We start from the raw sequence: 57671 nt of genomic DNA, 5'->3' as shown, positions 1-57671 counted from the left end.
TTCGCTTGCTTGAGCGATTCTCTATCCAATCACCCCCTTGCATCTCTCCCACCCGCCTCCTACACTCCACCAACGAACAGCTTGACGGGGTGCCGGTGATATCCGGCTGAGATGGCGCAGGGCGTATCTACTTGATACTACCGAGCGCTGGTCCCGCTGAACCTGATCCGGCTAATGCGCTGCTTTATGAATTGCGGCGCGGGTACCGGCGTAGGGATCAAGCGATGGCCGCGGCGCACCTTCTCGCCTCCCTTCCGTGCCATTCCCTCGATCTTTTTCGCCTGCCCTCCGGATCATTACCACCGGAGGCATCATGGGCTACCGCTTTACCGATCTCACCACCGCCTGCCAAGACGATTGGCGCGCCTACATTGAGCACGATTTTGTGCGTCAGTTGGGCAATGCCACGCTGCCTGAGGCGTCGTTTCGCCACTACTTAAAGCAGGATTACCTGTTTTTGATCCACTTTGCCCGCGCCTACGCGCTGGCAGCCTATAAAAGCCCCACCCTGGCGGATCTGCGCCAAGCTCATGAAGGTTTAAAAGCCATTGTGGATGTGGAGTTGGGCCTACACGTGGGCTTTTGCCAGGAGTGGGGGATTTCCGAGCAGGAGCTGGCGGAACTCCCCGAAGCCAGGGCCACGCTGGCTTACACCCGCTATGTATTGGATACCGGTAACCGCGGCGACCTGCTGGATCTGCATGTGGCGCTGGCCCCCTGCTTGGTGGGCTATGGCGAAATCGCCAACTGGCTGAACGCCCAGCCTTCCACCCTGCGCGGTGCACAAAACTCTTATGACGCCTGGATTGCCATGTACGAAGGCGAGGAGTTTCAGGCCGCCATGCAGGCGGAGCTCGAATGGCTCAATGCCCGCCTTGCCGATGTCACCCCCGCCCGCTTTGCCGAACTAAGCAAGATCTTCCGCGATGCCACCCGCCTGGAAATCGACTTTTGGCAGATGGGCTTAGACCTTTCTGAATAATGACCAACAACGATAAGGACACCGTAATGATTAAGACCGTTAAAAGTAAAACCGCTCACTTTTTAGCCGAAACCGCCCAGGTCGATGCCGCCGCCATTGCGCCGCTGCCCGCTTCGCGCAAGGTGTACGTGGAAGGCTCGCGGCCGGATATTCGCGTGCCGTTTCGGGAAATCACCCTCTCGCCCACCAAAACCAGCAGCATTGACGAAGAGAACCCGCCGCTGCTGGTGTACGACACCTCCGGCCCCTATACCGACCCCGATGCTCAGATTGATCTACGTCAGGGCTTGCCCGCCCTGCGCCGCGCTTGGATTGAAGCGCGGGACGATACCGAATTCCTATCAGGCCCCACGTCGGATTACGGCAACCGCCGCGCCAACGACCCAACCCTTGCCCAGCTGCGCTTTGATTTAACTCGCACTCCGCGCCGGGCCAAAGCCGGCAAGAACGTGACCCAACTGCACTACGCCCGCCAAGGGACTATTACCCCGGAAATGGAGTTTATCGCCCTGCGTGAAAACCAGCGTCGCCAAACGTTAGGTACCGCTGAGGTGGAGCGCATTCTAGGCCACCAGCACTCCGGCCAAAGCTTTGGCGCTAGCTTGCCGGATGCGATTACCCCTGAATTCGTGCGTGATGAAGTCGCCCGCGGCCGGGCGATTATTCCCAATAACATCAACCACCCGGAAAGCGAGCCGATGATTATTGGCCGTAACTTCCTGGTCAAGATTAACGGCAACCTGGGCAACTCAGCGGTGACTTCTTCAATTGAGGAAGAAGTGGATAAGATGACCTGGGGTATCCGCTGGGGCGCGGATACCATTATGGATCTCTCCACTGGCCAGAACATTCACGAAACCCGCGAGTGGATCTTGCGCAACTCGCCGGTGCCGATTGGCACGGTGCCTATCTATCAGGCGCTGGAAAAGGTCAACGGCGTGGCCGAAGACCTCACCTGGGAAGTCTTCCGCGATACGCTGATCGAGCAGGCCGAACAGGGCGTGGACTACTTCACCATTCACGCGGGCGTGCTGTTGCGCTATGTGCCGCTCACCGCCAAGCGGGTCACCGGCATTGTCAGCCGCGGCGGCTCAATCATGGCGAAGTGGTGTTTGTATCACCATCAGGAAAGCTTCCTGTATACCCACTTCGAGGAGATCTGCGAGCTCTGCAAGCAGTACGATGTGGCGTTCTCGCTCGGCGATGGCCTGCGCCCCGGCTCCATTGCCGATGCCAACGACGAAGCGCAAATGGCGGAGCTGAAAACCCTCGGCGAGCTCACCCACATTGCCTGGAAGCACGATGTGCAGGTAATGATCGAAGGCCCCGGCCATGTGCCCATGCACTTGGTGAAAGAGAACATGGATAAGCAGTTGGAGTATTGCGACGAAGCGCCCTTTTACACCTTGGGGCCGCTGGTGACCGATATCGCCCCCGGCTACGACCACATTACCTCCGGCATTGGGGCGGCGATGATCGGCTGGTTTGGCTGCGCGATGCTCTGCTATGTCACGCCGAAAGAGCACCTGGGCCTGCCCAATAAAGACGATGTCAAAACCGGCATTATCACCTATAAGATTGCCGCCCATGCAGCGGACTTGGCCAAGGGCCACCCGGCGGCGCAGCGGCGTGATAACGCGCTCTCCAAAGCGCGTTTCGAGTTCCGCTGGGAAGACCAGTTCAACCTGGGCCTAGACCCGGACACCGCCCGTGAATACCACGACGAAACCCTGCCGAAAGATTCCGCCAAGGTGGCCCACTTCTGCTCCATGTGTGGGCCGAAGTTCTGCTCGATGAAGATCAGTCAGGAAGTGCGTGACTATGCCAACGAGCATGGCCTAAACGGGGATCAGGAAGCGGTAATGAAAGGCATGGAAGAGCAGGCGGAGAAGTTTCGCAACAAAGGGAGCGAGCTGTATCAGGAAGTTTAAATCTACCAACGCACGATAATTTACTACTTGCTGCGGCTTTTCCCTGGGCAGCGCTAAAAAATGGCCGCAACCTCCCATCGCTTGTGTGCTCCTTTGTTTTCTAGCGCTGCCCCAAGAGTATGGCTTAACAGTAGTTTTACGCAACGCAGCTCATTTAACATTTGAGAGTGACGAAAAAAACCTTGGTTATAGCTGCCCAGCTCATAGCAAATACTATCAATTAAATACCGACTAGTCGGTATTTAATTGACCTAAATCAAAATCACAATTAATAATAATAGGATAATAGAATCCGTTTATTACGCTCTGTGATGCGCCACCGCTGGCTCAGAACGACGAGCTTAAGCCCTTTGGCCCTGGCCCATCCTCTGAGCTGCTCATCAATCGTCTGGCCATCCGCCAACCGAGGATGCAACATTATGAAGTTCAGCAGTAAAAGCCAGTGGTTCAAGGGCCTAGCAGCCATAGTTGTTATAGGCATCGCGGCCTGGTTGACCTGGTGGGAACTGCAGCCGGAGGGCCTAGGCGAGGGCATCACCCAAGGCAATGGGCGCATCGAAGCCACCGAGATCGATATCGCCACCCGGGTCGCTGGCCGCCTCGAGGAAGTACTGGTCGAGGAAGGTGAGTTCGTCGATCCCGGCCAAGTGGTCGCCCGTATGGATACCGCCACCCTGGAGGCTGAGCTGGCTCAGGCCAGCGCACAGTCCCGCCGGGCCGAAAACGCCCTGGAGACAGCTCGAGCCATGGTAGCCATGCGCCAGAGCGAGCTGGAAACCGCCAGAGCCATCGTCAACCAGCGCCAGGCAGAACTAAACGCCTCTCGCAAGCGCTACGAGCGTTCAGCCAGCCTAGTGGAGCGCAACGCCATCTCTCGCCAGCAGTTCGACGATAGCTTGGCCGACTACCAGAGCCAGCAGGCCGCCCTGGCCTCAGCCAATGCCCAGGTACTCTCCGCTCAGGCCGCCATCCGCGCTTCCGAATCCCAGGTCATTGAGGCCGAGTCAGAGATAGAAGCCACCCTTGCCGCGATCCAGCGCATTGAGGCCGACCTTGACGACAGCGAGCTCAAAGCCGACCGTTTGGCCCGCGTACAGCTCCGGGTGGCCGAACCGGGCGAGGTGCTCGGTGCCGGTGGCAAGGTACTCAACCTGATCGACCTCACCAAGGTCTACATGACCTTTTTTATGCCCACTCGAGATGCTGGTCGGGTGGGCATTGGCGACGAGGTACGCCTGGTGCTGGACGCTGCCCCTGACTTCGTGATCCCGGCGCGAGTGAGTTTCGTGGCCAGCGTCGCCCAATTCACCCCCAAGACCGTGGAAACCGAGAGCGAACGCGAGAAACTGATGTTCCGCGTGCGCGCCCAGATCGATCCAAAGTTGCTGCTTGAGCATATCGAGCAGGTCAAAACAGGCCTGCCCGGCATGGCCTACCTGAAGCTCGAGGATGACGCCACCTGGCCCGACCACCTAGAGGTCAACGTCACCCCATGAGCGAGAAGACGCAACCCGTAGCCCAAGTCAGCGCGCTCACCTTACGCTACGGCCGCACCATAGCCCTGGACGCGCTGGATCTGGCAGTGCCGTCCGGCTGTATGGTCGGGCTGATTGGCCCGGATGGCGTCGGCAAATCCAGCCTACTGTCGCTGCTGGCCGGCGCTCGTGCCGTGCAACAGGGTGTGATCAAGGTGCTGGGCGGCGACATGAGCGACAAGCACCACCGTAACTCAGTTGGCCCGCGCATCGCCTATATGCCACAAGGGCTAGGTAAGAACCTCTACCCTACGCTCTCGGTGGAGGAGAACTTGCAGTTCTTCGCCCGATTATTCGGCCACGGAGCCGGTGAACGCAGGCGTCGTATCGACGACCTGACCCGCAGCACCGGGCTATATACCTTCCTCGAGCGACCCGCTGGCAAACTCTCTGGCGGCATGAAGCAGAAGCTCGGACTCTGCTGCGCGCTGATTCACGATCCCGACCTGCTGATTCTCGACGAGCCCACGACTGGCGTGGATCCGCTGGCCCGCGCCCAGTTCTGGGAGTTAATTGCAAGCATTCGTGTTGACCGCCCTCAAATGAGTGTGTTGGTCGCCACCGCGTACATGGACGAAGCCCAGCGTTTCGACTGGTTGGTGGCTATGGACGCCGGCAAAAAACTTGCCACCGGCTCCCCGCAGCAACTACTTGCACTCACCCACAGCGACTCCCTGGAAATGGCGTTCATCGAGCTGTTGCCGGAAGAAAAGAAGCGCGGCTATGCACCGGTGCACATCCCGCCGCTGGCACAGGATGACAATGAAGTCGCCATCGAGGCCAAGGACCTCACCATGCGTTTCGGTGACTTCGTTGCCGTCGACCATGTCAGCTTCCGCATCCGGCGTGGCGAGATATTCGGCTTTCTCGGCTCCAACGGCTGTGGCAAGTCGACGACCATGAAGATGCTCACAGGACTGCTGTCCGCCAGCGAAGGCCAGGCCTGGCTGTTCGGCCAGGAAGTCAATCCCCGCGACATCGACACCCGACGCCGGGTCGGCTACATGTCCCAGGCATTTTCACTATACGGCGAGCTGACCGTACATCAGAACCTGGTACTGCATGCGCGTCTGTTCCAGATTGCCAAGAGTGCCATCCCGGCAAGGGTCGCCGAGATGGTCGAACGCTTCGGCCTCGAGGAGGTTCTCGATACCCTGCCGGAGAGTCTTCCTCTCGGCATGCGTCAACGGCTTTCTCTGGCAGTGGCAATGGTTCACGAACCCGAACTGCTGGTTCTGGACGAACCCACCTCGGGGGTCGATCCCATCGCCCGCGATGCCTTCTGGCGCCTGCTGATCGAACTGTCGCGCCGCGACCGGGTGACGATCTTCATCTCCACCCACTTCATGAACGAGGCCGAGCGCTGCGACCGCATGTCGATGATGCATGCAGGTAAAGTCCTCGACAGCGACACACCGGCGGCACTGATCGAAAAGCGAGGGGCAGCGACGCTGGAGGACGCCTTTATCGGCTACCTGCTCGAGGCTGGCGCCGATCAGGAGAGTTCCACACAAGAGGCCTTGCCCCAGGAAGCCGCTCCCCCCTCGCCGCTCGTCGCCGAAGCGCCCCAGCACGGCGCACCGCGCCACCGGCGCTTCAGCCTCCAGCGAATGCTCAGCTACATGTGGCGCGAAACTCTCGAACTACGCCGCGATCCGGTGCGTGCGACCCTGGCGCTGGTTGGCTCGCTGATCCTGATGTTCGTTATGGGTTTTGGCATCAGCATGGACGTGGAGGAGCTCAGCTACGCCATCCTTGACCGCGACCAGACGTCGCTAAGTCAGAGCTACGCGCTGAACCTCTCGGGATCGCCCCATTACTTTAGAGAGCGCCCGCCTATCTCAGACTATGCCGCGTTGGATCGACGTATGCGCAGCGGGGAGCTATCCCTGGCAATCGAAATTCCCCCCGGGTTTGGTCATGATGTAAAGCGTGGCCACAATGTCGAGATCGGAGCATGGATCGACGGCGCCATGCCTCAACGCGCCGAAACCGTGCAAGGCTACGTACAGGGCATCCACCAGCAGTGGCTGCTGGCGCAAGCAAGGCAATCCGGAACCGCCGCCAGCGCAGCGGCAGCCAATATCGAGAACCGCTACCGCTACAATCCTGATATTCAGAGCCTGCCAGCAATGGTTCCTGCCGTGATTCCACTGCTGTTGCTGATGTTGCCGGCAATGCTCACGGCACTCTCGGTGGTGCGTGAAAAAGAGATGGGCTCAATCATCAACCTTTATGTCACCCCTGTCACCCGCGCCGAGTTTCTGATCGGCAAGCAAATTCCCTACATCGGCTTGGCAATGGTCAATTTTTTATTGATGACCGGGCTGGCGATCACATTGTTCGGCGTGCCGATCACCGGTAGCTTCCCGACCCTAGCGCTGTCGGCCCTGGTATTTTCCATCATCGCCACCGGCATGGGCCTGCTGGCCTCGACCGTCACCCGCAGCCAGATCGCCGCTATGTTCTTCGCTATGATCGGTACGCTGATTCCCGCCATCCAATTTTCGGGCCTGACCGATCCGGTCTCTTCACTGGAAGGCACCGGACGCCTCATCGGCAATATTTATCCAGCCAGCTACATGTTCACCATTAGCCGCGGCGTATTCAGCAAGTCCCTAGGGCTAGGTGACCTTATCGGGTCGTTCCTGCCGATGCTGCTGGCGGTACCGGTGATCATGGGCATGGCGATCGCCCTACTGAAAAAGCAGGAGAGCTGAGATGCGCAGGATTGCAAACATTTATCGCCTGGGCGTCAAAGAGTTCTGGAGTCTATTGCGTGACCCCATAATGCTGGTGCTGATCGTCTATGTGTTCACTGCTTCGGTCTACACTTCCGCGACGGCGATGCCCGAGACGCTGAACAACGCTCCTATCGCTATCGTCGACGAAGACGACTCACCGCTTTCCACGCGTATCGTATCGGCCTTCTACCCACCACAGTTCGTGCACCCGCAAATCATCACCTTCCAGGAAATGGATGCGGGTCTGGATGCCGGAGACTACACCTTCGTACTGGTTATTCCCGCCAACTTTCAGCGCGACGTGCTGGCCGGACGCGGCCCCGACATTCAGCTCAATATCGACGCCACGCGCATGAGCCAGGCCTTCTCGGGTAATAGTTATGTACAGCAGATCGTCATGGGCGAGATCAATGAGTTCGTAAGCCGCTACCGCGCAAGCACCATCCCGCCAGTCAACTTGGCACTACGAGCGCGCTTCAATCCGGGCCTTGACCAAGCATGGTTTGGCTCACTGATGTCGATCATCGACAACGTGACCATGCTCTCAATCATCCTCACTGGCGCGGCACTAATTCGCGAGCGCGAGCACGGCACCATCGAGCACTTGCTGGTGATGCCAGTGACCCCTGCCGAAATCATGCTGGCCAAGGTGTGGTCGATGGGGGTTGTGGTGTTGCTAGCGGTGACGTTATCGCTGACTTTCGTCGTACGCGGCCTGCTTCAAGTGCCGATAGAGGGATCGGTTGCACTGTTTCTGGCTGGCGCGGCCCTGCACCTGTTTGCCACCACCTCAATGGGCATCTTCCTGGCGACGCTGGCCCGTAGCATGCCCCAGTTCGGCATGCTGATGATCCTGTTCTTGCTACCCCTACAGATGCTCTCAGGAAGCACCACGCCCCGCGAGAGCATGCCCGAGCTCGTCCAGAACCTTATGCTGCTGGCACCCACAACCCACTTCGTCGAGCTAAGCCAGGCCATTCTGTTTCGCGGTGCCGGCATCGACGTTGTATGGGGACAGTTTCTGACACTGTTAGTCATTGGCAGCGCTCTGTTCGCCATTTCGCTGTCTCGCTTTCGCAAGACCATCAGCCAGATGGCCTGATGCAACCCGCGCGCACATCGGCGCATCACACCAGAAGGAATATACAATGAACCACAATACCATCTTACCTCTGGCACTTTATCAAGCTAATCAGAACCTTTGCCAACAAACGATAGCGCTAGTGCAGAAAAGTCAGCAGACATGGTACGAATTGGGTACACAACCCTTCGCTGGCGGCCCCCCAATGCAGCAGATCTTTGATAATCAGAGCGCTCTGCTGCTTGGCCTCTTCGATACGCTGCAAGCCTGGCAGGTACAAACGGGAAAAGCCTTGATTGAGACTGTCAGCGTTGTCTCCCCAGCACTCTACTGGTTAACCGCCAGTTCGCAAGACGATCCGGGTACAACAAAAAAAGGAGACTGAACCGATGACTTATCAGCACACAGCTCTGGTCACTGGCGGTATGGGTGGTCTGGGTGAAAGCATCGCTCGAACTCTGCACGATGCAGGGCATAGCGTTCTCGTCACCCATTCGCCAAACAACGACCATGTCCAGACCTGGCTGCAGAAGCAGGCCAGTGAGGGCTACCACTTCTCCGCCTACTCCGTCGACGTGGCCGATTTTGACGACTGCCAGCGACTCGCAAACGATATCCAAGCCGAAGGCGCCGTTGTCGACATATTGATAAATAACGCTGGCATCACTCGCGATGCCACTTTCCGGAAGCTCTCCAAGGTCGACTGGGATGCGGTGATGCGAACTAATCTGGACTCGATGTTCCATGTAACCCAGCCGTTTTGCGAAGGCATGGTCGAGCGCAACTGGGGCCGTATCGTCAATATCTCCTCGATTAACGGCTCCAAGGGCCAATTTGGCCAGACCAACTACGCCGCGGCGAAGGCCGGCATCCACGGCTTCACCAAGTCGCTGGCAATGGAAGTAGCGAAGCGAGGTGTCACTGTCAATACCGTCTCACCCGGCTATATGGAGACCAAGATGGTGCTGGCGGTTCCCAAGGAGATACTGGAATCGAAGGTGATCTCGCAGATCCCGGTTGGGCGATTAGGCAAACCAGACGAGTTAGCGGCGCTGGTCGCCTTCATCTGCAGCGAACAAGCCGGTTTCATGACCGGCAGTAACGTAGCAATGAATGGCGGCCAGCATATGTTTTGAACATGCGGCCTAGCGGGATGGGTGGCCATGTCATCTATCCCTCGTCCAGTATTTTCTCGCACTCACGCAGGAGAAGTTCCCATGGCAAGCGAAGGTTCCAATCATCGCCCCTGGTATACGGACGCATGGCCACTATTGAGCATGGCTCAAGACTACGCAGCTGCCGCGCTAAGCTACACTACCGATGCATGGCAACGCTCGATACTCTACGCCGATGTGATGCGCCAGCGTGGCGATCAGTACCAAGCACACCTGAAGGATGACGCTCCTCACGTGCTCGACTTCCCCTATGAGGTAGTGATATCTGGCCATGAGCTGCCGCGCCCGGTCAACTATGGGCTGGCGCGCATTCTGCCGTTAGAGGGTGCTCCCACCGCGCCAAGCACGAGCAAACGCCCCTTCGTCGTGGTTGACCCGCGTGCTGGCCATGGCCCCGGCATCGGCGGCTTTAAGGCCGAAAGCGAGGTTGGCGCCGCTCTCGGCGCAGGACACCCTTGCTATTTTATCGGCTTTGGACCCGACCCTGAGCCCGGTCAGACAATAGAAGACGTGGTGCTCGCCGAAGTCGCTTTCCTCGAGAAAGTCATCGCACTTCACCCGCACAGCGAGGGCAAGCCGGCGGTGGTCGCCAACTGCCAGGCTGGCTGGCAGATATTGATGGCCGCAGCCCTACGCCCCGAGCTATTCGGACCCATCATCGTGGCTGGTACGCCGGTGTCGTACTGGGCTGGCTGGCCAGGCAAGAATCCGATGCGCTACGCTGGCGGTCTGCTCGGCGGCAGTTGGCTAACCGCACTCGCCAGCGATCTGGGCAATGGTCGCTTCGATGGTGCTTACCTGGTTCAGAACTTCGAGAACCTCAATCCAGCTAATACACTATGGGGCAAGCAGTACAATCTGTATGCAAATGCCGACAGTGAGGCGACACGCTACTTGGGCTTCGAAAAATACTGGGGTGGCTACGTATTCCTCAACGATATAGAGATGCAATACATCGTCGACAACCTTTTCATTGGCAATCGGCTGTCAAGTGCCGAACTGATAACCTCCGAAGGTATCCGCCTGGACTTGCGCAATATCCGCTCGCCCATCGTGGTTTTTTGCTCCAACGGCGACAATATCTCGCCGCCGCCGCAGGCACTGGGCTGGATCACAGACCTCTATCGCGATGATGATGAAGTACTCAGCCACGACCAAACCATTGTCTATACCACTCACGATAACATTGGACATCTAGGCATCTTTGTTTCGGGCAGTGTCGGCCGCAAAGAGCACCGCGAATTCACCAACAATATCGACTTAATTGATGTGCTACCCGCCGGTATCTACCAGACGCAGATTCAGGATAAGCGAGAGGATATGCCCCTCGCGGAACTCGTCGAGGGTGACTATCTGCTGTCGATCCAGCGGCGCAGCGTCGAGGATGTGAGCCAGATTGTGCAGGTGGATGCTGAGAGCGACCGCAAATTCGCCGCAGTCAACCAGATATCGCGAATTAACTTAGGACTTTATCGCCAGTTCGTTCAGCCCTGGGTACGTACCTGGACTACTCCCGAATCGGCACGATGGCTGCAGAGCGTACATCCGTTGCGTCTCTCTTACGAACGCTGGTCGAGCCGCAACCCGATGGCTTTGACAGTGGCTGAACATGCACAGAAAATCCGCGCAACACGCCAACCAGTAGCGGCAGACAATCCTTTCCTGCAGTGGCAACAAGCCTATTCCAATACCGTGATCTCTGCGCTGGATCATTGGCGAATACAGCGTGACAACGCCTACGAACAAATATTCAACGTAGTCTATGGATCGCCGTGGGTACAAGCCATGGCAGGGCTATCTGCCGATGACTGCCCCCCGCGTACACATCCTGGGGTCTCGCCCGAGCATCTCACTTTCGTTGCTGAAGAAATTGAGCGGCTGCGCGCCGGAATTTATCAGGGTGGCCTGCTTGAAGCCAGTATCCGCGCGCTGCTCTACGTCAGCCGCTTTCGTGGCGAAGCCGACGAGCGCCGCTTTAATCTAGCGGCCAGCTTGCAACAGCCGGACTATCTAGTCCACTTAGATATGGCCTCATTCCGACAGCTAGTACGTCGCCAGGCCAACCTGATGCGCCTTGATCTTGATGCTGCAACCGCTGCCATCCCGCGACTGCTGGCGGACAGCGCCGCGAACGAGATACGCGATCAGGCGCGGCTTCTTGAGCAGATGCTGACCGCCACGGAAGCATTATTGCCAGAAGAAGAGGCAAGCTTAGCGCAAATGCTGAAGGTGTTCGACGATGCAGCCCATGAACAGGAAGCCATCGTCACAGCAGGTAAACGCAGCCTAGGAAGGTCGAACGAAAATAACACTGCCAAGCCTGGAGAGCCATAACCGCCAAGCTTCGTGCCTGACTTATATTAGAAGTATTCACTTAGGAGTCATCCATGTACACCAAATTGCTGGTACCTATAGACGGCAGCCGCACCTCACTTTTAGCCTTGGCACAGGCAAACTATTTAGCAAAGCTGACGGGAGCCAGCATCGAGCTACTACATGTGGTTAATGCAATGGAGTACTCCAATGGTTTCGAAAGCCCGCGCGCCTATATAAAAAAAGTCAGACCCTATTTTCTGAAAGTCGGCAATGATCTGCTCGACAACGCTCGGATACAGCTTGAAGCCCAAGAACTCAATGTCACCACAGTACTTGTCGAGGCCGAGGGCAAACGAGTATCAGAACACGTTGCGGATCACGCAGCTAAGTGCCAGTTCGATCTGATAATTCTAGGCACCCATGGCCGACGTGGCATGAAACGACTTCTCCTCGGCAGCGACGCCGAGCAAGTGGCACGTATTGCGCCGGTGCCCGTCATGCTGGTCAGAGACGTAAACACACAAGCAATTTCTCGTACTCTAGACAAAGAAATGATAAAAGGTGCCGCATTAAAGCAACCAACTGATGAGTAACTGCACCTTGCCTTCCTCTCCTACTAAACAAGCTCGCAAACATCGCCGACTCCCCCCCGATGTGCGTATAGAGCAGATCCTCTGTGCGGCTTTGTACGAGTTTTCGCAACACGGGTTCGCCTCTGCCCGCATGGAGGATATTGCTCAGCGGGCGGAACTCTCGAAAGGCGGCCTCTATGCTCACTTCAAGAGCAAGGAATCGATATTTGAAGCACTACTATTAAAACGCCTGACACCAAGGTTCAACAATCAGCAGTGGGTGCTCAGCGGCGGCGACTCCCTGAGCGAAGCTATCGAATCCTTTATTGATCACCTCTATAGCCAACTGAGTGATCCAGATGTCATAGCTATGCTGAAGCTGCTGATGACGGAAAGCCGACGCATCCCTCATCTTGTTGATTTTTGGCGCAGGGAGGTAATTGACAAATACCTCGCAGAACAACAGGCCATTTTGAAAACTGCAGCCGATAAAGGGCATCTTCGTCACAGCGCCTTCCTTGAAGACGCAGCGCTGCTAATGGCACCAGCGCTATATGGTGCCATTTGGCAAATGATTTTTGATGAAGCGACTGCCGCCGCCACCGTTGGCTCGCTGCGCCGAGCCCATTTGCGAATGCTGCATGAATTCTTAGCACCATGATCAACTGATGGTTGACTCCCAAATCACCGTTAACTGTAGGTAAAGTTCATTCACTAAAAATCGCCCCGAAAGCGCCACATGACCGATTAATAAGGTGTCGTTGTGAAACCAGCTAAGCTTATCACTTTACTCAACACGCTACTTATTATCCTAATAGTGAATGGTTGTGCCATGGTTGGCGTCTCTTCGCTTAGCCCTGGTGAGTATATCGCGCTTAAACGCGGAGACCTGCTTACCAGTGGCGAGCTAAGCGCAGCTACCCAGGAAACCATCAAAGTTATCGGGCTGGATGAAGGGAGATGTCGTGAGCACTCCCAAAACTGTATAGATATATTATCCAGCACCGCTGGCATAGCTGAAGAACGCAGACTTTCCGCACTGGCAGAACTGTGGCTTCAAGAAGCGATGTCAAAAGCAGGATCATCAAGTGATATCCCGAGTACCGAGGCTGACATTTACGCTTGGATTGAGGTTGCCAGACATACTTATGCTTACTTGTTTTTCTCCGAACGATCTCCTGGGGAACGCGCCTTCGAAGATCGTCAGATACAAGTACGCGACTATTATAACTATTCAGTTCAACAGATTGTTTCATGGCTTTTTCAACAGAATCTCTCAGCCATTGAATATAAAAGCCGCTCCTATTCTTTGGATACGCCTAGGCTTTCTGGCTGGAAGGTTACAACTGACTTCACCGGCGTACGCTTCGCCGGCGACATTGACTTACCCGAGAACCTAGTTCCAGCATCTTCACTGGTCTTTTCCGGCTTGCGTAGCACTTATCGTCGTGACGGCTTTGGTGCCGAACTGGTCGCGGTAATAGACGATAGCCTCGCGCTTCATCGCGCTCGACCTTATAGCGAAATGCCTTTTCCGGCACTCACCGCACTAATCCATTTTTCCGGTGAGGATTTAGCTCAGGTGCTATCGACTCAATCACTAGAGGTGATCGTAAGAGACCCCTACCAAGACGCCAGCGTACAGTTGCATGGGCAACAGATTCCCCTAGCCGCAAATTTCACTGCGGGCTATGGACTATGGCTGGCGAATTCAGGCTTTTCGCGTCAGGCCATACGCTCTCTGCTAGGCCACAGCCAAGGTATCAACCGACCACACCTTTATATGATGCAGCCCTTCGATCCTGAGCGACGCATCATCCTCATGCTGCATGGCCTTGGCAGTAGTCCCGAAGCCTGGGTAAATGTAGCTAATGAAGTGCTGGGCGATGAGAGCCTGCGGCAACATTTTCAGGTATGGCAAATCTACTACCCTACCAATATGCCACTGCCGATTAATCATACGGCGATACGACGCACTGTGAAGGAAACACTACTGGAACTTGACCCCACCACAGAAACGCTGGCTTCACAAGGTATCGTTCTAATTGGCCATAGCATGGGGGGTGTATTGGCGCGCCTGATGGTCTCTTCTAGCCAAGGTAGGTTGTGGAGCGAATTCGTGGAACAACGCCAATTGCCAAAGGCACATAGGCAGCTCGCCCAACAACGCCTAGCCCCCCTACTACGTTTCGAATCGCTACCAGAGATAAAACGAGCAATTTTCATCGCAGCACCACATCGCGGCACACCGGTGGCCGGTAATCGTCTAGGGAGAGCAGTCGCTCGTTTCGTTCGTCTACCACTCACCCTGCTGGAAGAGTTCGACGATGTCATCAGGGCTCTGGCTAATACTGACGCCGAATCAGATGGGGCATACCTGCGCCTTCCCAACAGTATCGATAATTTGAGTGAGGCAGATCCGTTCATTAGAGCAACGGCCAATCTGCCTATCTCCCCTCAAGTTCACTACCATTCTATCATTGCCCAGCGTGACACCAGTGTACCGTTAGAGGTTTCAGATGATGGGATAGTGCCGTACGCCAGCGCACATTTGCCGGGAGCCATATCAGAAAAAGTGTTTATCGCTGGGCACAGCGTCCAGGAAACGGCCCAAGCGATTCTGGAAATCAGGCGTATCTTGCATCAAGACCTAACCGAATATAGTAATTGAAATTCAACCCAGCTGCGTCTTACCACCACTGCCTAGTGCTCTGCGCAGATAAGCAATGATGACAGGTATAAAAGAACGGGCGGAGAAATTTCGCCACAAAAGCAGAGTACTGTACCAGGAGGCGTGAGCTGAGCACACCTCCTACTGAAGAACAGCCTTGCTGCTGAACATCAATCTTAGCTTTGAACCTCAGGAGACCTCAAGCGCCACTTTCAATACGCCGTCTCGCTGGTGGGCGAAGAGATCGTAGGCTTCGACGATATTCTCCAGCGCATAGCGGTGGGTGACCATGGGCCCAAGATCCAACCGACCGGCGTCGATGATGCTCATCAGCCTGCGCATGCGCTCTTTACCACCGGGGCATAGCGAAGTGATAATCTTATGGTCGCCGAGGCCAGCACAGAAAGCGCTCAGCGGAATCGTTAGGTCTTGAGAATAAACGCCCAGGCTAGAAAGCGTTCCGCCGGGTTTTAGCACCCGCAGGGCGGATTCAAAGGTCTGTTGTAGGCCAAGCGCTTCAATCGCGGAATCGACGCCGCGCCCGCCGGTGAGCTTGAGAATTTCCTCGACCACATCCACCTTGCGGAAATCCAGCGTTACGTCCGCGCCCATCTGCTTGGCCATGGCCAAACGCTCATCAACACCATCGACCGCAATGATCATCCCGGCCCCACGCAGCCGCGCCCCAGCCGTGGCGCATAGGCCAATCGGCCCTTGGGCGAAGACCACCACCGTGTCGCCGATTTTGATACCGGCGGCTTCGGCACCGGCAAAACCGGTGGACATAATGTCCGGGCACATCAGCACCTGTTCGTCGGTTAGGCCATCCGGCACTGGCGATAGGTTAGCCTGGGCATCCGGCACCAGCAGGTACTCGGCCTGGGCACCATCGATGGTGTTACCAAAGCGCCAGCCGCCCATCGGTTTATACCCGTGGCCGTGGTGGCCGCCATCTTGTGAGCAGCAATCATCCTGGCAGGCGTAAGAAGTAAAGCTGGGGCAAATGGCGCCAGCAATTACCCGCTGGCCTTCCTGGTAGCCTTTTACGTTGGCCCCCAGTTTTTCGATCACGCCCACGGGTTCATGGCCAATGGTCAGGCCACGCTCCACCGGGTACTCACCTTTCAGGATATGGATATCGGTGCCGCAGATCGTGGTGGTGGTCACGCGCATCAGGGCATCGTTGGGGCCGATTTCAGGAATCGGTTTATCGTCAATTTCGATACGGCCGGGTTCAACGAAGATGGCCGCTTTCATCATGGTAGGCATGGGTCGCTTCCTCAGTGAGGGGAGTCATGGCACCTCACCATTAAGGCATAGTTGAAAGCGGAAATGATTGCGCTAGATCAAGCTTCGAATTGACGTGGGGCAAGTTGCCAAGCGCCCATCCGCTCTAGACTTAAGTAGCCACTCAAGCACTGCTTTATTGCCTGTGAGCGTACCGCAGCCACCTACTTACTATAGGGTTCCACGATGCCGACGCTACCTTTCAAACCCTGGCCTACCGCGATTGCGGTAGCAGTGACCCTGCTGATATGGCTGGTCGTTCCCTTACCTGAAGGCCTCACCTCAGATGCTTGGCTGATGCTGGCCATTTTCGTGGGGACGATTACCGCCATCATTGGCAAGGCAATGCCCATCGGGGCCATCTCTATCATTGCCATTGCGGTTGTAGCGGCAAGTGGGGTGACCAGTGACAACCCGGGCATCGCCATTAACGATGCATTAAGCAGCTACTCCAATTCGCTGATCTGGCTTATCGCCATCTCGATTATGATCTCGCGAGGGCTGATTAAGACGGGGCTAGGTGCCCGCATCGGCTACTATTTTATCTCTATCTTCGGCAAGAAGACGCTAGGTATCGGCTATAGCTTGGCTTTTTCAGAGCTCTCCATTGCCCCGGTAACCCCCAGCAACACCGCCCGCGGTGGCGGTATCATGCACCCCATCATGCGCTCGATTGCCAAAGGCTTTGACTCACGCCCGGAAGACGGCACTTCGAGCAAAATCGGCAAATATTTGGCACTGGTGAACTATCACAGCAACCCGATTACTTCAGCAATGTTTGTCACTGCCACTGCTCCCAACCCACTGACCGTGGAGCTAATTTCCATCGCTACAGGGGCGGAAATCCAACTGAGCTGGATGACCTGGGCGCTCGCCATGCTACTTCCTGGTTTGGTCGCCATTCTGGCCATGCCCTATATTCTTTACCTGCTTTATCCACCGGACATTAAACAGACTCCACACGCCACGCAGATGGCACGGGACAAACTTGCCGAAATGGGGAAGATCAGCCGGGATGAAGGCATTATGCTGTTTGTCTTCTTAGTACTATTGCTGCTGTGGGCAGATATACCGGCGCTATTTATGGGCGACTCGGTCACCCTCAATACCACCACCTCCGCGTTTATTGGGCTATCGATACTGCTGCTGACCGGCGTATTAACCTGGGATGATGTACTGGCAGAAAAGAACGCTTGGGATACCCTGCTCTGGTTCGGCGCCCTAATTATGATGGCGACCCAGCTCAACCAGACGGGCTTGATCGATTGGTTTTCCACCAATATGCAAGACTGGATCACCATGATGGGCATCGGCTGGATGGGAGCGTCCGCTTTACTAGTCCTGACCTTCCTTTATACCCACTACTTTTTTGCCAGCACCACCGCCCATATCACCGCTATGATGGCTGCCTTCCTTACCGTTGGATTGAGCCTTGGCGCCCCGCCTATGCCTTTTGTTCTCATCATGGCCGCTACCTCTTCCATAATGATGACGCTGACGCACTACGCCACAGGCACCTCACCGGTAGTTTTCGGCTCAGGTTACCTAACGCTAGGCGAGTGGTGGAAAGCTGGCTTCATCATGAGCGTGGTTAATCTAGCGATTTGGGTACTAGTGGGTGGATTGTGGTGGAAGCTATTGGGTCACTACTGAGGGGTTGCAATAAACGCCAACAGGGGGCCGAAGCCCCCTGTTGGTATCAGAGTTACGTTATTAGCGCTTTTTCTTTTGGCTATCCTTGGCGTCGCCTTTGCCTTTTTGCATTTCACCTTTCGCCTGCTGGGCTTTACCTTTAGCTTCTGTTTTGTGACTGTCAGTCGCTTTGCCTGCGGCTTCTTTGGCTTTACCGGCTGCTTTGTTGCCCGCGCCTTTTGCTTTATCTTCTGTACCCGTTGCCATGACAAACACCTCTAATCCGTTAGTAGGGAAAGCATCGTATGTGAAGGTGCACGCGGCACGTCAATTACATATCGACACCTCATCAGATTAGCCTTTATTAAAAAAGTTGCGCTACTTTATTTATGATTTATGGCAGGTTTATGTGGTTAAGCGGGTTGGCTCCCAGCGGTTCAATAAAAAATGCAGGCAGGCCATGACGAGCAGAGTAAGTGTCAGCGCGACGCTCATTGAGGAGAACCGGTAAAGCGCGCTGTAGACCAAATCTTGCTGCGGGCCTAGCGATTGTCCAAACAGAATCCCCAAGGTGGTTAGCCCGCCAAAACCTATGCCCGACCCGGCGCCTTCAATGATATGTTCTCGCGCAAAGAGCATTAATCCCAGCCAGTAGAGCAGCATCACCAGTAGAAAGTGGTGGCTCTGGGTATACAGCAGCAGCTGCATCAGTAGCGCTAGATTACAGCCCAGCAGTGTGCCCACGGCGCGTTTGGCGGCGGAGACCTTAGCACCGGAGTACCCCAGCGCAAACAGTACCAAGATGGTTGCCATCTGCGCAGAAAGCGACCCCTGAAAGTCAAACACCTGAAACACCACAAAAGAGAGCGTGGCGGTCAATGCGCCTATCAAGGTTTCATGACGTATCTGCGAGGCTGGCTTGGCAGCCCGCGGTGGCGGCTTACGCGCTTCAACATCCGGAAAAAGCGTATGCATCAGCATGGCGATAAACACTGCCAAACCGCTGGCAACAAGATTGCAGGCCAAGAGGTCGCTCAAATCCACACTCGGGTAACTGGCGAAGTGGAGCAGAATGCTGAGCGTCAGCACGCCGTTGGCGCCAAACAGAAACAGCGGCCCTTTCGCCATTAGATTAAAGCGAAACAGAAACATCGCCAGTACCACCAACGTCATGATGACCGGCATATGCTTGAGCAGCCCAACCACCAGGCTGACCTCAAGCACATTGAGCGATACGTTGGCTAAAAATTGGCGAATGATATGGCCATTGAGAATAGGCACCATGCCGAGCAGAAACATCGGGAAAACGGTGAAAAACACCCCATAGTTCCAACCCATTAGCTGACTGATCACAAAGCCCAGCGCACCGCCTCCCGCCACGCGTAGGCATTGCCGCAACCCGTTCTGGGTTAGCCTAGACTCAATAAACATAATGAAGCCAGCTGATCAGATGTGACTGCAGCCATACAAAAGGCTTGGCCAGGGCCGCGTCACCGGGTTGAAGCTGCACGGTGGCACGTGCGCCGCTGGCGAGAGCGTTGGCAACCGGTTCTGTTAGCGCGATGTGCACACGCATGCGCTGGGCATCGCGCACCCAGCGGTCGGTGGTGGGAATATCGGCCAGTTGGCCATCGGCAGCCAGTTGCCCTTCGCGCACGCCAGCATCCATGGCGAGCATTTGTGCATCAAACACTTGCCCCGGCCAGGCATCAAACACCACCCGCGCCGGATCACCGGGGGCCACATGGCGCAGGCTCTTTTCACGGAAATCGGCAATGATATCTATCTCATCCGCCACCACGGCTAACGCGGGCTGGCCCGCCTGTACGTAGTCCCCTACGTTCAGTTGCAGGTTGGTCACACTCCCCGCTTGCGCCGCACGCACCTGGGCATGAGCAAGATCCAACTGGGCCAGGGAGAGAGCGTTGTCGGCCTGGCGCAAACGCAGGTTGGTCTCGCCTGAAGCGCCCAGTTGGACTTCCAAGCTAACGATTTTCGCTCTGGCCGCTGCCACACTGGCTTGAGCGGTGTGCTCAGCGGCCACCTGCTGTTCGTACTGTTGACGCGATACGCTTTGCCGCGCCATTAGTGTTTCCGCACGGCGAAGCTCGCCCCGCCGCTCGGCAGCCGTGGCTTCAGCGGAGGTCAATTCCGCTTGCGCGGAGGTGAGTTCTGCTTCTAATCGGGCATTCTCCCGCTCGGCCTGTTCGCGGTTTAGCTGCGCCTGCTCAACGGCTAACCGAAACGGCGCCGGGTCTATCTGAAACAGCACCTCGCCCTTTTCCACATGCTGGTGGTCGCTCACCAATACGGCGCTTACCGGACCGCTAAGTTCAGGGGCAATCCGCGTTACCGGCCGCATCACCCTTACTTCGGGTGTCATGGGCATAAAGCTATCGGCCAGCAGAAAATAGATAAATAGCAGCACAAAGGCAGCAAGCGCTACCTTCACCCAGCGGGCAAATGTTTGGTCGGGGGTCATGCAGAGCTCACTTGTTAGCCACCAGGCAACCACCTGGCCAGCGCCATTCATCGGACGCGCATCATTTAAGGAATAGCATAAGAGACTTTAGTCTAACAACTAATTAGCGCGCTAACAATATGAGCTTGCCTGTCTGCTCTTACATTACTGGATAGAAATGGTTAAAAAACAAAAACCCCCATGGCGCTTCGCCATGGGGGTTTGGATATAACTAACGAGTAAGCTACTACTTTAAACGCTATTAAAACCGGTAGCGTAAGCCAACACTGGCCGCATCGAAGGTGAAGTCAGATTTATCCAGGTAGCGCATGTAATCTGCGCCGACGGACAAGTTGGGAGCTATGTCCATTTCAGCGCCACCGCCATAGGAGAAACCACTCTCCCGGTTGTCACTGACCTCAACTTCTGTGAAGCCCGCTAAACCGTAAAACCGCACTTCTGGCGCCACCGGGAAAATCCCTTTTGCATAAGCACCGGCGAGATGGTCTAGGTCAGCGCCACCATCGGAACCGCCCGTGCCTAAGTGTCCTTCAAGCGCAAAGTAGTCATTAAATTGAGCACCGCCGCGTAGACGAAGGCCTACGGCATCACGGGACGAGCCTCTTTCTGGATCCAGGTTCCAGAACATTGCGTCACCGCCTACATATCCTTGTGGGTAGGTGAAGGATTGCTGTGCTTGAGCAGACATTGCAAATGCGCCTGCGCCAACCAGGAGTGCCGCCGATGTAAGTGATACTAGGGACATCTTCATAGGTTGTACCTCAGTTAAAAAACAGTGTTTCCTTACTCCATGCATTGTGGTCCATAACCATGAAGAACGCAAATGATTACCTTCCTTTGGATAAACTGAGCACCACAATACCGCCCACCACGACCGCGCCACCCACTAATTGGCCTGGGCTAAGCATTTGTCCTAGAACGAAATAACCCAGCACCAGAGAGGCTACCGGCTCGATATTCATCACCGGTGCGTTGCGAGCCATATCGAGCCTGGGTACAAAGATAAACAGCGTCGAAAACGCGGAGCCATAGAGCAGCCCCAGCAGTGTTAGCCCTAGCCAGCCCGCACTGTTATCCGGCAGACTCATCCCCCCTGGCACTACACCCGCAATGCCACCAATAATCATGACGATAAACACCGTTTGCATGGTCAGCAGGCTACGCAGCGTACTGCCTACCCCAGCCAAGCGGTGTTCGGTAACCCATAGCGCGCAAGCAAACACAAAGGCGGCCATCAGCCCGAAGCCAATCCCGGCTATCCAACCTGGGCCCATGCCATCTGCACTGGCAACCCACGAAGGAATATCCAGCACCACCAACAGGCCAATTAAAATAGTCCCCATGATCAGGCAGCTACGCAGGGTGGGGCGCGGCCCGCCCAGTGCCCAGCTCAATAACGCCAATTGAATGGGGAAGGTATTCACCAGCAGTAGCGCTATCACCACCGGCAGTCTTGCCACCGCTGAATATAGACTGACGCTTTGAACCGCAATCAGCAGCCCCACGGTGAGTTGCCAAGGCCATGAGCCTGCGGGTAGCCATAGGCGCTTGCGTTGCACGATGACCAGCGCCACCAAAATCAAGCAGGCAACGCCCGAACGGGTTAAAACGGCTAGTAACAACCCCGTACCATTATCAAATGCCAGCCGTGCGGAAACGTGGTTGGCGGCGAACATGGTGGCCACGGTCATCATCAATAGAATCGCCAGATGGCGCGGCAATAGCTTGGGCAGTGTGGGCGCTGACATAAGGACGTAATGGCTCGTTAAGGGAGTAAAAGACTCTCGTTAAGGGAGAAGAGACCAAGGGACAATCGAGCCAGTGAAGCATACCTGGCGGTAAAAAGCAGGCTAACGAAAAGCGCACACTGCTTTCTGAACCGCAGTATTTTATACTAAAGTCTAATGCATTTCTTCCCTTATCCTGTCTTGGCTGTAGAAGGACAACAAAACGCCCCGAGCAGATAAACCGCTTGGGGCGTTTTGATTAACACAGATGGCCTCTAACGACCATTACACCTACACCAGCATGGGCACCATCGCCTCCAGCACCATGACTAAGCTCATCGCGGTGATGGTGAGAATGGAGACCCCAAATACCTTCTTGGCCCAGCGCACATCATCGTCTAATCGATAGCCACGCAGCGCCAAGTAGAGCCAGTAGCCGCCCATGGTCAGCGCCACACACAGATACCCCATGCCTGCTTGACTGGCCAACACCAGCGCCAGCGAAGCGGGAATAAACGCTACGATATAGCCCAGGATATGGTGCTTGGCCATTTTGACCCCACGCACCACCGGCAGTACCGGGATCGATGCTCTTTGATAATCCGCGTAGCGGAAGATCGCAATCGCATAAGAGTGCGGCATCTGCCACAGGCAGAAAATCACTAGCAGCATAATGGCACCGCTGTCGAATTGTCCCGTGACGGCGCAGTAGCCCACCACCGGTGGCATGGCTCCCGAAAGGCTGCCCACCAAGGTGCCGTATTCGGAGCGGCGCTTCATGTAGAGGCTATAAATCCCCACATACACGCCCCAACCAATCACTGCTAAGGCTACGGTTAACCCATTGGTTCCCAGCGCCAGGCACACCACCCCCGACACACCCAATAGCGCCGAAACGCCCAATACCTGGGTGATGGAAATGCTACCCCTAACCAGTGGGCGATGGCGCGTACGCGCCATTAGTGCATCAATATCGCGGTCGATGACGTTGTTACACGCACAGCCCGACGCAATGATTAACGCAATACCCACCATAACAGAGACAAAGCTGAGCCACTCAAACTGCCCCTGGGCGGCAAGAAAGTAGCCGCCCAAAGTGGCAATCAGGTTACCCCCGATAATGCCGGGCTTTGTCAGTTCGAGCAGATCCCGCCAACGGCTAGGTGCCGTGATCAGCCGATCATCATGTTGAGATGCAAATGCTGCATGATCCACAGCGAGCCTCCTACCACTAAGACGAGAATCGTCAGTGTGAAGACGAAGGACATCACGTTCCAGCCTTCGTCGGCTTTGGTATTCATGTGCATGAACATGACCAGTTGCACCAATATCTGCAACACAGCGGTCACGGCCACTACGATGATAGTGGTCAGTACACTAAGCGTGCCACTCATCACCACCCCAAAGGGGATAATGGTCAGTATCAGCGACAATACCAGTCCTGTCACATAAGACTTTACGCTGCCATGGTTATTAGTGGGGCTAGTCGGAGAATGACTCATCTCACAGCACTCCCATCAGATAGACGAATGAGAAGACACAGATCCAGACGATATCGAGGAAGTGCCAGAACAGACTTAGGCACAAAATCCTCGGCCGGGTCATGTCATTCAAGCCCTTGGTATAAAGCTGAATCAGCATGACTAAAATCCAGATCAAACCAAAGGTGACGTGCAGCCCATGGGTGCCGACCAAAGTAAAGAACGACGACAAAAAGGCGCTTTTGTCGGGGCCATAGCCTTCATGAATCAGGTGCTGGAATTCGTAGATCTCCATGCCCACGAAAGCCGCGCCCAGCAAGAACGTAATGGCCAGCCATGCTTTCACCTGACCCAGGCGTTCGGCATTCATCGCCAACACACCCATGCCGAAGGTAAAACTACTGAACAGCAGCAGGAAGGTTTCAACCAGTACAAACGGTAGCTCAAAGATATCGGCAGCCGTTGGGCCTGCCGCAGTGCCTTTCATCAGCACGGCGTAGGTAGCGAACAGTGACCCGAAGATCACTAAATCGCTCATTAAGTAAACCCAAAAACCAAACAGCTTGGTGCCCGCCGCATCGTGATGCTCGTGATGATCGGCCGATCCTTCGTGATGTAACGTATCCGTTGCCATTACGCTTTCACCTCCACGTAGCGTTGCTTACCTTCGCGTCCTTCAACCTCGGCAGAGGGTTTGTAGGGATCGGAATTTTTAACGCGTTGTTGATGCTCACGCTCGATACGCTCAACTTCAGCAGCGGGAACGTAGTAGTCGATATCGTCGTTAAACACCCGCGCCATAAAGCTGACAAAGACACCGATGGCACCGACTCCTGCCAGCCACCAGATATGCCACACCAAGGCAAAACCAATGACCAGCGCAAATAGGCTGATGACAGGGCCAGCCACCGTGTTACGCGGCATATGAATATCGGTGTAAGGCGCTTCTTCCTGCTGCTCATTACTGCGCTGCTTTTGTGACCAGAAGCTGTCGATGTCACCGACGACTGGCAAGCGGGCGAAATTATAAAACGGCGCAGGTGAAGAGGTTGACCACTCCAAGGTGCGGCCATCCCAGGGGTCACCGGTCACATCAGCGTTCAGTTTGCGGTCGCGGATACTCACCCAGAACTGGATGATGGTGCAGGCAATACCCATCATGATGATTACCGCCCCTACCCAGGCCAGGATCATCCACGGCTGCCATTCAGGGTTGGCGTAGGACTGCATGCGGCGCACGGCACCGAAGAAGCTCAACACGTAAAGTGGCATAAAGGCGACATAGAAACCGATAAACCAGCACCAGAACGAGCGCTTGCCCCACTTTTCGCTTAGCGTGAAGCCAAACGCTTTGGGGAACCAGAAGGTAAGACCGGCCATCATGCCGAACACAACGCCGCCAATAATGACGTTATGGAAATGAGCAATAACAAACAGGCTGTTATGCAATACAAAGTTGGCTGCGGGTACCGCCAGCATGACGCCGGTCATCCCCCCCAGGGTAAAGGTGATAATAAAGCCCAGGGTCCAGAGTACCGGCGAGGTTAGTTCCAGGCTTCCACGGTAAATGGTGAACAGCCAGTTGAAGACTTTCACCCCGGTAGGAATGGCGATGATCATCGTCATAATGCCGAAGAAAGCATTGACGTTGGCGCCCGCCCCCATGGTGAAGAAGTGGTGCAACCAAACAATAAATGACAACAAGGTAATCGCAATCGTCGCCCATACCATGGTCATGTAACCAAACAGCCGCTTCCGGGCAAACGTCGAGATCACTTCAGAGAATACGCCGAAGGCAGGCAGAATCAGGATATAAACTTCTGGGTGGCCCCAGGCCCAGATGAGATTGACGTACATCATCATGTTGCCGCCAAAATCATTGGTAAAGAAGTGCATGCCGAAGTAGCGATCCAGCGTTAGCAGCGCAATCGTCGCGGTCAGAATCGGGAACGAGGCGATGATCAGCACGTTGGCGCACAGCGAGGTCCAGGTAAAGATCGGCATGCGGAACATGGTCATGCCTTTGGTGCGCATCTTTAGAATAGTCACGAAGAAGTTGATACCGGTGAGCGTCGTGCCTATCCCCGATATCTGTAACGCCCATATCCAGTAATCGACCCCCACCCCGGGACTAAACTCGATCCCCGATAAAGGCGCGTAGGCAAGCCAGCCGGTTTTGGCGAATTCGCCCACCACCAGCGAGATATTGACTAATATTGCCGCTACAGCAAACAGCCAAAAACTCAAGTTATTCAGGAAGGGAAAAGCGACGTCGCGGGCACCAATTTGCAGAGGTACCACCAGGTTCATCAGACCGATGACCATGGGCATGGCGACAAAGAAGATCATGATCACGCCGTGGGCGGTAAAGATCTGATCGTAGTGCTCAGGCGGTAAATAGCCCGCTGCGCCCCCGGCGGCCATGGCCAGTTGGGTACGCATCATAATCGCATCGGAGAAGCCACGTAACAGCATGACCAGCGCGACGATGAAGTACATGATACCGAGCTTTTTGTGGTCAACAGAGGTAAACCACTCGTTCCACAGCCAGCCCCATTTACGGTAGTACGTTATTAAACCAAACAGCGCTATCCCACCAATGGCCATAACGGCCGCCACGACCATAATAATCGGCTCGTGGTAGGGAATGGATTCTAAACTGAGTTTTCCAAACACGGCTTAACCCCCTGCTTCAACGCTAGCAGGATGTGTGCGCATAGCATGATCCTGATTAGCATGGTTATCGGTGTGGTGACCAGATGCGGCCGCTTGATGGGTGCTAGGTGCGTTATCACCATCGGAAGAGTCAGCGTGGTCGCTGCCCATTGAGTGATCGCTGTCCATCTCGTGCTCACCGCCCGTGTGAAAGCTTTTCAAAATGCTTTCGTATAGGGCTGGTGAGATCGCAGAGAAGTACTCTACTGGGTGCGATTCGCTAGGTTCCGCCAGCGCTTCGTAGCCTTCAGGGTAAGTCAGCGTTTCAGAGGCACCGCGCACGGTTTCAACCCAGTCATCAAACTCGCCGGGGGTAGTCACCTTGGCTTCAAAGGTCATACCCGAGAAGCCCGCGCCACTGTAATTGGTAGAGCGACCTGGGTAGCTGCCCATTTCATCGGCAATCAGATAAACATCGTTATCCATGCCCGCCATGGCGTAGATTTGGCTACCAAGATGGGGAATGAAGAAGGCATTCATGACCGAACCCGAGCTAACGCGAAAGCGCACTGGAGTGTCGACGGGAAAGGCTACTTCATTAACGCTCGCCACGCCCTGCTCGGGATAGATAAACAACCATTTCCAATCTAACGCCACCGCCTGAATCTCAATCGGCGCTACGTCGCTTTCCAACGGCTTGTGTGGATCCAGGCTATGCGATGTTTTCCAGGTCAACAGCGCAAGCACCGCGATAATCGCGCAGGGCACGATCCAGATCACCGCTTCAATTGCGTTGGAGTGTGCCCAGTCAGGCAGGTATTTCGCTACGCTGTTACTACGCCGATACCGCCAGCCAAATAGCAGCGTCATCGCAATAACAGGAATGACGACAATCAACATCAAGCCAAAGGAGGTGAGGATCAGCGAGCGCTGCTCAGCACCAACTTGGCCTTTCGGGTCTAACAGGGCCGAACTACAGCCTGCCAGAAACAGACACAGCGCAAGGAGCACCAAAGTGCCTCGCCTGCGCCATAGAGAGCGTCGTTGCATGGTGTGATCTCGTGAAATGTTCAATAAACACTAGCCTCTATATAGCAGGCTAACTATCACCCCATACTCTTCCCAAAACATGCTCCTACGAGCACAAGAACATGCGTAGTGCACTGAGCGTCACTGCTCCGGGAAGAATATGCGCCGCCAAGTGGGAACAGCGGCGGGTCTTGCTCGCCTAAGCTTTAAAAGCAACAGCAAGTAAGACGAAAGTATTTTCTATTGATCTAGATCATGAAAGAAGTGGCGCATTGCCGCACCCAAGCTATTGACGGGGATAGGCAAGCGAAAAACCTCTACGCCACGGTTACCACTGGCACATCGCGACCATGTCCCCCTAGCAGTTGCGGCGCACCCTCTTCGTCGGTAACAACTACATCAAAATCATTTAGGGCTGCGAAATAAGCCGGTCGCACCACGCCAAACTTGCTGGCATCCACTACCAGCAAGCGCTGCATCGCGGTGGCAATGGCGGCCTGTTTAGGCGCTACTTCGTGAAAGTGGAAACAGCTTACGCCGCGCTCCAAATCCACCCCCGCCGCGGAAATCAATGCTTTATTGATGCCCAATCGTTCAATGGCGGCGGCCATATTGTCGCTGCCAAATGATTGTGAAGCGGCATAAAACAACCCGCCCAGTAGCACAAGGCGTACGTTGGGCAAGGCGGCAACGGCATTGGCGACGTTGAGTGCATAGGTCACCACCGTCAGTTCACGAAAGTGACTTAACTGACTCAGCAACGGAATCAGCGTCGAGCCACAGTCAATAAACAGCGTATCGCCCTCTTCAATAAAGGCGAGTACTCGCTGGCAAAGGCGATACTTCGCCTGATAGTGGCTAGCCTGCTGCTCGGTTAAGTCGTAAATCGGAGTGACACCAGGATAGTTCGCCATCACCAAGCGCCCGCCCAGCAGGCTCATCGCAGTAGGCTGGGTAGTGAGATCGCGGCGGATGGTCATCTCCGATACATCGCACAGCTCTGCAGCATCGCGCAGATGAAGAGTGCCGCCACTGGCTAGCGCTTCCTGAAGTTTGGCAAGGCGCTGAGCGCTGCGGCCATTCATGGTGGGCATCTCCTTATCAACCCCTCTTGTTGTGATTAGCGCAACATAAGCCTTCATGCTGCCTCTTGTTGCGTTTCTATGCTGAGCGAGCAGCGACGGAATTTCCACTGGAACAGCGACCATTAACGCTATTCGTGATGCTTACGATAGCGATATGACATTTAAATAGCGTTGATGTGACAATACTTGCAAATCAGCGTTAGAAAAATAACACTAAATGTTATAATTTTAACATTAACGCCAGCCCGCACGATTATAACCACGGATAGCCACACTCAAATGGCTCCGCGACAACCCCCGTTGAGGCTTACATGACTGCTCGAAAACACACTCGCTCTTCATCGCTTGTCACCCTTAGTGCTGGCGCTTTACTGACAAGTACTGCCCTAGTCACTCCAGCATTTGCAGACGACGCTCAGCCCCACCCGCTTGACCGGCTGTGGTCGTTTGCCAATGTCTCGGTCAACTATCTCGATTGGTCGAACGGCACCGAAGCACGCACCGCCTCTAACGCGGCGAAAAGCGACTTTATGTTTCTCGAAATTGAAGGCGGCGCTGGCTTTAGCTGGGGCGAATTTTACGGCTTCTTTGATTTCGAGAACCCCACCAATGACCAGTTCGATGAGTCCAGCGGTGGCCAAGACAACTTCCGAACCGCGGGTAAAATAACCTCGCACATTTATCTGGGCGACAGCCCGCTGTCGATTTATGCCCACCTTTACGACTTCCGTGATTACGGGTACGAAAGCCGCGAGCAGGATCAGATTCTGGGTTTAGGCTACCGCACCACCTTCGATAACGGCCTGTGGTTTAAACCCTTTATTGGCGCGGCGCGGGTGCAAAGTAACAGCTATACCGGCATGAACGGCTTCATGGCTGGCTGGGTCGCGGGGTATGATTTCTCGGCGCTCAACCAGAACTTCAGCGTCACCAACTGGCACGAGCAAACGTTTGGCCGTGATGACGATTATCTGGAGCAAAATTACGTTGGCGATACAGCAGGCAGTGTAGGCACCAACGGTGCACTGAGCCTATGGTGGCATCCGAGTGAATTGATCACCACCGGTATTCAGTATCGCTACTCTGATAACAAGTTGGGCACCCCCAATGATTATCAGAATGCGATGATCTACTCCGTCAAGCTCAACTTACTTTAAACGCGTTACTGTCTATAAAAACGTTACTTACGCGCTGACGCGAAGGATCCCCCTATGACACTCCTTATGAGCTTGGTGGGTATGGTCACTCTGGTGGCCATTGCCCTGATCTTCTCTTACGACCGTAAATCGATCCGGCTGCGTACCGTGCTGGGCGCCTTTGCTATCCAGGCGGGTATCGGTGCCTTTGTACTTTACGTGCCCTTCGGTCAGGCGGTGCTGCAGGCCATCTCCTCTGGCGTTAGCCAAATTTTGGTGTATGCCAATGACGGTATCGGCTTTCTGTTCGGCGGCTTAGCCGATGTGGATAACGTCGGCTTTGTGTTTGCCATCAAAGTACTGCCGGTGATTATCTTCTTCTCCTCGCTGATCGCCGTGCTCTACTACATCGGTATTATGCAGTGGGTCATTCGCATTCTGGGTGGCGCACTACAGAAAGCACTAGGCACTTCGCGTACTGAATCACTCTCTGCAACGGCCAATATCTTCGTCGGGCAAACCGAAGCGCCGCTGGTGGTGCGTCCGTTTATCGCCCGCATGACGCCGTCGCAATTGTTTGCGGTGATGTGTGGTGGTCTGGCGTCGGTCGCCGGTTCAGTCTTGGCGGGTTACGCCGCGCTGGGTATTCCCATGGAGTATTTGGTAGCAGCCTCCTTTATGGCGGCACCGGGCGGGTTGCTGTTCGCCAAGCTGATCATGCCGGAAACCCAGGATGTGTCCGATAGCGACAGCGTTTCCAAGGTTGAAGAAGAAATTGAAGCCCAGGAAGATAAGCCCGCCAACGTGCTGGATGCGGCGGCCTCCGGCGCTACCTCGGGCTTAATGCTGGCCGCCAACGTGGGCGCCATGCTGCTCGCCTTCATCGGCTTAATCGCTTTGATTAATGGCATTCTCGGCGGCGTTGGCGGCTGGATGGGCTTTGACTCCCTTAGCCTGGAACTAATCTTGGGCTGGCTGTTCGCCCCGCTGGCGTTCCTTTTAGGTGTACCCTGGGAAGAAGCTACGCTGGCCGGCTCGTTCATCGGTCAAAAACTGGTGGTCAACGAATTTGTCGCCTATATCAACCTAGCGCCCTACATTGATGGGGAACAGGTGGTGGCGGCGACAGGTCAGATGATGACACCGCACACCATGGCGATCCTCTCTTTCGCGCTGTGTGGCTTTGCTAACCTCTCCTCCATTGCGATTTTGCTGGGTGGCCTGGGCAGCATTGCACCGACTCGCCGTAAAGAGATTGCCCGCTTTGGTGTCAAAGCCGTATTGGCCGGTACACTGTCCAACTTGATGTCGGCCTCAATTGCTGGCTTCTTTATTGCCCTAAGTAACGCCACTGCTTAACGCAGCGGGGTTTACTGAAGGTGACGGGCACTGCGGCTTTATCCGCAGTGCCCGTTTTTATCTTTTACTGATTTGTGAGAACTCCATGACTGCGACCGCCTCCCCCCATATTGCCCAAGCCGCCCGCCAAGCACTCACCCTCATGGATCTAACGAGCCTGAACGATAGCGACACCGACAGCACCATCGAAGCGCTGTGTCAGCAGGTAAAAACGCCCTTTGGCACCCCTGCTGCCGTTTGTGTCTACCCGCAGTTTATCGTTACTGCCCAGCGCGCGCTTACCGCGCATAAGCTCGATAACCAAGTTAAAATTGCCACGGTCACCAACTTCCCCAACGGCGACGACGACATTATGGCTGCCGCCCGTGAAACCCGCGATGCGGTTGCCTCCGGCGCCCATGAAGTTGATGTGGTCTTTCCCTACCGCGCGTTGATGGCAGGCGACGAAGAGACCGGCCTTGAGCTGGTTGAAATGTGCAAAGCGGCCTGCGCTGGCCAAGCGCTGCTCAAAGTGATTATTGAGTCCGGCGAGCTTAAAGAGCCCGCGCTGATTAAACGCGCCAGCGAACTCGCTATTGAAGGCGGCGCTGATTTTATTAAAACCTCGACCGGCAAAGTAGCCGTTAACGCTACGCTGGAAGCCGCCGAGATTATGCTCAAGGCCATCAAGGCCAGTGGCCAAGACGTTGGTTTTAAAGCAGCAGGTGGCGTCAAAACCGCCGAAGACGCGGCGGAATATCTAGCCCTTGCCAACGATATTATGGGCCAAGGCTGGGTAACCCCCGCGCACTTCCGCTTTGGGGCCTCTAGCCTGCTGGGCAATCTGCTAGCTACGTTGACCGGCAGCACCAGCGCGGCACCCCAAGGCCAAGGAGGTTACTAATGTCTGCCAATGCAACCCAACACGCGTTGCTGCCCCAGGAGCTGATTCGCCTTAAGCGTGATAACCAGCTGCTGCCCGCGGAAGAGATCAAAGCGTTTGTGCAGGGCATTGCCGATGACCGCATCAGCGACGCCCAGATTGGCGCCTTCACCATGGCGGTGTTTCTCAACGGCATGAGCCGTGAAGAAGTCGTTGCGCTGACCACCGCGACCCGTGACTCCGGCCATGTGATGCAGTGGAGCGATTTGAACCTGCCTGGCCCGATTGTCGATAAGCACTCCACTGGCGGTGTAGGCGACTTGGTCTCGCTGGTACTCGGCCCCTGGGTCGCCGCCTGCGGCGCCTTCGTACCGATGATTTCCGGGCGTGGCCTGGGCCATACCGGCGGCACACTGGATAAGCTCGAATCGATCCCCGGCTACAACCCCTACCCCGCACCAGAGCGTTTCCGCGAGGTGGTGAAATCCACCGGCGTGGCAATTATCGGCCAAACCGGTGATTTGGCACCTGCCGACAAGCGCATCTACGGCGTGCGTGATGTGACCGCCACGGTGGAATCGATTCCGCTGATTACCGCCTCTATTCTAGGCAAGAAGCTGGCCTCCGGGCTGGATGCGCTGGTGATGGACGTTAAAGTCGGTAGTGGCGCTTTTATGCCTACGCCGGAAAAGTCCCGCGAACTGGCCAAAAGCATTGCCAATGTGGCCACCCAAGCGGGTACGCCCACCACTGCCCTGCTTACCGATATGAGCCAGCCGCTAGCGCCCTGCGCCGGTAACGCCGTTGAAATCGTCGAGACACTGGCTCTACTGCGCGGCGACCGCCCCAACAGCCGCGTGATGCAAGTCACTCGCGAGCTGGCGGTAGAGATGCTGATCGCCGGCAAGCTCGCTGACTCACGTGAAGAAGCACTAACTAAGCTTGAGAAAGCGCTGACCTCCGGCGCTGCCGCGGAAGTGTTCGCCCGTATGGTGCGCGAACTCGGCGGCCCCAGCGACTTTATGGAGCGCTCAGATCACTACCTGGCCAAGGCCGACGTCATTAAACCCGTGTATGCCGAGCAAGCAGGTGTGGTCCAGCGTATTGATACCCGCGCTGTAGGCATGAGCGTGGTGGAACTAGGCGGTGGCCGCCTGCGTAACGACGCCAGCGTCGATCACAGCGTTGGCTTCACTAACATCGTCGAAATCGGCGAGAGCGTGGATAGCCAGCGCCCCATTGCCATGGTGCACGCCCGCAGTGACGCCGCCGCCGAGCGTGCCGCCGAGCAGCTGCGCGCGGCGTTTACGATTGGCGAAGGCGCTGCCAGTGCCGACACCCTGCTACAAGACACCTTCCGTGGAGAAGCCTTATGAGCCGCGCGATTGTAATAGTCCTCGATTCCTTTGGAATTGGCGCCGCCCCGGACGCCGTGACCTTCGGCGATGAAGGCTCCGACACCCTGGGCCATATCGCCGCCGCTTGCGCCCGTGGCGAAGCGGATACCGCCAATCGTTCAGGGCCACTCAAGCTGCCCAACATGGCCAAGCTGGGGCTGTTTCACGCCCACCGCGATGCCACAGGCAGCGTTGCCGAAGGCGTCACGCTGCCGGAAAGTCTGGAAGGGGCTTACGCCCACGCCAAAGAGATTTCCAGCGGCAAAGATACTCCCTCCGGCCACTGGGAAATTGCCGGCGTGCCGGTACGCTTTGACTGGGGCTACTTTCTGGATAAAACCGACAGTTTCCCCCTTGAGCTGCTCGACGCCATCGTCCAGGAAGCAGACCTCTCTGGGGTGATTGGCAACTGCCACGCTTCGGGCACCGAGATCATCGCTCGCCTGGGTGAAGAGCACATAGCCACCGGCAAACCCATCGTTTATACCTCGGCGGATTCGGTGTTTCAGATCGCCGCTCACGAAGAGCATTTCGGCCTTGAACGGCTTTATAAGCTGTGCGAAACCGTCCGCGAGCTGCTAGAGCCTTACAACATTGGCCGCGTCATTGCGCGTCCGTTTATCGGCGAAGACAGTAACACCTTCGCCCGCACCGGCAACCGCCGCGACTACAGCGTTGAGCCGCCCTCGCCCACCGTGCTGCAAAAGCTTGATGATGCCGGCGGTGAAGTGGTCTCGATTGGTAAAATTGCCGATATCTACGCCCACTGCGGCATTACCCACAAGGTAAAAGCCAGCGGCCACGACGCGCTGATGGACGCCACGCTCAACGAGATCGAGCGCACTGGCCAACGCGACGAAGGCGAGCGCGCCATGATCATGACCAACTTTGTCGATTTTGACTCGGTCTATGGCCACCGCCGAGACGTGCCGGGCTATGCTGCCGCGCTGGAAGATTTCGACGCCAAGCTGCCTAAGCTGCTGGCGGCGCTAAGCGAAGATGATCTGCTGATTCTCACCGCCGATCACGGCTGCGACCCCAGCTGGCAAGGCACCGAGCACACCCGCGAGTATATCCCCATCCTGGTACACGGCCCCGGCTTTACACCCGGCTCGCTGGGTGAGCGCGGCACCTTTGCCGATATTGGCCAAACCCTGGCCGACTTTTTCCTGCTACCGGCCATGGCCGATGGCAAAAGTTTTCTTCCCGAAGCCGCTTAAAGGCGAGTGACAAACCACCAGCACAAGATCGTGCAAGGTCAGAATCAACCCGTAGCGGGGGTCTTTCGCCATGGATGGCGAAAGTAGCGCCCAGGGAAGGGTTCACAGCGCCCCCGCCTAGGGTTTATTCGGACCGTTAAATTATTGATATGGGAGCGTTACATGGCTACACCGCATATTAATGCCGAGATGGGCGATTTCGCTGATACCGTCCTGATGCCCGGCGACCCGCTGCGCGCCAAATACATCGCCGACACCTACCTGGAGAACGTTCGCCAAGTCAACGACGTGCGCAACATGTTTGGTTATACCGGCACCTATAAAGGCCGCGAGATTTCCGTGATGGGCCACGGCATGGGCATTCCGTCGGTCTCCATCTACGCCAAAGAGCTGATCACCGACTACGGCGTTAAATCGCTGATTCGCGTGGGCTCCTGCGGCGCGGTGCGCGACGATGTCAACGTGCGCGATGTGGTCATCGGCATGGGCGCCAGCACCGACTCCAAGGTCAATCGTATGCGCTTTAACGACCACGACTTCGCCGCCATTGCCGACTTTGAACTGACCCAGCACGCGGTTGCTGCCGCTAAGGCCAAGAATGTGCCGGTCAAAGTGGGCAATATGTTCTCAGCGGACCTGTTCTACAACCCGCAAACCGACATGGCTGAAATGCTCAAACGCTACGGCATTGTCGGCGTCGAGATGGAAGCCGCAGGTCTTTACGGCGTCGCCGCTGAGTTCGGCGCCCGCGCCATGACCATCTGCACCGTGTCGGATCACATCCTGAAAGGCGACTCGCTCTCCAGCGCCGATCGTCAAACCACGTTTGACGACATGATGTTGATTGCCCTGGACACAGTACTTCGCGACGACGCTGCCCGCGCTTAGAACGTTGAAAAGAGCGCGTTGAAGCTGCCAAAAGGAAAAGTGATGGAACAGGTATCAGAACAGATCGTTCAAACGTTGTTAAGCGCGCGGGCTAACGCCTATGTGCCCTACTCCGCGCACCCGGTGGCCTCTGTGATGGTAACCCCTGACGGTCATCAGTTTGCGGGCACTAACGTGGAGGTGGCGCACTACAAAGGTCTCTGCGCCGAAGCTTCGGCCATTTCCGCCATGATCACTGCCGGGCAGCGCCAATTGGCCACTGTCTACGTGATGGGCCCTGGCGATCACCTCTGCACGCCCTGCGGCGACTGCCGTCAGCGGATTCGTGAGTTCGCGACCCCAGAGACACAAATCAAGGTTCTTTCCGGCAGTGGCGAATTGATGAAAACCTACACCATGGAAACGCTGCTGCCCGACGCCTTTGGGCCAGAGCAGTTGCCGCCACGCTAAGTCAGCCCGCTTGGCTTTCAAAACCAGCCCCACTCGGGCTGGTTTTGTGCATATATTGCTCGTACTCTTAGCAGCCACTGTATATTTTTGATGAAGTGTGCCGATGAGAGCACTGTATTTATTTGGAGAACGCCATGGCTGGTTTACTGCCCAACGTCGACCCTGACGGCTTGCTTGAGTACTCAGTGGTCTACACGGACCGCTCGCTGAACCATATGTCGCAGCAATTTCAAGGTGTGATGCGCGATATATCGGCCACGCTGAAAGAGGTCTACAACGCTCACTCGGCCATCATCGTTCCCGGCAGCGGCACCTTTGGTATGGAAGCCGTCGCGCGGCAGTTTGCCGTTGATCAGAAAACATTGGTCATCCGCAACGGTTGGTTTAGCTACCGCTGGACGCAAATTATCGAGATGGGCCGTTTAACCGACCAGCACACGGTGCTTAAGGCGCTACGCCTGAATGCCGATGACTCGCATTCGCCTTTCCAGCCGGTTCCCATTGATGAGGCCGTGGCGCAAATTCGTAGCGAAAAACCTGCCGTGGTGTTCGCCCCGCAAGTCGAAACCTCCGCTGGTTTGCTGCTTCCAGATAACTATATTCAAGCGCTCGCCAAGGCCACTCGCGAGGTAGGCGGCCTGTTTGTGTTAGACGCCATTGCCGCTGGCACCCTGTGGGTGGATATGCAGGCACTGGGCATTGATGTGGTGGTAAGTGCGCCGCAAAAAGGCTGGAGCGGTTCGCCCTGCTGCGCCATGGTCATGCTCTCAGAGCGCGCCACGCAGCGCTTGAGTGACACCCAGAGCAACAGCTTTGCCTGCGACCTGGGCAAGTGGCACAGCATCATGCAAGCCTATGAGAACGGCGGGCACGCCTACCACGCCACGATGCCTACCGATGCGCTGCGGCAGTTGCGGGATATCATGCAGGAGACCCGCTCTTACGGCTTTGCCAAGGTGAAAGAGGAGCAGCAAGCGATTGGCCGTGAAGTCCGTGCCATGCTTAAGCGCCACGGTTTTGTGAGCGTGGCTGCGGAAGGCTTTGAAGCACCGGGTGTGGTGGTGTGCTATAGCGACGATAGCGGCTTAGTGGGCAAACTTGCCCAAGCGGGCGTGCAAGTAGCGGGCGGTGTGCCGTTAATGTGCGATGAAGGCGATAACTTCCAAACCTTCCGCATAGGCCTGTTTGGCCTAGATAAGCTGCACCACACAGAGCGCAGCGTGAACAGCTTAGAGCAGGCGATTAAAGCAGTGGTTTAAGAGCGTGTTTAAGAGAGTGCTTAAGAGAGTAAGGAAGGAAAAGCCCGCTATTAAAATAGCGGGCTGAAGGTCACATATACCCCACGCCCCGCGGCATCATCCCTAGATGGTTTTCGACGCGAGTTACCCCAGCCACATTTTCTGCTGCGACCGTCACCGCCTGCTTCTGCTCAAGCGACTCGACTAGCCCCCAGACCTCTACAGCACCGCCATCCACAATCACGCTAATGCCTTCGACTTGTACGCCGGTATTATTCTCAACCTCTTTGAGAATAGCCTCACGAATTTGTCGATCGTCCGAGGGTGACTGAGTCGGCGCTACCGCCGCATTGGCAATTCCTTGCAGCAGATTAGCGCGGCTGACGATCCCCACCAACTTACCTTCACGCACGACGGGTACACGTTTGATGTGGTGCTTTTCCAGCATTCGCGCAATGGTATGCAGTGGCGTGTTCTCTTCCACGGTCAGTGGATCTGGCGTCATCACTTCGTGGGCTTTACGACCATGCGTCTTGACATAGTCGCCAGCATCCTTGCCGCCCGTAAATAGCGATAACCACCATGAGTGACCGTGGTCACTGTCATCTTTTACCCGGCGCATCAAATCGCCTTCACTGACAATGCCGATCACCCGGTGATCGCCATCGACGACAGGCACAGCGCTGATACGGTGTTTAAGCAGCAGTTGCGCAATGTCACGCACTTCCGTATCGGGTCCCACACTCACCACTTTGGGTGTCATGATATCAATAGCTTGCATGGCTCTTCTCCTGGCGCCTAGTCCCCTTTAAATCAGCCTTACGCAACTCGCCCTTGGACTTAAATCTGACACGTTGAGGCTGGTTCGTTCAGACTGATTCGTTAAGGCTAAGCCGCAGTGGCAGTTCGCCCTGCCTTCTCTTTGAGCCTAGTTCGCTACTGGAAATTTGCCTATGCCGGCTGGCTATCTAAAAGAACGCATTGAGACTAATTTGATCTAGCGCAGCTTTATGCCTGCTTACCGGTTGGTTTGTTCGCCGCTGTGGCACTACTCTCTTCCACTTTCTCCACATCAACAATGCCTGAGCGACTTACCACGACTTTCCAGCGGGCAAGGTAGGGCGTGTCTTCACTGCCCGTTTCACGAATCACCAGATTAAACAGGTGGCGGCGTTCGACGCTTTCACGCACTGCTTGGCCATCTTTAAGCCGATAGATGTGGTGCTTCCCTTTACTCATTAGCCGCGTGAGCATGGAAATATCCAAATTCAGTGTTTCGCGCGTATGCTCATAGCCGCTTAAAAAGCGCGTGGGTGACATACGTGAACTTGAGCGGTAGTGCAGCACTACCTCTTCCCGCTGGGCCACCTTGCGACGGCGCAATTGTTGGATGTCATCACTCAGCGAAGCGAAGCGCTTGTAGTCAAACCACTCCAGCTGGCGACCCACCACGGCATTTCGCGTGGGGTCTAGATACTGGCGACGCCACTTAGGACGGCCTTTGCGCAGCAAGCGCCAAAGGGTGTTGCGCAAATCATCCTTAAAAACTTCACGCATGGCGTAGAGCAGCGCCATGGCTAACACGAATAGCGCAGAAAGATCCCCTAACGCGCTACGTAACTGCAGCACGCCTAATGTCACAAACCCCATTACCACCGCCGTGGCCAGGGCTTTGACCGCTTTCTGCTCGCCGCCGCCCAATTCCAATGCCTCTTGCTTTAGCGTAATCGGATGTTCAATCAAACGCCGCAGTAGGCGCATTTTGTTCGACATGCGCGTCGGGTCCGCCATTACTCGCTCGGCGTTGTATTGCTGTTCGCGGCGATGTTCATCCTCCCGGTGGCACACGCTGATAAAGCGTCGACGAATCTCAGTAAACTCACCACCACGTGGCATATGCGCTACTAACGCCAGTAATTGCTGTTCGGTAAACCAGGAGAGGTAGTTATCAATATTGGCGAAGTATTTTTTGAAGCTTTCGTCATCCGGCTGATTGCGTCGCAGGCGCTTGAGGATTCCGTCACTCAAGTCGATCATTTCATGCAGTTGGTCACGTAAGGCAACCGCACTTTCTTGCTCTTCACTACTCTCTTCCCGCTGTTGTTGGCGGGTATGACGTAACTTATTGGCGCTTACTAACATCGCTTGCGTGGTGCGCTCCATCGCTTCCACGTATTGATAGGCGTATAGGCTCAAACTCAACCGGTAAGAGTCACTCCCCAGGCGATTGCGACTGGCCAACCGACTATGCACCAGTGGCAGCAGGTATTCGTCACTGTAGTAAGTGCGCGATACATGAATGGCGGCATGATAAAAAGCCTCCTCTGAGATAAGCTGAGTACTTAGGCCCAGCTCGCCAGGCACAAAGAGATAGACGTCGAGGTTATGCGACGTCTCTTCCTTGAGCCGACGGGTAAGACGCAGCTGAAAGCTGTTTTTACGCTCAACGTTGATCAACCCACCAATCTCCTACTCCTTTGTCTAACGTGATGATATACCATGGCTAACATAATCATGGCGCTGCACAAGATCACTGCCGCCTCTTCATCTGTGGAGCTAGGAAATGTCCACTGCCCGTTTTTCACCCTTTGAGCTGCTGTGATTAGAGTGATATTGGCAGGTTACGCGCACGCTTAGGACTCAGCCACGGCGCTCACTGGCAAGGCGATGTGGCGAATGACTTTTCGCTGCCTCCCGATCATGCAATCTCGCGTCACGACGAACTGGTTGACCGCGTTAACCACGCGGTCTCTTTGTATAACCGTTGGCGCCGCTTACGCGGGCCGTGGTTACTCATCGCCGTGTTCTCCGCCGGTACTGGCATAGGTATCGGCCTGGGGCTTGCCTTGTGCTGGGGGCTTTTGCCGGTGTGACGCGGCGCGATTAGGCGTTTCATCGTGCTTGCGCGCCTGCTCATCGCGCCGTATTTCTGCCTTGGTTGGGCGGGGTGCCGGCTTCGGTGGTGCGGGTTTCTTATGATCGTCTGTGTTTGTTTCGCTTTCTTGCTCAGCGTCTGACTCACCCTGCTCACTTTCTGGTGCACCATTGTCCAGCGAAAACGACGTGCCCGCAGTCGCCTCCATGCGGTCTTCTGAGCGCGATTCCATACTGATGCTGAGCCGCGGCACACCCAGGTCAATCTCTTGAGCTTCCATGCGCTGTTTGAGCAGCAAGTTAAACGCCCGCGAAACATCCCACTGCATTTCTGGCGCGGTGCGAAAACGCATACGCAGGATGGGGCAGCCATCTTCAAACCCCTGAACCCCCTGCATCTCCAGTGGTGACCAGATGTAGTGACGCATCATCGGGTCACGGCGCAGCTCCTGCGCGGTTTCCTGCATCAGCGTAATGGCATCGTCGATTTTCATATCAAACGGAATACGGATACGCATCAGCGCAATGCCGAACTGCCGAGACATATTATGAATCGACTCAATGCGGCTAAAGGTAATGATATGCACGATCCCGTCCAAGTCGCGAAGGCGAACCGTGCGCAGCGTCAGCCCCTCGACCGTGCCCATGTGGTTATTGATCTGCACAAAGTCATCTACCGCCAGCGAATCTTCGATCAAAATAAAGATGCCGGTGATTAAATCCTGCACTAATGTTTGGGCACCAAAACCAATCGCTAGACCAATCACACCAGCACCGGCTAACAGCGGTGTCACGTTAACACCCAAGTTCGCCAAGCCGGCGATGACGGCAATAATCAAGATAGTCACAAAGATGACGTTGCGAATCATCGGCGTGATGGTTTGCGCCCGGGCCTGGTTGACCCGCCGCCCCCGCGAGCGTGCCGACGAGGTAAGCGCCCGCTGAATGGCGGTGTCGGCAAAAATCCACACCAGCCACGCCAACAGCACCGTGGCGCCAAGACTGACCAGCGCTTGCCCAATGCGGGCACTGGCGACTGCTTGTTGGCCCAGACCAAAGAACGAACTGCCCCACACTTGCATCGAGAGCTCGGCAAATACCATCCATGCAAAAATATGGGCGAGGACAAAGCCGAAACGCTCTAAGCGTTTACGGTATTGGCTCTGACGATGACGATGACGGCGCTTGCCCATCCGCTCCGCTTGGCGGCGCAGCAGCCCGGTCACTACCAGCGTAAGGACCAGCAGGCTGGCAGAGATAATTGAGCGCGCCAGCGCAGTGCCGACATCGCCAACGGTAATAAAAATCGCCAGTAGTGAACCACTCACCAGTAGCAGCGCGGGAATGTGCCATAGCCCACCCAGCGAGCGGATCATCTCAACCGCAGTGCTGGCGTCACGGCGTTGTTTAAACGGTCGGTTGCAAATCAAATGACGCACAGGGCGTTTGAATTTAAGAATAAACCGCGCTGAAAGCAGCGCCGCCAGCATGTTGGAAAGCACCGAGACCAAGCTCGACAGTTCGCTGCCCAGCATTTCAACCAAGCGGGTTGAGTTGACCGCATCGCCAAGCGCAATCAACGCACCAATCACAAACATCCCACGCAGGGCATGCTGCTGAAGTAATTGAACCGCCGTAAACCGGTGGCCGCGACTAAAGAAGGCGATGACCGTTTCAAACACCACCGACAGCGCCCGCCCGCATAGGCAGATATAGGCCACCACCAGCACCAGCGTTCGCCCTGGGCTGTCCGGAAGCACTTGTCCAATTCCAAGCGTGAAGGCAAACGCCAACGCCCAGGGCAGCATACGGCGTAAGAAGTGCACAGCCATTAACCAGGCTTTGGGGTCACGAGGCAGATCCAGCGGCCACTCTCGGCGGGTAGCGACCATGCGCCCGAAAGCAATCATTACCACCAGCAGCCCGATCCAAATCAGGGCCAGGACAGCTCCTTCAGCAACCGCACGAATGGCTTCGCCTTGGTCGGCATCGTCGTTCAGGGCGCGTAAATCGTCCGCCCCCTGAACCAGCTGGCGCGCCCATTGATCAACCGGTGAGTCACCTGCCTGCGCCTGATCGCCAAGGTCGCTTAGCGTATCGGCGAGGGCACCCAGCAGCCCTTGGCGCACCACGCCCTCGTCTTCGGTGGCAGCATCTGCGGTTACCTGCAGCTCGCGCAGCGACGTGAGCAGCTCAGTGCGCCGCTCCTCGTTTTCAAGCATGGTGATGACATCAGTTAACGAGGCCTGGAACTCTTCGCCGCTGACCTCAACCTCCTGCTCCTCAGAGCCACCGCCCAAACCGGGTATTGACACCACTTGCGCCTGGGCCTGCGTGATTGCCATGCTCGTCAGTAGTAGGCTTGCCAATACAAACAAGACAACGCCCATTACCGCGCTAATTAACCAGTGCTGTCGCACGCCTTACTCCTGAATATTAATCTGAATGGCGTCCTGCTTACCGTTTACCGCCGCTTTAGTTTATAGCCCTTAGGAATGCACTCAGCCTCAACGCGTGACTATGATAGGCTGGATGCTTAAACGTTCACCTCAAGGATGCCGAGATGACGCTACAAGCTCCACCTAACCGCTTAAACAGTCATGGGAATATCCGGCAGGTTGGCGTCGAAATTGAATTTGCTGGCCTGCCACCTCGAGACACGGCGATGATCGTACGTGAACTGTTTGGCGGGGAGCTTAACGTGGTAAGCCCTCATCGGCTACTAGTAGAGAATACCCGCTGGGGCGAATTTGGCATTGAACTCGACACTCAGTACGCTCACCCTGACAAAGCCCTACTGGAAGACCCTAACGCTCAAGACAGCGAGTGGGCGCGCCACCAGCACCAACGACGCATCCAGTTCCATCAAAAAACCCGCGAACTGATTGGTGATATGGTCACTGGCCTAGTGCCTACCGAAATTGTTTGCCCGCCGGTGCCCTGGAATGAACTTGAAGATTTAGACGCGCTGTTTGAAGCACTGCGAGAGCACGGCGCCAAGGGCACCGATGCTAGCTTGATGTATGGGTTCGGGTTGCATCTAAACCCTGAAGTAGAGCGCTTTGATGCCGACTATTTGCTTGCCATGCTGCGCGCGTATTTATTACTTGCCGGATGGCTGCGCGATGAAATTAAAGTCGATATTACCCGCGAGGTGCTGCCCCATGCCAACCCCTTTCACAAAGCATACGCGCTAAAGGTCCTGGATAGCCGCTACTCACCTGATCTGGATACCTTGATTGACGACTACCTGCATCATAATCCAACGCGCAACCGTGAGCTGGATATGTTGCCGCTGTTTGCTTATCTGCGCCCTGACCATGGCCATGAGTTGCTACATGCTCAGCTCACGAAACCACGTCCCACTTTTCACTATCGCTTACCCAACGCCCAACTTTCCCAACCGGGTTGGGGCTCGGCAATGGAGTGGAACCGCTGGGTGGAAGTTGAGAAACTTGCCGCTAACTCGGAGGTGCTGCTCGCTCGCTGCGCTGAGTATATTGCCGAACATAACCGACCGATGCTGACCCGCGTAAAAGAAAAACTGGTCCGTTGGCTGCGTCGTGAGCGCTAATTTTTTAATGTCTTATTTTCAACTTCACATTTTTCAACTTTATTTCTTGCCACAGTGAGTAACCACCTGCATGTCTCGGCCGCTTATCGGAATTACCACCTCTGACCGCAAAAGCCACTTAGCATGGTGGTTTGATTGGTTCGCCGTCTGGCGCCATGGCGGCAAACCGCTGCGGTTATCGCCTTCACGCCACCAGCCTGACCATTTAGATGGTTTAATCATTGGTGGCGGAGATGATATTCAGGCCCACCTTTACGGCGGCGAAGTGCAGCTGGATGTACGCCTCGACCCGGCACGGGATGAATTGGAGCTTGCGCTGCTTGAGCGGTTCATTCCGCTGCATACGCCCGTACTGGGTATTTGCCGGGGGGCGCAATTAATCAACGTCCACCTTGGTGGCACTCTAGACCCGGATATTTACACCACACATGAAGGGCTAAAACGACGCCGTACGGTACTGCCGCGCAAAACCGTCGATATTGTCGGCGCGAGTAAGCTACACCGGTTGCTCGGCGTGACATGGTGCCGGGTTAACAGCCTGCACCACCAAGCTGTTTATGGCGCAGGCAGGGGGATAGAAATTGTCGCCCGCGACCGGGACGGCTTGGTACAGGGCATCGAGTCACGTGAACATGAATTTTTGATTGGCGTGCAGTGGCACCCCGAGTGGCTAATTTTCAACCGCCCCCAGCAGCGCTTGATTCGCGCGCTGGTGACGGCTTCACGACGTCATGCTAGAAAACGCCCGCTGTCAGCTCAAGACGGCTAACGCTGCGTCGTAATCTGGTTCGTTTTTCAGCTCGCTGACCAACTCACTGTGTAGCACGCGATTATCGGCATCCAGCACCACCACCGCACGGGCACACAGCCCCTCCATCGAGTTATTACACAACGCCACGCCCCAGACTTCACGAAACTCTGGGTGACGGAAAGTAGACAGCGTTTCAACGTTATCCAGCCCTTCTGCACCGCAAAAGCGTTTGGCAGCGAAGGGTAAATCAGCCGAAACCACCAATACCACGGTGTCAGCAAGGTTAGAGGCCAGTTCGTTAAAGCGACGCGTCGACATCGCGCAGGTAGGCGTATCCACACTGGGAATAATATTAAGCACCTTACGCTTGCCCGCATAGGTCGCAAGCGTAACGTCTTGCAGCTCAGTGTTGGTCAGTGTCATTTCAGGTGCTGCCTGATCTTTAGCAGGCAGTGTGCCAGCCACATCCAGCGGCTCGCCCGCACGGGTAATTTGTTGCATTGTCGTTTCCTTATGTCGTTAATAACGAATGAATTCTTACCATCCAGGAGGCCATGGTAGGCTATCATCATGCCTTTGTGCTCTTCCTGAAAGACCTTTGTTTAACATTTGCGTTTCATCGTACCGAGGGAGTGATATGGCCTGTGTATTAATCGTTAAAACCGGCGATGCTTATCCAGAAGTCGTCGACCAGTACGGCGACTTTGAAACGCTATTTGAAAAGCAGCTAAGTACTGCCTTGCCTGCGCATTTAGAGGTGCAGGTATGGGACGCGCAACGCAACCCTACCCCACCCGCTCTAGACACCTTGGCAGGCATACTGATCACTGGCTCGCACAGCATGGTCAGCGATGCAGAACCCTGGAGCGAAGCACTTAAACCATGGCTGCAAGGCGCGTTGGCAAACGATATGCCCATGCTGGGCGTTTGCTATGGCCATCAACTCATGGCCGCCGCTTTTGGCGGTGTCAGCGATTACCACCCAGCAGGCCGCGAGTCGGGTACTCATACGGTGCGACTGACGCTGGCTGGCCGACAAGACCCGCTATTTAGTCAGTTACCGGAAAGTTTTGCGGCACACCTTTCCCATGCGCAGTCGGTCATGCAGGCGCCTCACGGCTGCACTGTGCTGGCCCACAATAGCCACGACGCCCATCAAGCGCTGCGCTATGGCCCGCGCCAATGGAGCGTACAGTTCCACCCTGAGTTCAGCGTGCCCGTCATGCGCGCCTATATAGAGCGCCAACGCGCTATCTTGCGCGACCAGGGTGAGAACCCTGCAAGCCTATCAGCGAAGGTGACTGATGCATCAGACGCAGCTAGCCTGCTCACGCGCTTCCTCGCGTTTGTATAGCCCCGATTAACGCTGATCTCGCCTCGACGCTAAGCGATCGGCAAGCCGTGTAGGTTCAGGCAGTTTGGTACGCCCTAAACAGCGCATCACCCAGGCAAGCGACGTTTCCAGGGTGATGCGATGCCCTGGTGACACATACACCGGTTTTACCTTGGCACGAGAGCGCAGCACGGCCCCAATAGTTTCTTGCCCCGCGTAAAGCGGCACCCAGTCTCCGCGCTGCTCGCCCACCTCAGCGTGTTTGCCATATAGGCGTGATTTGGCAATCCCAATAGTGGGTAAATCCAGCCACAGCCCTAAATGCGCCGCCACCCCTAAGCGCCGTGGATGGGCAATTCCCTGCCCGTCGACCATGACCAGTTCAGGTAATACGCTGAGCTTTTCAAACGCCCCCAGCGCCGCCGGAATTTCACGAAACGAGAGCAGGCCAGGAATATACGGCATGCGGGTGGGCTCACGATGAACCACTTGTTCCACCACGTTTAAACTGGGCGCGGTAGCAGGGTCCCACTCCAGCAACACTACGGCTGCCCGGGTTGTTTCGCCGCCATCTTCAAAACCGATATCCACTCCCGCGATATGCTTCACAGAGGCCAAGCGGTCGGATATTTCTAACCCCTTCGCCAACTGTGTCTGTAACGCCCTCGCTTCCTTAGGTGCTAAATTCCATTCGTGTAGCGGTGCAGACATGTCATCCTCCCTGACAATAAACAATCCAATGAATGAAGAGTAAGGTAGCAAAAAAACGCCCCCGCACCAGTAAAGGAGCGGGGGCGTTTGAGATTTTCTCAGTGGCCGCTTGGCGGCAGCTGATTAATCCTTACGTCGAAGGCTTAAGCGCGTTCGCGACGACGAACCGGCGCATCGCCTTCGTCACGACGGCGGCGCGGAGCGCGCTCAGCCGGGGCGCTGTCTTCGCTGATTTCCAACGGACGACCGGCCACACGGGCACGTGCCATCTTGGTCAGAATCGTTGCGGGCAAGCCGCTCGGCAGTTCGACTACAGAGAACGCGTTGCGGATATCGATACGACCGATACGCGCGCCTTCAATGCCGCCTTCGTTGGCAAGAGCGCCAACTAACTGACCCGGCTTCACGCCATCTTTATGACCTACGGAGACGCGGTAGCGCGTCATACCTTCGGTCGGCGCGCCAGTGCGTTCACGACGGGCACCCGGCTTACCGGCAGGAGCGCCATCACGCGAGGGCTTCTCTTTACGCGGTGCCTGTAGGCGACCAATTGGCGGCTCATCAGCACGCGCCATCGCGGCAAACGCACAAGTTAGCTCGATCGGGTCATGGCCTTCTTCGATCAGACGCTCAATCAGAGCACGCTGCTCTTCGGCGCCTTTCGTCAAGGAGGCAATCACGCGCTCATGGAAGACTTCATCGCGATGAGCGCGAATAGCGGCTTCGTCAGGCAGCGGCATTTCGGTCATTTTCTGGCCGGTTGCCTGCTCCATCCAACCCACTTTGCGCGCTTCACGGAAGCCAGCAAAGGTAATCGCGATACCGCTACGACCCGCACGGCCCGTACGGCCAATACGGTGCGTGTAGGCTTCTGCATCTTGCGGCAGATCGTAGTTAATAACGTGCGTAATACGCGATACGTCAAGACCACGGGCGGCTACGTCGGTGGCGATCAGTACGTCGACTTTGCCACGCTTCAAGCGCGTAATGGTACGCTCACGCAGGCTCTGGTCCAGATCACCGGACAGGCCAGCGGCGTTAACACCACGGGCAGTCAGCTGCTCAACTAGCGTGGTACAAGCGGCACGGGTACGCACAAAGACGATAGCGCCATCGACCGGCTCGACTTCAAGAATACGCGCAACGGCTTCAAGCTTAGCGCCACCATCAACACGTACAATGCGCTGTTCGATGTTTTCGCCGGTAGTGGTACCTGACTCGATCGCCACTTTTACCGGGTTAACCAAATAGCGGTTAACGATGCGTTCAATTTCAGCCGGCAGCGTGGCCGAGAAGAACACACGCTGAGCATCTTTCGGGGTATCGGCAACCACGCGTTTTACGTCGTCGATAAAGCCCATGCGCAGCATTTCATCAGCTTCGTCCAGCACTAGAGCGGACAGGCCATCAAGCTTCAGGCTACCGCGATCCAGGTGGTCGATAATCCGGCCTGGAGTACCGACAACCACTTGCGCGCCACGCTTAAGGGCGCCCAGCTGTTCACGGTACTCTTGGCCACCACATAGGGTCGCCACTTCGAGACCTTTCAGGTTTTGACCATACTTACTAAACGAGGCAGCTACTTGCTGAGCCAATTCGCGCGTTGGCGCCATTACCAACACTTGCGGCTCGCGGCGAGTCAGTTCTAAACGTGACAGTAACGGTAATGCAAACGCTGCAGTTTTGCCGGTGCCGGTTTGTGCTTGGCCCAGCATATCGCGGCCTTCAAGCAGCGCAGGGATGGTTTGCGCTTGAATCGGCGAGGGAACTAAATAGCCCTGTGATTCAACAGCAGAAAGAACAGCAGGCAAAAGAGCCAGGTCGCCGAAGCTCGGCGAGGCGACAGAAGTCGAGGTCATTAATCACACCTTGGTAGGCCGGTAAGTACCGGCAAAAAACATCATAAGCGTCCCTGACTCTGTTAGCGCATAACGACATGCATGTAGTCGTTATCGAAAACAGGCACCGCCGTAGCGGTCATAGCCATCAATGGAGTCGGAGACGCCGGTCGCACCTAGCATCCGGTTGGCAAACACCGCATTCGCGGGCCAACCGTTGTGGCGACCTTCTGCGCCGATTTCACCCGTGTGGTGAAATACTGGAGGCGCGCCATCTACACAGCAATGAACATCTAGCAATTGGCGAGATGTTCCCGCAAGCGATACTGCTGATAACTATTAATCACTACTCATTAATAACTATGCAAGTAAACGCTCACCGTCGTGATGGAGGGGTCAGCACATGCGAGGAGCGCGCATCCTAACATCGCATTTTGCTTCTGACCAGCACTTTTAACTTACACCATACTGAATCATGGACTTGCGCTCATGCAGATATGGTCTAACCTAGAAAGTACCTAATCAAGTTCACTACCCTCAAGGAGCGATGCAATGAACTGGGATCAGATTGAAGGCAAATGGACAGAAATGAAGGGCAAGGCTCGCTCTAGCTGGGGTGAGTTTACCGATGATGAACTGGATCAGATTGGCGGTAAGAAAGACCAGTTAGTCGGCAAGCTTCAGCAAAAATATGGCCTTGAGCGTGAAGAAGCAGAGCGTCAGGCAGACGACTGGGCTGATAAGCAGTAAATCTATATTTGCAAAACCTGTATTTGCAGTACCTGTATTTACAGGAAAGTTTTCAGTAAACATTTTTTATTGATCATTTATCGTAGCCACATGGAGAGATGCTATGCGTAAGACAATCCTCACAACAGCGATTGGCACTGCCCTACTAGGAAGTTTTGCTATCGGCGCTCATGCGTCAAATGAGCCGCAAGGCATGTACTCTGCCGATGACATCCTTGATGCAGAGGTCTACTTTGCCGGCGGTTCCGGTGAAGAAATTGGTGATGTAGATGACATCTTGTTTGATGAAGAGATGCGTATTAATGCGATCGTGATCGAAAGTGGCTCAGTGCTTGGCCTAGGTGGCCGCGAGATTGTTGTAGGCACTGATTACTTCACTCTCGAAACTGATACGGAAGATGACGGTGACACTGAGCACCGCATTATGGTCGAAGCCAGCCAGGAAGAAGTCGAAGCCTTCCCCGCTTATGACAACGATTGGTGGGAGCAAACCAAAGCCAATGCCCGTGATGCTTGGCAAACAACCCAAGAAGGTGCTGAAAGTGCTTGGCAGCGTACCCGTGAAGCAGTAAATGCTGACGAGTAATGGTTAGAAGCTATCGTTAGATTGACTGAAGAGCGAAGTTTAAAGGGCCGCCTAAATAGGCGGCCCTTTTTGATGCTAATTGTTTGTGGTGGCCTATTTGCGTCGTACGCCCTGCCCCGGCAAACGCTCACGGTCATGAGCACGCTCAAAATCAAGCAGCGGGCCTGCTGGCACAATCCGCGTCGGGTTAATCGTGTCGTGGCTATAATAGTAGTGGCGTTTGATATGATCCATATTGACGGTCTCCGCCACACCGGGCCACTGATAGATTTCTCTCACGTAATTGGAAAGATTGGGATAGTCTTCAATACGCTTAAAATTGCATTTGAAATGGCCGTAATAAACTGCATCGAAACGTATCAACGTGGTAAACAGACGAATATCGGCTTCGGTCAACCATTCACCTGCCAAGTATCGCTTCTCAGCTAAACGCGCCTCCATACGTTCCAAAGCGTCAAAGAGCGCTTTCACGTGTTTTTCGTATACCGCCTGCTCGGTAGCAAAGCCCGATTTATAAACCCCATTATTAATGTGGTCATAAACATCAGCGTTAACGTCATCAATCACGCTGCGTAGGTCTTCCGGGTAAAGATCCAAGTCGTTGCCGGTCAGTTCATCAAACGCATGATTAAACATACGCATCAGATCGGCAGACTCATTATTCACAATGGCACTACGCTGCTTGTCCCATAGCACAGGCACCGTGACGCGGCCGGTATAGTGCGGATCGGTTTTGGTGTAAAGCTGATGATGGAAGTCCACATCGTTAATCGGGTCACCACTAGCGCCTTCACCCTGGTGGTAGGTCCAGCCTTGGTCGAGCATTAGTGGGCTGACATGGGAGGTGCCTATCAGCGGCTCCAACCCTTTCAGTTTGCGCATGATCAGTGTTCGATGCGCCCAAGGGCACGCAAGCGATACATATAAATGGTAGCGATCTTTTTCTGCAGGATAACGGTCGCCATCTGTTTCGGGCTCGGCGCCCACCCAGTCGCGTAGTTGGGCGGATTCACGCACAAACTCGCCGCCGTGCTTTTTTGTGTCATACCACTGGTATTGCCATTTACCATTAACGAGCAGTCCCATTGGGCGTCTCCTGAAAGTCTTTCGGGTGCTTGGCTAGATGCCTTACGCTTTTTTCAGCATACCCCCGCCTCAAGGATGCTCAAGCGGATGTTTTACGCCTTTTCGTTCGAGTGAATCGAATCATGCTGGGCACACTCGCTAATTACTGCCTGTTTTAATGCAGCGGCCATCGCATGAGCCGCAGGCCCTGCCCGGTCTCGGTCGCGGAAAATCAACTGAATCGGCACTTCACGAATACCGCCTGCAGGTAACGGCAATACCTTTAATTGGCCGTTTTTTAACTCCTCACCAATACGTGTTTCTGGCATCCAAGCAAATCCCAATCCACGCCGCAGCATATCAAGCGATGTATTGAGATGAGTAACGGTCCATCGCTGCTCTGCTTTTAACCAGCCCGCGTTGGTTGATTGACGCAGCGCTGAGTCGCGTACAACCAACTGGCGGTGTTGAGCGAGGTCTCGCAGATCCAACGAGCGGCCCAACTGATGCAGGGCATGTTGAGGATGCGCAACCGCCACAAAGCGAACCGTTACCAGCGGCTCGCCCAAAAAACCTTGCGCCTCAATGCCGGAGACCACCAAGTCTGCGCGGCCATCATAGAGCATTTCAATGCCCCCATTGAGCACACTTTCGTGCAACTGAACACGCACCTGAGGATACGTTTCAGAAAAGCGCTCGAGCGCCTTGGCTTGAGCACCCGTTGGAAATACCTGATCAATGGCCACCACTATTTCTGCTTCTAAGCCGGCGGCTAGCCTGGTAGCCACATCTTCAAGCGAGGCTGCGCTTTCGATTAACTGGCGCGCACGACGAAGCAACAGCTCACCCGCTTCAGTTAAGCGTACTTGGCGGCCAATGGGTTCCAGCACCTGAACGCCTAGCTGCTCTTCTAATTTATGCACGGCATGGTTGAGCGTAGAAGGGCTTTTATGTACGGCTTCTGCCGCTCGCGCGAAGCCACCATGGTCAACCACGGCAGCCAACATTTGCCATTGTGAAAGTGTTACCCGGGACATTTCGATTTCCTCAACGCAATACAGCGGAACAATGCGCTTATTATTCGAAAAAACATGACTAGAATGCCAGGAAACAGTCATCAATGCCGCCTATGTGTATAAAAAGCCTGTTACTCCTCTATAAGTAATGGGTATTGAAAAGTTTGAACACTCGGATGCTATATAAATATTAGACACTTGCTATATTTATGCTTTAGAAAAATCAGTTTTCGTCTATGATTGGTACAGAGTATGTAGTTAGCCTGCTTTTTCAGTTACATTTGTTAGCAAACGGTGTTTATAAATAGTAATCTTTGTCTATTGTTGCCATAATTCTTTTTAATTAAATTTTATGTATAGACATACAGTCTATTCACCCTTGCCCTCATGGGGTATGGTTCCTGGGTTTATGCGCTTAACTGTTGCTTTTAATCACGAACTCGGCGGTCCATTTACCCATGTTGCGAATCCTTTATTCGCTGCCCCGCACGCACAAATTATTACTGTTACCTGTGGCCACTATGGTCACTGTGCTGGGCACACAGAAGTTACTGACGACATACCAAGATCTAAATCAATCACACACACCGCTTGAAAGCGTGCTGGTTCCGCTTCCTAGCGATTCTGCTCCGGGGGTTCCTTCCCTGCGTCAAGAACGCACGCCGGTAGCAGATGCGATCGATCGCGCTTCACGCGCCCTCGACGCCACCCGCGACAATATTCCTCTCAGCGAATTAACCGCCACCGAGATCGTTGATCTCGATATGAACGTTATCTCCAGTGCACAAGCAGATATGGCCGGACAAGCCGCCTTGGGCGACGAAGTAACGGTACTTAATGCCGCAGCCCTGGATGCGCCTGCTCTTGATATCGCAACGCTAAGTAGCGCAGGGCTTGATGACGGCGCATTGCATATGGCGATTGTGCTGGGCACCCTCTCCAGCGGTATGCTGGATGCAGACGACGCTTCATCAGTTGAAATTGCCGATGCCACTTCTTATGAGGATTACGGTGTTGAGCTATTTGGTGACATCTCATTTCTGGATTTAGAACTGGCAGCTGAAGAGCCGTTTGTTCCTGAGTGGGAAACGCATATCGTCGAATCTGGCGAAACGTTCGCTTTGCTGGCACAAAATGAATTAGGCCTTGGGTACAGCGAAGTGTTGGCCCTGCTTGAGGATTTGCCCGACCAACGCATGCTAACCAACTGGCGCGCCGGACACAGCTTTGATTACCAGCTAGACGAAGATGGGCGTTTACTTTCCTTACGCATGATGAAAAATACCCGTGACGGTATTTTATTGGAGCGTGATGCAAACCACTTCGCTATCACCACTATTGAGCGGCAAGGTGAACCTGTTCAACGCCTTTATGCCGGTAGCGTCAGCGGTAGTTTTGCACGCTCCGCCCAGGCAACAGGCCTGAACAGCGGCTCGGTAACGGAACTAACAAAGCTGCTCGAAAAGAAACTCGATTTTCGGCGTGACAGCCGCCGCGGTGATCGCTTCCAGGTTCTAGTCGAGTCAGACATGATCGATGGGGAAACGCTTGATTCTCGCGTACTCGCGGTGCAATACGACGGCGAACGCATGGACTTAACCGTAGTGCGCAATGCCAACGACGATAACTTCTATACGCCTGGGGGCGGAAGTTTGGATCCCGCCTTTGCCCGCCACCCGTTTGAAGGCAGCTATCGGTTAAGCTCGGGCTTCAATCCACGCCGGAAACACCCGGTGACTGGCCGCATTAGCCCCCATAACGGAACCGACTTTGCTATGCCCATTGGCACGCCGGTAACGGCTCCCGCCAATGGTGTTGTTGAGCGCGTCAGCAACCATCACGCCGCAGGACGCTATATTGTCGTCCGTCATGACAATGGCTACAGGACGCGCTACCTGCACCTCTCCCGGCCGTTGGTGAAGCAAGGTGAACGCGTGACCATGGGCGAGCGTATTGCACTGTCTGGCAACACAGGCCGTAGCACCGGCCCACACCTGCACTATGAAGTCATCGTTAACAACTCACCGGTGAATGCGATGACCGTCCCCCTACCCGAGAACACCAGTTTGAGCGGCGACACGCTTATTGCGTTTCAGAACCAAGCAGCGCCAATATTAGCCACACTGGAAAGCGGCGAAACAGGGCCGGTTAGCGTGGCTAATTATCAGCAGGAAAGCGACGACTAGCGACCGCTTCATAGCCACCGGATACTCAAATGCAAAACACCGCCACTAGGCGGTGTTTTGCATTGACTTACGCTATTTTTCACCTATCTAAACTGGCCGCTGCAGCGCGGCCAGTAGCGCTGCATCACGGCGGTAGATATCAGGCCTAAACTCCACTTCACCTTCCGCATTCGGCCATGCGGTTAAATAATGCAGTGCAATGGGTATACGCTGGGATAAGCTCACATTACGATCACTCCCCCCATTTAACAGCGAACTCATTTGGTAACGACTGCCGGTATCTTGCAGCAGCATTTGCGCCAGCTCAGCCACACCCTCTACCCGCACACAGCCTGAACTGAGTGCGCGCTGGTTACGCTGAAATAGCCCTCGGGCGGGGGTGTCGTGCAAATAGATCATGTCATTGTTAGGAAACCGTATCACGACACGACCAAGCGGGTTACCCGAGCCTGCCACTTGGCGCAGCATCACGCCGCCAGGGCGCTGCCAATCGATCTCTTCTGCCACCATCGGCTCGCCGGAAGGACTAATCACTCGAATATTTTGGCGCGCCAAGTAATTGATATCCGCCCGCACGCGAGGCAGTACATCCTCACGCATGATTGTCGGCGGGATGGTCCAGGATGGATTAATCGTTAAATGGCTGATAGTAGAGTGGATGATCGGCGTTTCACGACGCGGCGAGCCGACGACCACTCGGGCATCCCAGTGCTCGCCGTTAGGGCGTACATAGTGCATTCGGTAACCGGCTATATCGACCCACACTCGCGGCTCGGCAGACTGCATCGGGCGGATCCACCGCGCGCGTTCTAAATTGACCCGCAGTTGGTCGATTCGCGCCGACACCGGCGTATTTAACGCCAGCCGGGTCTGTTCACCCACCACACCATCTTCCTGTAGTAAATGGCGGCGCTGAAAACGCTTCACAGCGGATTCAAGTGGCGCATCAAACACGCGCTGATTAGACGCTGCTTGCACATCAATTAGCGGATAAGCCCTGCTATCAGCCACCATCAAATCCGTTTCACCCCAGAGTGCCAAACGCTGGCGCAGCACAATAACATCGTCGGCTTCATCCCCCGGCCGAAGTGACTCCTCCCTGGCGGCTAAGTAGGGTGCGCTGCCCAGGTTTGCCAACTGGTAATGTTGCTTTAGGGTGTCACGCAATTGCTGATATTCACCTGACGAAGGCCTGGCCAGCGCGGTGGCATTATCCAGCGCACGATCTTCAACGGCATGTACAACACGTAGCAGCGAGTAGTCGCTTTCTGGTCGCGGCGCGTCCCACTGTGGCTCTACGTCTCGCGGATTCACCTTACCGCGCTCTAAATGATCGAGCGCCAGCAACAGCGAGTGAGTGGCTTTGATATCAAACGAGGCCTGTGCGGCATCATCACCCGACTGACTACGCTGAAACTCACCAAGCAACGTATCAGCGTTATAATCTGTCGGCACCAAGCCATCGTTTTCCAAACTGTTTAGCGCCTCGACCAGTGACTCAACTGCAGCCGCTGCCTGCCACACGGGCTGACCATCACTTAGTTGATAAAACTCAGTAATAGGAAGTTGTCGCGCGTCTGCGGAGCTTAATTGTTGAGCTATCGCCTGCTGCAATGAATCTGAGGCTGAATCCGCATATACAGGGCTGATGCCTAAAGGGCCGTAGGTAAGCGTTAGACACAGAGCGCTCCCTATCGCCCATCGTCTTAGTGGCTGTCTCTCGTTCATCACCCTCTCCTTGCGTTACTATAATCTTCCACATCGCCGACTCTGTTTTTTTATATTAGTCGGCTAATTTTCATAATGACTGATATTGCAGGTAGGATCGACTTTTATGGCTCTTCGTTTAAATGTTGCCACGTTATTATTTTCTCTACCTTTTACATTATTTACATTACCGCTACACGCCGCCAGTTTCTTTGCCCAAGTTGAATCTACACCACCACGCGGCGTACTGCCTTTACATCACCAGTTATTGCAACTCGCCCCCCAGGCAACGCCCGAGGCATTGCGTTTGGCCGCTCAGGCACTCAATTGTGCCGATCCCACTGCCGAGCGCCTTGCAGTCATTGACTACTCGCTGCCGTCTACCGAACCACGCCTATGGGTATTTGATTTACGTCAGCATGAATTGCTCTTTGAGGAGCTGGTTTCTCATGGACAAGGGTCTGGCGATGCCCAGGCCGAGACATTTTCCAACACGCCTGATAGCCACCAATCCAGCATTGGCCTATTTCGTACCATGAATAGCTATTACGGCCGCAACGGCTATTCGCTGCGTCTGGAAGGCCTTGAACCTAACGTCAACGACCTAGCATTCGAGCGCGCCATTGTGATCCACGGTGCTGACTATGTGAGCGATGCGTTCATTACCCAAACGGGGAGATTAGGCCGTAGCCATGGTTGCCCCGCAGTACGTGAAGACGTTACTTACCCACTGATTGATAGCCTGAAAGAAGACCAATATGTATTTGCTTATTATCCTGATGCCGAGTGGCTTGCCACCTCAGCGTTTCTAGGCTGCACAGCCGCCGCTCAACTTGCCCGTCGCTGATGCTATCCAAACGCTTAGCTATTCCGACGTTGAGCTATTCCGACGTTGAGCTATTCTATCTTTTAGCTATCCTGGCTTTTAGCTACCCAGTCTTTTAGCTATCTAGCCTCTTCGCTCTTCAGACTCTTAATAAAGAGGACGTTAAAAATCTCATTCTCGCAGGCCATGGGCAGCTGAATTTCATCATTTAAAGCAGCTAAACCAAGCGTATGGGGGAACCCTCTGCAATAATTTGTGACAAATCAACACAAAATATTGCTACCTGCCATAGGTGTCTCTGCCATGTTCACCTTTATGCATCCTTTTCAAAAAATTCGCCGCCTGGAACAGGAGGTCGCCGACTTACGCACTCAGCTCGACGCCGCCACCCTCTCGCCCAGCAGTCGTCTGTTAAGCCTAATGAAACCGTCGCAATCCATCGGCATGCTGCAAGCGAGAGGGGCGGATATGCTAGCCTCGCTCAATAACGGCCTTCAAGAGTATGCCGACCAGCTTGCCGGGGAACGCGCCACCCTAACGGAGACGTTTAGCCTGATTGCCGCTGCCGAGCATGCCATCGACACCCTTGATCAGCGTTGTCACGATCCTGAATATGCCGAAGCGCTCCCCGCCTCGCCGTTAGTATTAGCTAAAACCCTACACGCCCTGAGCCAACTGCAAGTAGCGCTTGCTCGCAATGCGGGTCACGCGCAAGCATTAGCGGTTAGCACAGCACTCGAAACGGCCCATCGCCAAGGTCTTGGGAGTGCTGGTTCCGCTAGCCAGCAGTCACCGGGAATAGCCGCCATTGCAGACGACGTTCATCGCTTAGCGCTTAATATGCAGCAACTAAGCCATCAGCTCAGCCTGCTAATGGAGCAAGTCAATAGCCAGGTAAGAACGCACTCGCAAGCAGTGGTGAAAAAACGCCAAGCCGACGAAGACACGGCCCAAAAGGCACAGACAGCTAAGCACGCATTGCATCGGTTAACGGATCAAACTCAGCATATGCACAAGGTGATACATCACAGTGCTACCGCTGCGTTTTTACACTCTGCCAAGCTTGACCATGCAGTATGGAAATGTCGCCTCTATAAGCAGTTATTATCTGCCAACACCGACACACTACTAGAAGATCATCATCAATGCCGCCTAGGGCGCTGGCAACAGCAAGGTGAGGGCTACCAACGCTATGCCCGCACGGAGGCTTATCGAGCATTAACAGCACCGCACAGACGCATGCATGAAAGTGGTGCTGAAGCGCTGAAGTTTGCCCGTCTAGGCGACCGCAATGGTCAATTAGCTGCTTTAGGCGTCATGGAAGAAGCCAGCCAACAGTTAGCCCTACAGCTGGACAATCTTATGGAACACGCCATATTTGAGGCGCCCTACTCAACCAGTCATCACTCACCGTTAGCAGGGGCCCCCTGAACATAACGCGCATTCCATTGCTGAAACATAACTCTCACTGAGCCAGCACCTTGAGTACCCCGAGCTTTCTGCTAAATAGCCCTTCATC

At 55.1% G+C, this 57671-nt stretch carries 50 protein-coding genes and 1 riboswitch; of the genes, 28 read left to right on the top strand and 22 right to left on the bottom strand.

All coding sequences use genetic code 11. The features are described from left to right. Positions 1–75 precede the first annotated feature (75 nt). Positions 76–234: riboswitch (TPP riboswitch) on the top strand. 79 nt (positions 235–313) lie between these two features. The 11 genes from tenA to HZS80_RS23965 all read left to right on the top strand — a co-directional run bounded on the left by tenA (position 314) and on the right by HZS80_RS23965 (position 15007). Further along, a complete protein-coding gene (gene tenA, locus HZS80_RS08190; protein WP_179915751.1) occupies positions 314–982 on the top strand; it encodes a thiaminase II in 669 nt (222 codons plus the stop codon). A 26-nt stretch (positions 983–1008) separates the two neighbouring features. After that, positions 1009–2913, top strand: coding sequence for a phosphomethylpyrimidine synthase ThiC (gene thiC, locus HZS80_RS08185; RefSeq protein ID WP_246361812.1), 1905 nt, complete (start codon positions 1009–1011; stop codon positions 2911–2913). A gap of 419 nt (positions 2914–3332) precedes the next feature. Further along, positions 3333–4409 (top strand): HlyD family secretion protein, encoded by a 1077-nt coding sequence (locus HZS80_RS08180; protein WP_035559373.1) that lies wholly within the window; start codon positions 3333–3335, stop codon positions 4407–4409. After that, positions 4406–7168 carry a ribosome-associated ATPase/putative transporter RbbA gene (rbbA, locus tag HZS80_RS08175; RefSeq protein ID WP_035559371.1) on the top strand — a complete coding sequence of 921 codons (2763 nt, stop codon included), beginning with the start codon at positions 4406–4408 and terminating at the stop codon, positions 7166–7168. The genes HZS80_RS08180 and rbbA overlap by 4 nt, the downstream gene beginning before the upstream one ends. A 1-nt stretch (position 7169) precedes the next feature. Next, the gene (locus HZS80_RS08170) at positions 7170–8294 is read left to right on the top strand and encodes an ABC transporter permease (protein ID WP_035559367.1); all 1125 of its coding nucleotides are present in this window, start codon (positions 7170–7172) and stop codon (positions 8292–8294) included. 46 nt (positions 8295–8340) lie between these two features. Beyond that, complete coding sequence (locus HZS80_RS08165) at positions 8341–8658, top strand: hypothetical protein (RefSeq protein ID WP_035559364.1); 318 nt, start codon at positions 8341–8343, stop codon at positions 8656–8658. A 4-nt stretch (positions 8659–8662) separates the two neighbouring features. Beyond that, complete coding sequence (phbB, locus tag HZS80_RS08160) at positions 8663–9409, top strand: acetoacetyl-CoA reductase (protein ID WP_179915750.1); 747 nt, start codon at positions 8663–8665, stop codon at positions 9407–9409. Between the two features lie 81 nt (positions 9410–9490). After that, entirely contained in the window at positions 9491–11782 is a 2292-nt protein-coding gene (locus tag HZS80_RS08155; protein WP_179915749.1) for a DUF3141 domain-containing protein, read from the top strand. A gap of 53 nt (positions 11783–11835) precedes the next feature. After that, positions 11836–12357: a universal stress protein gene (locus HZS80_RS08150; protein ID WP_035559358.1), complete on the top strand. Its 522-nt coding sequence runs from the start codon at positions 11836–11838 to the stop codon at positions 12355–12357. Positions 12358–12418: 61 nt separating this feature from the next. Next, positions 12419–12997, top strand: a complete 579-nt coding sequence (locus HZS80_RS08145) for a TetR/AcrR family transcriptional regulator (RefSeq protein ID WP_035559681.1) — start codon at positions 12419–12421, stop codon at positions 12995–12997. A gap of 102 nt (positions 12998–13099) precedes the next feature. Then, complete coding sequence (locus tag HZS80_RS23965; protein WP_281662226.1) at positions 13100–15007, top strand: esterase/lipase family protein; 1908 nt, start codon at positions 13100–13102, stop codon at positions 15005–15007. A 189-nt stretch (positions 15008–15196) separates the two neighbouring features. Here HZS80_RS23965 and HZS80_RS08135 read toward each other — a convergent pair whose 3' ends face one another. Further along, positions 15197–16276: an NAD(P)-dependent alcohol dehydrogenase gene (locus HZS80_RS08135; protein ID WP_035559355.1), complete on the bottom strand. Its 1080-nt coding sequence runs from the start codon at positions 16274–16276 to the stop codon at positions 15197–15199. 204 nt (positions 16277–16480) lie between these two features. Between HZS80_RS08135 and HZS80_RS08130 the strand changes: the two genes are divergently transcribed. Beyond that, positions 16481–17947, top strand: coding sequence for a DASS family sodium-coupled anion symporter (locus HZS80_RS08130; RefSeq protein ID WP_179915748.1), 1467 nt, complete (start codon positions 16481–16483; stop codon positions 17945–17947). Between the two features lie 60 nt (positions 17948–18007). Here HZS80_RS08130 and HZS80_RS08125 read toward each other — a convergent pair whose 3' ends face one another. From HZS80_RS08125 to HZS80_RS08075, 11 genes are all read right to left on the bottom strand, one after another. Continuing rightward, the gene (locus tag HZS80_RS08125) at positions 18008–18193 is read right to left on the bottom strand and encodes a CsbD family protein (protein ID WP_035559348.1); all 186 of its coding nucleotides are present in this window, start codon (positions 18191–18193) and stop codon (positions 18008–18010) included. Positions 18194–18331: 138 nt separating this feature from the next. Then, positions 18332–19357, bottom strand: a complete 1026-nt coding sequence (locus HZS80_RS08120; protein ID WP_179915747.1) for a DUF2955 domain-containing protein — start codon at positions 19355–19357, stop codon at positions 18332–18334. Further along, on the bottom strand, positions 19347–20408 hold the full coding sequence (locus HZS80_RS08115; RefSeq protein ID WP_179915746.1) for an HlyD family secretion protein: 1062 nt from the start codon (positions 20406–20408) through the stop codon (positions 19347–19349). Before HZS80_RS08115 ends, HZS80_RS08120 begins: the two co-directional genes overlap by 11 nt. 241 nt (positions 20409–20649) lie before the next feature. Next, positions 20650–21159 carry a porin family protein gene (locus HZS80_RS08110; RefSeq protein ID WP_035559346.1) on the bottom strand — a complete coding sequence of 170 codons (510 nt, stop codon included), beginning with the start codon at positions 21157–21159 and terminating at the stop codon, positions 20650–20652. A gap of 76 nt (positions 21160–21235) precedes the next feature. Further along, positions 21236–22156 (bottom strand): EamA family transporter, encoded by a 921-nt coding sequence (locus tag HZS80_RS08105; protein ID WP_179915745.1) that lies wholly within the window; start codon positions 22154–22156, stop codon positions 21236–21238. Positions 22157–22426: 270 nt separating this feature from the next. Continuing rightward, positions 22427–23350, bottom strand: coding sequence for a heme o synthase (gene cyoE, locus HZS80_RS08100; protein WP_179915744.1), 924 nt, complete (start codon positions 23348–23350; stop codon positions 22427–22429). Continuing rightward, positions 23308–23637 carry a cytochrome o ubiquinol oxidase subunit IV gene (gene cyoD / locus HZS80_RS08095; RefSeq protein ID WP_179915743.1) on the bottom strand — a complete coding sequence of 110 codons (330 nt, stop codon included), beginning with the start codon at positions 23635–23637 and terminating at the stop codon, positions 23308–23310. Before cyoD ends, cyoE begins: the two co-directional genes overlap by 43 nt. 1 nt (position 23638) lies before the next feature. Continuing rightward, positions 23639–24250, bottom strand: a complete 612-nt coding sequence (gene cyoC / locus HZS80_RS08090; protein ID WP_179915742.1) for a cytochrome o ubiquinol oxidase subunit III — start codon at positions 24248–24250, stop codon at positions 23639–23641. After that, positions 24250–26292, bottom strand: a complete 2043-nt coding sequence (gene cyoB, locus HZS80_RS08085) for a cytochrome o ubiquinol oxidase subunit I (protein ID WP_035559331.1) — start codon at positions 26290–26292, stop codon at positions 24250–24252. The genes cyoC and cyoB overlap by 1 nt, the downstream gene beginning before the upstream one ends. 3 nt (positions 26293–26295) lie before the next feature. Continuing rightward, positions 26296–27321, bottom strand: coding sequence for a ubiquinol oxidase subunit II (cyoA, locus tag HZS80_RS08080; protein ID WP_035559326.1), 1026 nt, complete (start codon positions 27319–27321; stop codon positions 26296–26298). A gap of 296 nt (positions 27322–27617) precedes the next feature. Continuing rightward, positions 27618–28385 carry a DeoR/GlpR family DNA-binding transcription regulator gene (locus HZS80_RS08075; RefSeq protein WP_035559322.1) on the bottom strand — a complete coding sequence of 256 codons (768 nt, stop codon included), beginning with the start codon at positions 28383–28385 and terminating at the stop codon, positions 27618–27620. 311 nt (positions 28386–28696) lie between these two features. Here HZS80_RS08075 and HZS80_RS08070 point away from each other — a divergent pair, with 311 nt between their 5' ends. From HZS80_RS08070 to HZS80_RS08035, 8 genes are all read left to right on the top strand, one after another. Further along, positions 28697–29542: an outer membrane protein OmpK gene (locus HZS80_RS08070; RefSeq protein ID WP_179915741.1), complete on the top strand. Its 846-nt coding sequence runs from the start codon at positions 28697–28699 to the stop codon at positions 29540–29542. Positions 29543–29596: 54 nt separating this feature from the next. Further along, entirely contained in the window at positions 29597–30880 is a 1284-nt protein-coding gene (locus HZS80_RS08065) for a NupC/NupG family nucleoside CNT transporter (RefSeq protein WP_179915740.1), read from the top strand. A gap of 85 nt (positions 30881–30965) precedes the next feature. Next, a complete protein-coding gene (deoC, locus tag HZS80_RS08060) occupies positions 30966–31763 on the top strand; it encodes a deoxyribose-phosphate aldolase (protein ID WP_035559316.1) in 798 nt (265 codons plus the stop codon). Beyond that, positions 31763–33118 carry a thymidine phosphorylase gene (gene deoA / locus HZS80_RS08055; protein ID WP_179915739.1) on the top strand — a complete coding sequence of 452 codons (1356 nt, stop codon included), beginning with the start codon at positions 31763–31765 and terminating at the stop codon, positions 33116–33118. Before deoC ends, deoA begins: the two co-directional genes overlap by 1 nt. Continuing rightward, a complete protein-coding gene (locus tag HZS80_RS08050) occupies positions 33115–34359 on the top strand; it encodes a phosphopentomutase (protein ID WP_179915738.1) in 1245 nt (414 codons plus the stop codon). Before deoA ends, HZS80_RS08050 begins: the two co-directional genes overlap by 4 nt. 162 nt (positions 34360–34521) lie before the next feature. After that, on the top strand, positions 34522–35247 hold the full coding sequence (gene deoD / locus HZS80_RS08045) for a purine-nucleoside phosphorylase (RefSeq protein ID WP_179915737.1): 726 nt from the start codon (positions 34522–34524) through the stop codon (positions 35245–35247). Between the two features lie 42 nt (positions 35248–35289). Further along, positions 35290–35697 (top strand): cytidine deaminase, encoded by a 408-nt coding sequence (cdd, locus tag HZS80_RS08040; RefSeq protein WP_179915736.1) that lies wholly within the window; start codon positions 35290–35292, stop codon positions 35695–35697. 134 nt (positions 35698–35831) lie between these two features. Continuing rightward, positions 35832–36956, top strand: coding sequence for an aminotransferase class V-fold PLP-dependent enzyme (locus HZS80_RS08035; protein ID WP_179915735.1), 1125 nt, complete (start codon positions 35832–35834; stop codon positions 36954–36956). 70 nt (positions 36957–37026) lie between these two features. On the opposite strand, the gene HZS80_RS08030 is transcribed toward HZS80_RS08035, so the two are convergent. From HZS80_RS08030 to HZS80_RS08020, 3 genes are all read right to left on the bottom strand, one after another. Then, complete coding sequence (locus HZS80_RS08030; RefSeq protein WP_035559297.1) at positions 37027–37716, bottom strand: CBS domain-containing protein; 690 nt, start codon at positions 37714–37716, stop codon at positions 37027–37029. Between the two features lie 227 nt (positions 37717–37943). Then, complete coding sequence (locus HZS80_RS08025; protein WP_035559294.1) at positions 37944–39392, bottom strand: hypothetical protein; 1449 nt, start codon at positions 39390–39392, stop codon at positions 37944–37946. Positions 39393–39724: 332 nt separating this feature from the next. Further along, on the bottom strand, positions 39725–42229 hold the full coding sequence (locus HZS80_RS08020) for a mechanosensitive ion channel family protein (RefSeq protein WP_179915734.1): 2505 nt from the start codon (positions 42227–42229) through the stop codon (positions 39725–39727). Between the two features lie 143 nt (positions 42230–42372). Between HZS80_RS08020 and HZS80_RS08015 the strand changes: the two genes are divergently transcribed. After that, positions 42373–43383: an amidoligase family protein gene (locus HZS80_RS08015; protein WP_179915733.1), complete on the top strand. Its 1011-nt coding sequence runs from the start codon at positions 42373–42375 to the stop codon at positions 43381–43383. A 70-nt stretch (positions 43384–43453) separates the two neighbouring features. Beyond that, positions 43454–44152 carry a gamma-glutamyl-gamma-aminobutyrate hydrolase family protein gene (locus HZS80_RS08010; RefSeq protein ID WP_035559285.1) on the top strand — a complete coding sequence of 233 codons (699 nt, stop codon included), beginning with the start codon at positions 43454–43456 and terminating at the stop codon, positions 44150–44152. Here the strand turns inward: HZS80_RS08010 and tpx are convergent. Then, entirely contained in the window at positions 44135–44635 is a 501-nt protein-coding gene (tpx, locus tag HZS80_RS08005) for a thiol peroxidase (protein WP_035559281.1), read from the bottom strand. The two genes, HZS80_RS08010 and tpx, sit on opposite strands and share 18 nt — an antisense overlap. A 136-nt stretch (positions 44636–44771) precedes the next feature. Between tpx and HZS80_RS08000 the strand changes: the two genes are divergently transcribed. Then, positions 44772–45488, top strand: a complete 717-nt coding sequence (locus HZS80_RS08000) for a glutamine amidotransferase (RefSeq protein WP_179915732.1) — start codon at positions 44772–44774, stop codon at positions 45486–45488. 6 nt (positions 45489–45494) lie between these two features. Here the strand turns inward: HZS80_RS08000 and nfi are convergent, their stop codons facing one another. The 3 genes from nfi to HZS80_RS07985 form a co-directional block, all read right to left on the bottom strand. Continuing rightward, positions 45495–46178, bottom strand: coding sequence for a deoxyribonuclease V (gene nfi, locus HZS80_RS07995; RefSeq protein WP_179915731.1), 684 nt, complete (start codon positions 46176–46178; stop codon positions 45495–45497). Positions 46179–46321: 143 nt separating this feature from the next. After that, on the bottom strand, positions 46322–48037 hold the full coding sequence (locus HZS80_RS07990) for a DEAD/DEAH box helicase (protein ID WP_179915730.1): 1716 nt from the start codon (positions 48035–48037) through the stop codon (positions 46322–46324). A gap of 90 nt (positions 48038–48127) precedes the next feature. Then, positions 48128–48316 carry a hypothetical protein gene (locus tag HZS80_RS07985; RefSeq protein ID WP_035559269.1) on the bottom strand — a complete coding sequence of 63 codons (189 nt, stop codon included), beginning with the start codon at positions 48314–48316 and terminating at the stop codon, positions 48128–48130. Positions 48317–48568: 252 nt separating this feature from the next. Here HZS80_RS07985 and HZS80_RS07980 point away from each other — a divergent pair, with 252 nt between their 5' ends. Then, a complete protein-coding gene (locus tag HZS80_RS07980) occupies positions 48569–48766 on the top strand; it encodes a CsbD family protein (RefSeq protein WP_008957698.1) in 198 nt (65 codons plus the stop codon). 103 nt (positions 48767–48869) lie between these two features. Next, positions 48870–49352, top strand: a complete 483-nt coding sequence (locus HZS80_RS07975; protein WP_179915729.1) for a PRC-barrel domain-containing protein — start codon at positions 48870–48872, stop codon at positions 49350–49352. A gap of 93 nt (positions 49353–49445) precedes the next feature. Here the strand turns inward: HZS80_RS07975 and HZS80_RS07970 are convergent, their stop codons facing one another. Continuing rightward, entirely contained in the window at positions 49446–50438 is a 993-nt protein-coding gene (locus tag HZS80_RS07970) for a glutathione S-transferase family protein (RefSeq protein WP_179915728.1), read from the bottom strand. Positions 50439–50530: 92 nt separating this feature from the next. Next, the gene (locus HZS80_RS07965; RefSeq protein ID WP_035559260.1) at positions 50531–51454 is read right to left on the bottom strand and encodes a LysR family transcriptional regulator; all 924 of its coding nucleotides are present in this window, start codon (positions 51452–51454) and stop codon (positions 50531–50533) included. Between the two features lie 437 nt (positions 51455–51891). Here HZS80_RS07965 and HZS80_RS07960 point away from each other — a divergent pair, with 437 nt between their 5' ends. After that, positions 51892–53619, top strand: coding sequence for a peptidoglycan DD-metalloendopeptidase family protein (locus tag HZS80_RS07960; RefSeq protein WP_179915727.1), 1728 nt, complete (start codon positions 51892–51894; stop codon positions 53617–53619). 87 nt (positions 53620–53706) lie between these two features. On the opposite strand, the gene HZS80_RS07955 is transcribed toward HZS80_RS07960, so the two are convergent. Further along, positions 53707–55347 carry a L,D-transpeptidase family protein gene (locus tag HZS80_RS07955; RefSeq protein WP_179915726.1) on the bottom strand — a complete coding sequence of 547 codons (1641 nt, stop codon included), beginning with the start codon at positions 55345–55347 and terminating at the stop codon, positions 53707–53709. Between the two features lie 106 nt (positions 55348–55453). Here HZS80_RS07955 and HZS80_RS07950 point away from each other — a divergent pair, with 106 nt between their 5' ends. After that, positions 55454–56173, top strand: a complete 720-nt coding sequence (locus HZS80_RS07950) for a murein L,D-transpeptidase catalytic domain family protein (RefSeq protein ID WP_035559253.1) — start codon at positions 55454–55456, stop codon at positions 56171–56173. Between the two features lie 282 nt (positions 56174–56455). Next, complete coding sequence (locus tag HZS80_RS07945) at positions 56456–57583, top strand: CZB domain-containing protein (protein ID WP_179915725.1); 1128 nt, start codon at positions 56456–56458, stop codon at positions 57581–57583. Positions 57584–57671: the final 88 nt, after the last annotated feature.

This window comes from Vreelandella glaciei, from assembly GCF_013415125.1.
In the GTDB taxonomy this organism is placed as follows: Bacteria; Pseudomonadota; Gammaproteobacteria; order Pseudomonadales; family Halomonadaceae; genus Vreelandella; species Vreelandella glaciei.
This window is presented reverse-complemented; position numbering and strand designations above follow the sequence as displayed.

Coding starts and splice junctions, on each gene's coding strand:
- cyoC (WP_179915742.1), bottom strand. CDS start 24,250: ATGGCAACGGATACGTTACATCACGAAGGATCGGCCGATCATCACGAG.
- HZS80_RS08150 (WP_035559358.1), top strand. CDS start 11,836: ATGTACACCAAATTGCTGGTACCTATAGACGGCAGCCGCACCTCACTT.
- nfi (WP_179915731.1), bottom strand. CDS start 46,178: ATGTCTGCACCGCTACACGAATGGAATTTAGCACCTAAGGAAGCGAGG.
- HZS80_RS07945 (WP_179915725.1), top strand. CDS start 56,456: ATGTTCACCTTTATGCATCCTTTTCAAAAAATTCGCCGCCTGGAACAG.
- cyoA (WP_035559326.1), bottom strand. CDS start 27,321: ATGCAACGACGCTCTCTATGGCGCAGGCGAGGCACTTTGGTGCTCCTT.
- HZS80_RS08110 (WP_035559346.1), bottom strand. CDS start 21,159: ATGAAGATGTCCCTAGTATCACTTACATCGGCGGCACTCCTGGTTGGC.
- phbB (WP_179915750.1), top strand. CDS start 8,663: ATGACTTATCAGCACACAGCTCTGGTCACTGGCGGTATGGGTGGTCTG.
- HZS80_RS08120 (WP_179915747.1), bottom strand. CDS start 19,357: ATGTTTATTGAGTCTAGGCTAACCCAGAACGGGTTGCGGCAATGCCTA.
- HZS80_RS08180 (WP_035559373.1), top strand. CDS start 3,333: ATGAAGTTCAGCAGTAAAAGCCAGTGGTTCAAGGGCCTAGCAGCCATA.
- deoA (WP_179915739.1), top strand. CDS start 31,763: ATGTCTGCCAATGCAACCCAACACGCGTTGCTGCCCCAGGAGCTGATT.
- HZS80_RS08170 (WP_035559367.1), top strand. CDS start 7,170: ATGCGCAGGATTGCAAACATTTATCGCCTGGGCGTCAAAGAGTTCTGG.
- HZS80_RS08115 (WP_179915746.1), bottom strand. CDS start 20,408: ATGACCCCCGACCAAACATTTGCCCGCTGGGTGAAGGTAGCGCTTGCT.
- HZS80_RS07970 (WP_179915728.1), bottom strand. CDS start 50,438: ATGGGACTGCTCGTTAATGGTAAATGGCAATACCAGTGGTATGACACA.
- HZS80_RS07980 (WP_008957698.1), top strand. CDS start 48,569: ATGAACTGGGATCAGATTGAAGGCAAATGGACAGAAATGAAGGGCAAG.
- HZS80_RS07975 (WP_179915729.1), top strand. CDS start 48,870: ATGCGTAAGACAATCCTCACAACAGCGATTGGCACTGCCCTACTAGGA.
- HZS80_RS08155 (WP_179915749.1), top strand. CDS start 9,491: ATGGCAAGCGAAGGTTCCAATCATCGCCCCTGGTATACGGACGCATGG.
- HZS80_RS08065 (WP_179915740.1), top strand. CDS start 29,597: ATGACACTCCTTATGAGCTTGGTGGGTATGGTCACTCTGGTGGCCATT.
- HZS80_RS08105 (WP_179915745.1), bottom strand. CDS start 22,156: ATGTCAGCGCCCACACTGCCCAAGCTATTGCCGCGCCATCTGGCGATT.
- HZS80_RS08000 (WP_179915732.1), top strand. CDS start 44,772: ATGGCCTGTGTATTAATCGTTAAAACCGGCGATGCTTATCCAGAAGTC.
- HZS80_RS08070 (WP_179915741.1), top strand. CDS start 28,697: ATGACTGCTCGAAAACACACTCGCTCTTCATCGCTTGTCACCCTTAGT.
- tpx (WP_035559281.1), bottom strand. CDS start 44,635: ATGCAACAAATTACCCGTGCGGGCGAGCCGCTGGATGTGGCTGGCACA.
- HZS80_RS08010 (WP_035559285.1), top strand. CDS start 43,454: ATGTCTCGGCCGCTTATCGGAATTACCACCTCTGACCGCAAAAGCCAC.
- HZS80_RS07950 (WP_035559253.1), top strand. CDS start 55,454: ATGGCTCTTCGTTTAAATGTTGCCACGTTATTATTTTCTCTACCTTTT.
- deoD (WP_179915737.1), top strand. CDS start 34,522: ATGGCTACACCGCATATTAATGCCGAGATGGGCGATTTCGCTGATACC.
- HZS80_RS08135 (WP_035559355.1), bottom strand. CDS start 16,276: ATGCCTACCATGATGAAAGCGGCCATCTTCGTTGAACCCGGCCGTATC.
- HZS80_RS07965 (WP_035559260.1), bottom strand. CDS start 51,454: ATGTCCCGGGTAACACTTTCACAATGGCAAATGTTGGCTGCCGTGGTT.
- HZS80_RS08015 (WP_179915733.1), top strand. CDS start 42,373: ATGACGCTACAAGCTCCACCTAACCGCTTAAACAGTCATGGGAATATC.
- HZS80_RS07955 (WP_179915726.1), bottom strand. CDS start 55,347: ATGAACGAGAGACAGCCACTAAGACGATGGGCGATAGGGAGCGCTCTG.
- HZS80_RS08165 (WP_035559364.1), top strand. CDS start 8,341: ATGAACCACAATACCATCTTACCTCTGGCACTTTATCAAGCTAATCAG.
- thiC (WP_246361812.1), top strand. CDS start 1,009: ATGATTAAGACCGTTAAAAGTAAAACCGCTCACTTTTTAGCCGAAACC.
- HZS80_RS08035 (WP_179915735.1), top strand. CDS start 35,832: ATGGCTGGTTTACTGCCCAACGTCGACCCTGACGGCTTGCTTGAGTAC.
- HZS80_RS08075 (WP_035559322.1), bottom strand. CDS start 28,385: ATGAATGGCCGCAGCGCTCAGCGCCTTGCCAAACTTCAGGAAGCGCTA.
- HZS80_RS07960 (WP_179915727.1), top strand. CDS start 51,892: ATGTTGCGAATCCTTTATTCGCTGCCCCGCACGCACAAATTATTACTG.
- HZS80_RS07990 (WP_179915730.1), bottom strand. CDS start 48,037: ATGACCTCGACTTCTGTCGCCTCGCCGAGCTTCGGCGACCTGGCTCTT.
- tenA (WP_179915751.1), top strand. CDS start 314: ATGGGCTACCGCTTTACCGATCTCACCACCGCCTGCCAAGACGATTGG.
- rbbA (WP_035559371.1), top strand. CDS start 4,406: ATGAGCGAGAAGACGCAACCCGTAGCCCAAGTCAGCGCGCTCACCTTA.
- cdd (WP_179915736.1), top strand. CDS start 35,290: ATGGAACAGGTATCAGAACAGATCGTTCAAACGTTGTTAAGCGCGCGG.
- HZS80_RS08050 (WP_179915738.1), top strand. CDS start 33,115: ATGAGCCGCGCGATTGTAATAGTCCTCGATTCCTTTGGAATTGGCGCC.
- HZS80_RS08130 (WP_179915748.1), top strand. CDS start 16,481: ATGCCGACGCTACCTTTCAAACCCTGGCCTACCGCGATTGCGGTAGCA.
- HZS80_RS08125 (WP_035559348.1), bottom strand. CDS start 18,193: ATGGCAACGGGTACAGAAGATAAAGCAAAAGGCGCGGGCAACAAAGCA.
- deoC (WP_035559316.1), top strand. CDS start 30,966: ATGACTGCGACCGCCTCCCCCCATATTGCCCAAGCCGCCCGCCAAGCA.
- HZS80_RS08030 (WP_035559297.1), bottom strand. CDS start 37,716: ATGCAAGCTATTGATATCATGACACCCAAAGTGGTGAGTGTGGGACCC.
- cyoD (WP_179915743.1), bottom strand. CDS start 23,637: ATGAGTCATTCTCCGACTAGCCCCACTAATAACCATGGCAGCGTAAAG.